Below are 57,671 nucleotides of genomic sequence, written 5' to 3' on the forward strand. Positions count from 1 at the left end.
GTCGACCCCGCCCGACCTGCTCAGGGCGGCCGGACCGGACACCTCGACCGGCAGCCGGTCCGCCTGGTCTGTCTGGGCCGTCGCTAGGGCGACGCTCTCCCGTTCTTCTCGGCTCGCCGCGGCGATGACCGCGGCCCACGCGGTCGCCTCGGCCCGCTCCGGGTCACCCGTCGCCCGCAGTTCGGCGTCGAGCGTACGGTCGTACAGGACCCGGTCGTAGAAGACGTCCAGGTAGCTCAGCGCGTTGTGGATGCTGGTCTGGCGCCACATCAGCCGGGTGGTGGGGGAGGCCCAGCGCGGCCGGGCCAGCCGGAGCGAGCGACGGGTGAGGACGTCGTCCAGTTCGCGCTCCAGCGGGGCGAGGCGCGCGTACGTCCGCCAGGACAGCAGCCACCGCGTCAGCCGGGGCCCGGCCAGCGGGATCAGGACGCCGGCGGAGACGACGAACGCCCCCAGGCCCGCCGCCGCGCGTGAGACGTTCGTGTCGAGCGTGGTCCAGTCCTGCCCGAACCAGCGGCCGGTCACGGCGGCCAGCTTGGACAGGCTGTAGCCCGAGGCGCACAGCGTGCCCAGGCCCAGGGTGACCAGCCCGGCCCGCAGCCAGCCGTGCACCTGGCGGGCCCAGCGCAGCGAGGAGACCGTGGTCACGCTGACGGCGGTGAGGTGCCCGACCAGGTACAGCACGATCATCTCGGCGATGAACGGCGTCGTCGCGTAGTAGGTGTCCAGGTCGGTGCGGCGCTCCACGGGGGCGTCGCCCAGGGCGAACGACACCGCGATGCCGATGACCACGAGCGCGTAGGCGAGGATCCAGCGGCGTGCGGTCACCGCCACGCGCGGCCCGCCCCGCCAGCACACGACCAGCACCTGGGAGGCGGCGCTGTACGCGGTGATGGCCGCGTACGTCATCGGCGCGGCGAGGTTGGGGATGCCGCTGACGCGGTTGACCGTGCCTACGGTGGGCGGGGCCCCGAGGAAGAAGCACAGGCCGGCCAGGCCCAGTACCGCGCAGATCGCGCGCAGGTAGGGGTCCCGCCGGTGGCGGATCAGGTCGGGCGCCTTCACCGCCAGACCGAGCCACAGCACACCGCAGCTGATGTAGTTGACCAGACCGCTCATCCGCGGGTCCCGCGGTAGTTGAGTGCGGCCCCTATCCGGCCGGCCAGCCCCTGCGGGCCGTCGCCGCCGCCGGCGGGTGGCGCGGGGTCCGGCGGTGCCGCCATCAGAGCGCGCAGCCGACGGCCCATCAGCATGCCGAACCGGTCGGCCTCCTGCTCGTCGGCGAGGCAGAAGTCGGTCCGCAGCGCGGCGGGCCCGCCGGCGGCGGCATGTGACGGCTCCGGCTGCTCCGACGACTCCGACGGCTCCTGGCTCATGTGCCACACCTCGTGACAGAAGATCACGATCTGGTGCCATACGGCGGCCCGCTTGTCGACGACGATGTCGTCCTGCGTCTCGCGGTTCAGCCACAGCCCGCTGGCGGTGTGGGGCGGGAAGACCTCCCGGTGCAGGACGACCTCGCGGCCCCGCCACTCGCTGACGGAGGCGACGAGCGCGGCCAGCAGGGCCTCGGGGTCGGCCGGGACGGGAACCCGGATCGGGGCGATGAGGGCGTCGGCGAGCCGACGCATCTCCTTCTTCGTACGCACCATTCTTCCCCGGAGTTGTCTCGTCGTGGCACGCCCGGCCGTTCGACAGCTTGTCCGAGGTTACGCGCCCGGAACTGTCCACGTCATGCGATCGGCCGGCCGTTGTCCCACGGGCAACGACCGCCATGACTCAAAAGTGCTGGACCGAGTGGTGCCCAGACCATTGACGCGGAAGCACTTCGGTTTTTACCGTCCCGTTCGAAGTTACGAGCACAATTCAAAATATCGAACAGTCACAGCCGCACCCACGTCCGCACGAAAGGACCCCATGCGCACCGCCCGCTTCACCCTCGACCCCGCCTTCACCATCGGCGAGGTCAACCCCCGTGTCTTCGGCTCGTTCGTGGAACACCTCGGCCGCTGCGTCTACACCGGCATCCACGAACCGGACCACCCCACCGCCGACGCCGAAGGCCTCCGCACGGACGTCCTCGACCTCGTCCGCGAACTCGGCGTCACAGCCATCCGCTACCCCGGCGGCAACTTCGTCTCGGGCTACAAGTGGGAGGACTCGGTGGGCCCCGCGGAGGACCGCCCCCGGCGCCTGGACCTGGCCTGGCACTCCACGGAGCCGAACCGCTTCGGCCTGTCCGAGTACATCGACTTCCTCCGCAAGATCGGCCCTCAGGCCGAACCCATGATGGCCGTCAACCTCGGCACCCGAGGCGTCGCGGAGGCGCTGGAACTCCAGGAGTACGCCAACCACCCCTCCGGAACCGCCCTCTCCGAACAGCGCATCGCCCACGGCGACAAGGACCCCTTCGGCATCAGACTCTGGTGCCTCGGCAACGAGATGGACGGCCCCTGGCAGACCGGCCACAAGACCGCCGAGGAATACGGCCGCATCGCGGCCGAAACGGCCCGCGCGATGCGCCAGATCGACCCGGCCGTCGAACTCGTCGCCTGCGGCAGCTCCGGCCAGTCCATGCCCACCTTCGCCGAGTGGGAGGCGACAGTGCTCAAGGAGACGTACGACCTGGTCGACTACGTCTCCCTGCACGCCTACTACGAGCCCCACGACGGCGACATCGACTCCTTCCTCGCCTCGGCCGTGGACATGGAGTCCTTCATCGAGAACGTCGTCGCGACCTGCGACCACGTCGGCGCCCGCCTGAAGTCCAAGAAGAAGATCAACCTCTCCTTCGACGAGTGGAACGTCTGGTACCTCTCGCGCTGGGCGGAGCACGCCAAGACGATCGAGCGGGACGACTGGCCCGAGGCCCCCCGTCTCCTGGAGGACAACTACAGCGTCACCGACGCCGTGGTCTTCGGCTCGCTCCTCATCGCCCTGCTCCGCCACGCGGACCGCGTCACCGTCGCCTGCCTCGCCCAACTCGTCAACGTCATCGCGCCGATCATGACGGAGCCGGGCGGCCCGGCATGGCGGCAGACGACGTTCTTCCCGTTCGCGCAGGCGTCGAAGTACGGACGCGGAAAGGTCCTGGACGTACGGGTGGACTCACCGACGTACGAGACGGACAAGTACGGCGAGGCCGATCTGCTGCACGCCACCGCCGTACGCGCCGAGGACGGTTCGCTCACCGTGTTCGCGGTGAACCGCAGCCGCACCGACGCCCTCCCGCTCGAAGTCGCGCTGAACGGCCTGGACTTGACGTCCGTCGTCGAGCACACCGCGCTCGCGGACGCCGACCCGGACGCCCGCAACACCCTCGCCGACCCCGACCGCGTCACCCCGCACCCGGTCGAGGGCACAGCCCTCACGGACGACACCCTCACCGCCGCACTGGAACCACTGTCCTGGAACGTGATCCGGCTGCGTTAGGGCCTGTCCGGCGGGAGCGGTGACAATGGGGGTATGAGGATCTCGGCACGGGCGGACTACGCGGTACGGGCGGCACTTGAGCTGGCCGTGCATCATGAGGACGGCCCGGTGAAGGCGGAGGCCATCGCCACCGTCCAGGACATCCCGCACAAGTTCCTGGAGGGCATCCTCGGCGACCTCCGCCGCGCCGGACTGGTCGACAGCCGGCGCGGCGGCAGCGGCGGTTACCGGCTGGCCCGGGACGCGGCGGAGATCACCGTCGCCGACGTGATCCGGGCCGTCGACGGACCCATCGTGTCCGTGCGCGGGGTCCGTCCCACCGGCCTGTCCTACGCCGGGTCCGCCGAGCCGCTGCTCCCGCTGTGGATCGCCCTGCGCGCCAACGTCCGCCGGATCCTGGAGGGCGTCACCATCGCGGACATCGCGGCGGACGCCCTGCCGGTGGCGGTGAAGGAGCTGGCGGCCGAACCGGCGGCATGGGAGAACCCGTAGAGCTTCACAACCCGCTCACGCCGTTCTCGGATTGAGGTGGCAGCGGCCAAAGCCATGGCCCGGCCCGGGTGATGCGTGGTAGACGCCTGATCGTCTGCTCGGGCCACGAGCGGGACGCCAGCGCCGCCGTCCCGACTCCCCTCCCGGAGCGAGGGGAGTCGGACATCGGCAGTCCCATGACTTCTGCCGCACGCCGGGGACGTGATGGGGCGGCCTGCCCGTTGCCTTTTCCGTGGCCCCGCAATGGGGCGCCTGGCCCCCGGGGCCGGTATGGCTGTGTGCCACCCCCCGGTCAGCCGGCGAACGGCGGCTGCTCCAGCCCCTTGCCCACCCCCGGAACCACCAGCAGCGAACCCGCCACCGGGTGCGGGGAGGCCAGTCCCACGCGTGCCGTCGTGATGTACAGGTCGGTGAGGTTGGTGCCGCCGAACGCGCAGGCCGTGATGCGTGGCGTCGGCAGGTCGAGCACGCGGTCCAGGCCGCCGTCCGGCGTGTAACGGCGCACTGCCGCGCCGTCCCACAGGGCCACCCACACGCAGCCGTCGGCGTCCACCGTGAGGCCGTCGGGAAAGCCGGCGCCGTCCTCGATCTCGGCGAAGGGGCGCCGGTTGCGGGCCCGCCCGTTCTCGAAGTCGAAGACGTCGATACGCCGGGTCGGCGTGTCGACGTAGTACATGAGCCGTCCGTCGGGGCTCCAGCCCGTGCCGTTGCTGACGGTCACGTCGTCGAGGACGACCTCGGCCGAGCCGTCACCGGTGACGCGGGACAGGGTGCCGCCGCCCGGCGCCTCGTCGTAGCGCATGGTGCCGGCCCAGAGGGAGCCGTCGGGCGCGACGGCGGCGTCGTTGGCGCGGCGGCCGGGGACGCGTTCGCGGTGCAGCCAGCGGAAGGCTCCGTCGCCGTCCAGGAGGCCCACGCCGTCCACGAGATTGAGGACGAGTCCTCCGCCGGCGCGCGGCTTGGCGGCACCCACGTGCTGGTCCAGGACACGGATCGAACGCCGGCCCGTCGCGGGGTCGTAGGTGTGCACCCGCGCCCCGAGGATGTCGATCCAGATCAGCCGCCCGGCCGCCGCGTCCCAGGTCGGCCCCTCGCCGAGGGTCGCCTCGGCCCGCACCGCCACCTCGTACCGGTTCGTCATCCCACACTCCGGTGACCGAGTCGCTCGGACAGTTCGACCGCGCCCTTGGCGGCGAGCTGCTCCAGCTCGCCGCGCCGCTCGTCGCTCCAGCGGATCATCGGCACGGAGATGGACAGCGCGGCGACGACCCGCCCGGTACGGTCCCGGACGGGCGCGGCGACGCAGGAGACGTCGGGGTTGGACTCCCGGCGCTCGACGGCGATCCCGCGCTCCCGGATCTCGGCGAGGGTCTCGCGCAGGACGGCCGGGTCGGTGATGCTGTTCGGGGTCATCGCGACCAGCCCGGCGCCGTCCGGGATGCGCGCGGTGAGTTCATGCTCGGGAAGGGAGGCGAGCAGCATCTTGCCGACGGAGGTGCAGTGCGCGGGCAGCCGGCGTCCGGCGGCGGAGACCATCCGCACGGCGTGCGTCGAGTCGACCTTGGCGATGTATATGACGTCGGTGCCTTCGAGGATCGCCACATGCACGGTCTCGTCACAGGTCTCGGCGACCGACCGGGCGACCTGCTGCCCCTCGGCCGCGAGGTCCAGCTGCTCGGCGTACCGGCTGCCGAGCTGGTACGGCCGTACGCCGAGCCGGTACCGTCCCGGCTGGCCCGGTACCGGGACGATGTACGACCGCGCGGCGAGCGTGGTGACCAGCTCGTGCACGGTGGTGCGCGGCAGCTGCAGCTTGCGCACGATGTCGGGGGCGGAGAGCGTGCCGTCCCCGTCGAGGAAGAGCTCAAGAATGTCGAGAGCCCGGGTCACGGCAGGTACGAGACGTCCCACGTCCGGCCCCCTCCCTTGATGTGTTCGAGATTTCAACAGTCGATCGGAATAACGAACACAGGTTACTCAAGGTGTGTTTGCCTGGGCAATGGGCCCGCGCCGATCACCCCCGTACCTCCCCGAGCCTCCCCCGTAACCGCTGCGCCCGCAGCACCAGCTCCAGTTCGAAGCGGCGGTCCGGGTCGTCGATCTCGTCGCCCCAGAGTTCGCGGATCTGGCGCAGGCGATAGCGGACGGTCTGGGGGTGGACGCCGAGGCGGGCCGCCACCTCGGGGGCCCCGCCCCGGGTCTCCAGCCAGGCCAGCAGGGTCTGGGCGAGCCGGCGGGCGTGGGTCGGGCCGCGGTGGGCGAGGGGCGCGAGGCAGCGCAGGGCGAGGTCGTCGAGGAGTTCCTCGGGCTGGAGGAGGACCAGGGCCTCGGTGTGTTCGGTGCAGTACAGGACGTCCCCGCAGGGCAGCAGGCGGCGTTCCATCAGGCGTACGGCCGCCTCCGCCCAGCGCAGTGACTTCGCGGCGTCCACCAGCGGTACCGGAGGGCCGATCGCGCCGGACCAGCCGGTCAGGGCACGGCCGAGCAGTTCGGGGCGGCCGGCGGCGGCCGGTTCGGGGACGACCATGCGGGGCTGCTCGAACTCCATGTCGAGGAGGACGCCTTGTCCCACCGCGGGGGCCATGGCCTCCCGCGCGGGGCGCAGCAGCACGCCCACCGCGACCTTCTCCGGCAGCGGCCAGCCGATCCGGGCGGCCCGTTCGGCGAACGCGTCGGCCGGGTCACCGCGGTGGTGCTCGGCGAGCAGGAGCTCCATCAGGCGGCGTTGCAGCCTCAGCCGCTCTCCCGCCTGCCGCGCCGCCGCCTCCGCATAGCCCCGCACCGACTGGTCGACCAGGCCGTCGAGGTACTCGTAGCCCGCGTCGACCAGCTCGTACATCGCCGGGGGCGGGATCTCCACGCGCTGGCCGATCTCGGCGAAACGGCGCCAGGCCAGCCGTACGCCCATCCGGTAGATCGCCTGCAGCGAGTCCAGGCTGCGGCCGTTGAGACCCTCGCCACGCCCGAAGTCCTGGAAGACGCCCGGCGGTACGGTCGGGCGGCCCTCCGCGGTCTCCAGGTACTGGACGAAGACCTCGATGGCACGGCGGATGCCGACCATGGCCATCGGCTCGCCGGACTCGTCGAGGACGACGGGCAGATGGGGATACTCCCGGCGGATCTCACGGAGGATCTCCTCGGCCAGGTCGGGTGCCTCGGACATGGCGATCGCGGCGAAGCGGCGGACCTTCAGGCGCGGGACGTCGAGCCAGGCCGAGCGGGTGGAGAGGGCCGTTGAGCGAGCGGGCACGGCTCAACTCCCCTGGCCGGCTTGCTCGTACGTGATCAGTGGGGAGTTCGGTTGGTCGGGGGTCGCCTCCAGGAGCGCGACGATGCCGAACGCGGCTCCGACGGCCACTGCGGCAGCCGCCGCCACGGTGAGCGCTGCGGCGAGCAGTCTGGACATCTCGGGTCAGCCTTTCCGGTCATGTCTAGACACATCTAGATCTACTAGACCTGCTAGACCTACTCGAAAGGTCGCCCGCACCCCTGCGCCGGTCCCGTCCGGCGACGGTTCAGTCTTTACTTTCCATTGACACTCCGTCAAGGGTGCGCCTACGGTTCCCGACGCAGACGGGTTGGCACGCGCACTGATCCCCAGCACGCCCCAAGCCTTTGGAGTGCCCGGATGCGCCGTACCGCCTCACCTCTCTCGCTGATCCTGCTCGGTCTCGGAACCTTCCTGCTGGTGCTGGCGCCCATGCTGGCCTGGTACGTGGAGCCGCGTGCCGCGGTGAATCCGATCGACATCGACACCACGGCCGTCTACAAGGGCACGGGTTCCGTCTTCGACCAGGAGCGGGTCGAGACCGTGCCGGACCAGACCATCACCATCACCCAGCGGGTGCGCGGCGACGTCGCCGAGAGCGAACGCAGCGGGAACGCCGCGGTCTGGGACGTGACGACCAGCGTCGACACGGACAAGTCACTGCCGGCGGCCGATCCGCATGACGCGCTGGACTTCACACCGCACCGCTGGGTCAGCGACCGGCGGACCAACCGGCCGGTGCACTGCTGCGGCGAGACGCCGTACATCGAGGGCGAGGCGTATCTGAAGTTCCCCTTCGACGTACAGAAACGCGACTACCAGTGGTGGGACAACACCGCGGGGCGGACGGTCACGCTGCAGTACCGGGGCGAGAAGAAGATCAAGGGGTACGAGGGATACCGGTTCACCGGAACCGTGCCGGCCACGCGGACCGGAACGCGACAGGTGCCCGGCGCCCTCGTCGACCAGCCCGAGCGCTCCCAGGTGTTCGCCGAGGAGTGGTACTCCAACCACGGCATCGAGCTGGTCGTCGACCAGGCCACCGGCCGGGTGATCTACGCCCAGACCGGCCCGCGCAGCACGCTCCGCGCCCCCGGCGGCGACGAGGACGCGGCCGTGCTCCTGGACAGCCGGAAGATCGCGTTCACCGACGAGACACAGGAGTTCGCGGTCGAGCGGGCCAAGGAGGAGAGCGGGCTGCTGCGCCTGGTGGGGCGGACCCTGCCGGCCGGGACGGGCGTGGCCGGATTCGCGCTCGCGGCGGTGGGCGGCGTTCTGGTGGTACGTGGGCGGAAACATCCGGAACCTTCCCAGGGATCCGAACAATCCACACCGACCCTCACGTTGTGATGTGCCGTCAGTTGCACAAAGCCCGGAAGTTGTCACGCCGGTGAGTAGCAGCTTCGAACCGCTGGGCGAAAACTGTCCATCCCCACAACTGAACACAGTGCGCCCACACCCCGTTCACAGAAGAAGTCCAAGCGTTCACAGGCCGAATCCGCCCCATCCCCACACGCCCCACGCCCACACCCCAACAGGCCCACAGGCCTCACGCCCACACCCCAACAGGCCCACACCCCAACAGGTCCACAGGCCCCACGCCCACACCCCCGCACGCCCCACTTCCGCCCCATGTGCCACTCCCCCACAGTGAGTTCCGCACCCTGAGACGAGTTGGAGCACCGATGCCCCAGCACGTGCCTTCCCGGCTGCGCGCCGCACCTCCCCGGGCGCCGCAGCACCCCCCGGCGCTCCCCCCACCTCCGCGCCGCATCGTCTTTCTCGCCCATCGGGACCTGGGCAACCCTGCCGCCGGCGGTTCCGAACTGCTCGTCGACCGGCTCGCCGACGGACTGACCCGGCTGGGCCACCAGGTGACCCTGCTGTGCGGCGGCCCGGCTTCCTTCCGTGACTACCGGGTCGTGTCGGCGGGCGGTGAGTACGGCCATTTCCTGCGCGCCCGTTCGGCCTTCGCCCGGCAGGTCGGCGACTGCGATCTGCTGGTCGAGGTGTGCAACGGCATGCCCTACTTCGCGCCCATGTGGCACCGCGGGCCCACGCTGTGCCTGGTCAACCACGTGCACACCGATCTCTGGAAGATGCGGTTCGGCGGCGGGCCACTGGCGCCGGCCGCCCGGATCGGGCGAAGACTCGAACACTGGGCGCTGACCGGTGCGCAGCACCGGAGCCTGATGGTCGCCGTCTCCCCGTCGACGGCCCACGCCCTGCGCGCGATCGGCGTCGAACGGGACCGGATCCGCGTCGTGCACAACGGGGTCGAGGAACCCGGCCCCCGCGCCGACCGCTCGCCCGAACCGCTGTTCGTGGCGGTCGGGCGGCTCGTCGAGTACAAGCGGATCGATCTGCTGCTGCGGCTGTGGGAGCGGGTGCGCCCGGTGACGGGCGGCCGGCTGGTGATCGTCGGCGACGGTCCCGAACGCGGACGGCTGGAGCAACTCGCCGGAGCGGGCGTGGAGTTCACCGGACATGTCAGCGAGGCCGAGAAACACCGGCTGCTGTGCGCGGCGTGGCTGCTGGTGCACCCCTCCGCGGTGGAGGGGTGGGGTCTGGTCGTCACGGAGGCCGCTGCCCGGCAGACGCCGGCGATCGCCTTCGATGTGCCGGGGCTCCGTGACTCCGTCGAGGACGGGGAGACGGGGGTTCTCGCGCACGGGGAGTCCTCGTTCGCCGCGGCGTGGTGCACGCTTGCCCTCTCGGAGCATCGCCGGGAGCTGATGGGCAAGGCGGCGCGGGACCGGGCGGCGCGCTATCGCTGGGGGCGGACGGTTCGGCAGTTCCGGGCGGTGGCCTCTGATGCGGTGCGGAGTTGGACGCGGTGACGCGGCTGCCGGTTCGTCGTGGCTGGTCGCGCCCACGCGGCGGAGCCGCACATGTCACAGCCCCGCGCCCCTTTCGGGGCGCCGCGGTCACCCGGCACTGGAAAGATCCCTCTCTTCGGCGGTCCCTCACCCTGTTCCGGGCGTTTCTGCGTGAGCAGGATGATCCCGAAGGCTGTTACTCGCTGCTCGCGCGGGATGCCGTCGACCAGGTCGAGGCCTACGACGGTCCCGTGGTCGGGCGTACCGTCGTGGACGTCGGCGGGGGCAGCGGGTACTTCACCGAGGAGTTCCGGCGGCGTGGTGCGCACGCGTTCCTCTTCGAGCCCGACGTGCGGGAGCTGGGCGAGAAGCCTGCCGACTCCGCCGTGGTCGCGGACGGCTATCTGCTGCCGTTGTACGACTCGGTCGCCGACGTCGCCTTCTCCTCCAATGTGCTGGAGCACGTGGCCGATCCGCAGACGTTCCTGAGTGAGCTGGTGCGGGTGACCCGGCCCGGTGGGCTGATCTATGTGTCGTTCACCAACTGGCTGTCCCCGTGGGGCGGTCATGAGTGGGCGCCCTGGCACTACTTCGGCGCGGAGCGGGCGCGGGCCCGCTATCGGCGCCGTACGGGGAAGCCCGCCAAGCACACGCTCGGCGAGAACCTGTTCGCCGTGCACATTGGCCCGACCCTGCGGCAGGTGCGTGCCCGGGACGACGTCACGGTCGTCTCGGCGCGTTCCCGCTACTGGCCGTTCCTCGCGGAGACCGTCGTCAAGGCGCCGGGCATCCGTGAGGTGGCCACCTGGAATCTCCTCCTCATCCTCCGGCGGTGTCCTCCATGACGACCACGGTCCAGGCTCCCCCTCCGGCAGCCGTCCCCACCACCACGACCGCGTCGGGCCCGCCGCACGGCCCGCGGTCACGGCGCTGGCTGCTGGGGTTCTGGGCTGTGGTCTTCATGCTGCTGCTCGCGGTGCAGCCGGGGCGGCAGACCTTCGACACGAAGCTGGGCGTGACCGTCGATCCCGGTCAGTTCCTCTCCGATCTGGGCCAGTTGTGGCACGACCGGGGCTCCTTCGGCGGGCTCTCGGACCAGTACGCCGGCTACCTGTGGCCGATGCTGCCGTACTACTGGCTGTGCGATCTGGTGCGGTTGCCGGTCTGGCTGGCGGAACGGCTGTGGCTGTCGCTGATCGTGTCCGTCGCCTTCTGGGGCGCGCTGCGGCTGGCCGAGCGGCTGGGGTTCGGCAGCCGGGGGTCACGGCTGCTCGCGGCGGTGGCGTATGCGCTGTGGCCGACCTTCACGATCGTCGTCGGGTCGACCTCGGCGGCGGCGCTGCCCGGCGCCTTCCTGCCCTGGGTGCTGTTGCCGCTGACGGACGAGCGGCACACCGCCCGGGTCGCCGCCCTCCGCTCCGCGCTGGTCGTGCCGTTCATGGGCGGGGTCAACGCGGCGGCGACGCTGGCATCGCTGCTGCCGGTCGGGCTGTACCTGCTGTCCCGGCCGCCCGGGCCACGGCAGCGCAAGCTCATCTCCTGGTGGGTGCCCGGGGTGCTCCTGGCGACCGCCTGGTGGTGGATCCCGCTGCTGCTGCTCGGTATCTACGGCGAGAACTTCCTTCCGTACGTGGAGACTTCGCAGACCACCACGGACACCATGGCGGCGACGGAGGCCCTGCGCGGCGCCGGGAACTGGGTCGCCTACCTGCACTTCGGTGAGGCCTGGCTGCCGGCCGGCTGGACCGTCGCGGCCTCGGTCGTCGTGATCCTCTGCTCGACGCTGGCCGCCGGCCTTGGCCTCGCGGGGCTGGCCCGGCGTGACCTGCCGGAACGGCGCTGGCTGGTGCTGACCGTGCTGACGGTGGCGCTGATCGTGCTCGCCGGGTACGGCGGGGCGTTCGGGGCGCCCTTCCACGGGGTGGTGCAGGACTGGCTGGACGGCCCTCTGGCTCCCTTCCGCAACATCTACAAGTTCCTGCCGGGCCTCGCCCTCGCGCTCGTCCTGGGCCTGGCCCATCTGGTGGGCGTGGCCGCCGAGCCGCGCGGCGCCCGCCCCGTCCGGGGCCGTCGCCTCGCGCCGCTGATCGCGGCGGTGCTGGTACTGCCGGGGCTGATGTGGCCGTATCTGAACGGGTCGATCCTGAACCCGGGTTCCTTCCGGGAGATCCCCAGGTACTGGACGGCGACGGCGGACTGGCTGGAGGAGTATTCGCCGGACTCCCGGGCCCTGGTGGTCCCGGCGACCGCGCACGGCATCTACACGTGGGGCTCGACGATCGACCAGCCGCTGGACGTGGTGGCCGAGTCGCCCTGGGCACAACGGGACTACGTGCCCATGGGCGCCCCCGGCAACCGGCGCGCGATGGACGCCGTGGAGCAGGCGCTGATGTCGGGTGGTGAAGTGCCGGGCCTCGCGGACTACTTGAGCCGGTCCGGAATCCATTACGTCGTCGTCCGCAACGACCTCGACCCCGACCAGATCGGCTACGTACCGACCACGACGGTCAAGCGCTCCCTGGAACAGTCCGGGTACGAGCGGGTGCAGGGCCTCGGTCCGGTCATGACGGGCGGCCGGATCGCCGAGGGCACCCCGCTGGAGATCGAGGGCATCTATCCGAGGGAGCGGGCGGTGGAGATCTACCAGCCGCCGGGGAACGCGGGCGTGCCGCGTCCCGGGCAGGCCTCTCTGCTGCCGGTGGCCGACACGGCCGTGGTCTCCGGCGGGCCGGAGGCGCTGCTGCCGCTGGCGACCGACCTCCGGGGCCGGGCGACGGTGCTGACGGGAGACAACCACCCCGGCCTCGGCACCCCGCCCGTGCAGGTGACCGGCGACGGACTGCGCCGCGCGGACACACGGTTCGGGCTGGTCAACGCCAACACCTCCTACACGTACACCCGCGACGAACGCAACGCGCCGGACGCCGCCCAGGACGCGGGCGAGAAACCCCACCAGATCCTGCCGACCGAGGGCGTCGACCACCAGACGGTCGCCGAACTGCGGGGCGCCCGCTCGGTCACCGCCTCCAGTTACGGCAACTGGCTGTTTCACCTGCCGCAGTACGACCCGGTGAACGCCTTCGACGGCAACCCGGACACCGCCTGGGCGGAGGGCTCGGAGGGCTCGGCGGACGGGCAGTGGCTGCGGATCGGGTTCCGTGAGGCGTACGACATGCCGTCGTCGTTCCGGGTTTCGCCGTTGCCGCAGGAGAGCGTGCGGTCGGCGGCGACGCGGGTGCGGGTGGAGACGGAGCAGGGGGCGCGGACCAGCTTCCTGCGCCCGGACGGCACGGCGCAGCGCATCAAGGCGCCCGCGGGTGAGACGAGTTGGATGCGGCTGACGATCGTCGACTCGGTGGCGCGGCACACGGGTCTGACGGGCGCGGGCTTCTCCGAGATCTCCCTGCCGGACGTGCAGGTCACGCGCATGCTGCGGCTGCCGACGGACGCGCCGGATGCCGATGCCGCCACGGAGATCGTCTCGCTGCGGCGCACGGCCGACCCCACCGGCCTCTCCGCGACCGGCACGGAGGCGGGCCTGCACCGGCGCTTCTCCACGGGCACGGCAGGGACGTACGAGGTGACGGCGAGCGCGGTGCCGGTGCCGGGCACGGAACTCGACCGGCTGCTGTACGAGGTCGCCCCCGACCAGCAGAACCGCATCGTCGCCACCGCCGACTCCACGGCACGGCTCGGCGCGGGCCTGGCGGCGCGCAACCTCACCGACGGCGACCTGACCACGGCCTGGATCGCGGGCGACCGCCCCACCATCCACCTCCGCTGGGACGGCGAACAGCCCGTCGGCGAACTGGTCCTGGCCCCCGCGGGCGGCCTGTCCACCCGCCCCACCGAGGTGCAGATCAGCTCCCCGGACGGCGCGACCCTCGCCGGAGTCGACGAGAACGGCTGGGTCCGCTTCCCGCCGATGACCACGGACCGCCTCGACATCACGGTCACGAAGACGGCCCCGCTGACCCTCTACAACCCGGTCGTCGACGAGGACCTGCACCTGCCGGTGGGCCTGACGGAGGCGTACGTCCCGGCCCTCGACAGCTACCGCACCCGGCAGCCGGCGGCCACCCGGTCCTTCTCGCTGCCGTGCGGGCAGGGGCCGGTGACGGCGGTCGACGGGGAGCTGTACGAGACGAGTGTGCGGGGGACGGTGCGGGACCTGACGGAGCGGCGGCCGGTGGAGGTGACGCTCTGTCAGGAAGGCCGTGCCAACGCGGAGTTGCGACTGCCGTCCGGTCCGCACCGGGTCGAGGGCGGGGACGCCGGGCCGCTGGCGCTCACCGAGGTGACGCTGACGCGCGGCACGCTCGCGGAGCCCGCGTCCGCGGACCGCGACCTCCGGATACGTGACTGGCTGGGCGACCAGCGCCAGGTGACGGTCGGGTCGGGCGCGGCCACGTACCTGACGACGTACGAGAACTACAACGACGGCTGGAAAGCCACCCTCAACGGTGAGGAACTCTCTCCGGTCCGCCTCGACGGCTGGCAGCAGGGCTGGCGGATCCCGGCCGGGGCGGGCGGCACGGTCGAGCTGTCGTACGAACCCGCGACGACGTACGACGCCGCGCTGATCGGGAGCGGGGTCGCGGTGGCGGCCCTGGTGGGCCTGGTGTGGTGGCGCCGGCGCGACCCGAACCCCGACGACCCGCAGCCGGTGCCCCCGCCGCCCGGGCTGTGGCTCGGCACGGTGGCGCTGACGCTGGTGGGCGCGGTGATCGCCGGGTGGTTCGCCCTGCTGGTGCCCGCGCTGGCGCTGCTGGCTCACCGGCGGCACGCGCTGCTGGTACCGGTCGCGTTCGTCGCGCTCGCGGGGGCTGGGATCGCGGCGGCCACGGGGGGCGGGGAGCCGGTGGGCGCGGAGGAGGGAGCCTTCGGTCCGGTTGCTCAACTCCTCGCGCTGATCGGGCTGTTCGCCGCGTTGGTGAGCGTACGGGAACGGGACCCGGCGGCGGCGCCGTCGATCCCGGGGCCACCCGCCGCGGAGGCACCGACGCGGCGGTTGCCGCGACGGCAGCGGGGAGCGAGCCCGCTCGGCGCCGATCCCTCGCCGCCTGCCCGCCCGGATGCCCGTCCGGACTCCGGCCCGACCGTCTCGGCGCGGGGCCCCGGCGGCTTCTCGTTCCGCAAGCCGAAGCTCAGGCTCAGGGCGACACCGCGGGACGACCTGAGCCAGGACGACCTGAGGGGGGAGCGCGCATGACTACGCTGGAGCACCGCGCCGAAGGCCCCGTACGGCCTCCCCAGCGGGTCCCGTTCCCGGTGGTGGACGAGATAGCCCGCCACTGCCTCCAGGAGGAGGAACCGGAGACGGTCCACATCGAGGTCCACCTCCCGGGCCGCATCGACCCGGACCGCCTCCGCTCGGCCTTCCACGAGGCCCTGCACCGCCACCCTCGCATCCTCATGCGGGAGGCGGCGGGACGGTGGTACCGGCGGCGGTACGAGTGGGAGCTGACGGCGGATCCGGATGTGGAGGTCGTGACCTTCCTTCCGCCCAGCCGCGACGCACTCCGGGACGCGCGGACCCGCGCGCTGGTGGAGGCCCCGCCCCTGACGGCTTCACCGCCGATACGGCTGGAGGTGGTGGAGGGGGCGGGACCGGCGGAGGGGAGCGAGGCGAGCGATGTGGTGGGCGAACCCGCCGCCGCTGCGGGCAGTCGTGCCGCTGGGGCGGCACGGGTGGGCGATGGGGGTCCCCCCGCTCAAGCGAAGCCGAGAGCGGGGGAGGCACCCGGCCAGCGCCGGGAAGCGGACCGACCCCCCGGCAGCAACGCCAGTCACAGCAAAGGCACCGTCCTCTTCCTCACCATCAACCACACCGCCCTGGACGGCCCCGCCTGCCTCCGCGTCCTCGCCACCGCCGCGGAACTGTACGGCGGCCAGGACAACTCCCCCACAGCCCCGCCCACCCGCGTGACGGAAACCCCGCCCCAGCCCGACCAGACCCCCTCCCCCTCCCCCTCCAACTGGTCACCCCCCGCCCGAGTGGCCCCCGGCGCCCCCGAACCCTCCCCCGGCAACGGCATGCTCGTCACCGAACTCCCCCTCCCCCACCGCCTCAAAGGCTCCCCCTACACCGTGAACGACCAGCTCATGGTCACCACGGCGCTGATGATCACCCACTGGAACAGGGAACACGGTGAACGCCCCCGCCCCCTCCGCATCACGATGCCCGTGGACGACCGCCCCAGAGACACGACGATGCCGATAGGCAACGGCACCCGCCTGGTCGAAGTCCCCTTCACCCCGGACGAGTTGAATCCGCCGGACATGCCCGCACTGCTCCGCCGCACGGCGGCGAGAACCCGCGCCCTCAGGTCCCTCCCCCGCCCCCAGCTCGGCCACGGAGCCACCCTCCTCACCGCACCCGTCACCCCCGTGCCCTGGCGAGCCGCGCTCACCAGAACCCTCCGCCGGGCAGCCTCCCCCTGGACCTCGACCACACTGCTGAGCAACATCGGCCGCATCCCGTACCCCCTGGACTTCGGCGAGGAGGCGGGCCGCACGCACGCGGTCTGGTTCTCGGCGCCCGCGAGAATGCCCCGCGGCCTCACCGTCACCACCGCCTCCACCGCCGGTCGTCTGCACCTGGCCCTGCGCTGGTCCCGCGCCCTGCTCAGCCACGGCGACGGCGCGCACCTGCGTGACCTCTTCGAGCACTATCTGCACACCACGGAGGTGGCCCCATGACGTCCACGACCACCACCCCACCCCGCACGGAACTCCGCACGGAACTCCGCGACTTCTACGAGAACCCGGCGGTCCCCGTCGCCTCCGGCAGCCCCCGCACGCTCCGTCAGGCCCGCCTCCTGGCCGCCGCTCTCGGCCCGTCGACCGGCCCGGCCGGACGTACCCGCACGATCCTCGACATCGGCTGCGGCGACGGCACGGCGGCAGCCACCGCCGCACCTCTCCTCCCCGGCCACCGCGTCATCGGCGTCGACTGGTCCCAGGACGCCCTGAACCGCGCCCGCACCAGAATCCCGTACACCCTCCGCGCCGAACTCGACTCGCTCCCCTTCACAGCCGGTTCCGCGGACGCCGTGCTGTTCAGCGAGGTGATCGAGCACCTCGTCGACCCGGACACCGCCCTGGACGAGATACGCCGGGTGCTCCGGCCGGGCGGCCATCTGATGCTGTCCACCCCGAACCTGGCCGCCTGGTACAACCGCGGCCTGCTGCTCGCGGGCGTCCAGCCGGTCTTCTCGGAGGTCAGCCTGCGCGCGATCCACGGCCGGCCGGGACGGGAGGTCGTAGGACATCTGCGGCTCTACACGGCCCGCGCCCTGCGCGAGTACGTCAGCGCGGCAGGCTTCGACGTCGTACGGCTCAAAGGGGCCCCCTTCCACGGCGTACCGCGTCCCCTGCGCCCGCTCGACCGGCTCGCCTGCTCCAGAGCACCGCTCGCCTCGATCCTGCTGCTGCACGCGCGAAGGACGTAGCCGATGTGGTGGGGGGTGGCCGCGGCCCTGTTGGCGAACGTCCTGTACAGCACCGGTTTCGTCCTGGAGAAACGGGCGCTCGCGGCCCTGCCCCAGGTGACCGTGCGCCAGCCCGCGAAGCTGCTGCGGCTCGTCCTGGGCAGCCCGCTGTGGATCGGCGGATCGCTGTCGCTGGCCGCCGGTTTCGCCGCACAGCTCGTCGTCTACCGCACCCTGCCGATCGCCGCCGCGCAGGGCATCTTCGTCTCCGGCCTGGTACTGCTGGTCCTGCTGTCGGCCCGGCTGCTCGGCGAGGAGACCACCGGCCGCGAGCGGTACGCGCTCGGCGCGATCCTCGCCGCGCTGCTCATGGTCGTGCTGTCGCTGCGGGGGGACGGCGAGGACACGGACACCGTGGGCGGAGCGGCACCGTACCCGCTGATCCTGCTGGTCTGCGTGCCCTCGCTCGCCGCCGGTGTCTGGCTGTACGGATCCGCCGAGCGCCGCGCCCGCCACCGGCACCGGATGCCGACGACCGGCGTCGAATACGGCGTGGCGGTGGGCCTGCTGTACGGCGTCAGCTCGCTCGCCATCAAGGGTGTCTCCAACTACCTGACGGCGAGCGGGATCGGCGGGGCGCTCGTCGATCTCCTGCGCTCGCCGTATCCGTATCTCCTGCTGTTCACCGGCGTGTTCGGGCTGGTCATGTCGCAGGCGGCGCTGCAACGCTGCCGGGCCTCGCTGATCGTGCCGGTGTGTACGACGGTGACGTGCCTGTATACGGCGGTGCTCGGCACGCTGTCGTTCGGCGAGGCGCTGCCGCAGGAGCCGTTGCGGCTGGCGCTGCGGCTCGCGGGCACGGCGCTGGCGATCGCCGTACTGCTGGCGATGCCCAGGCACGACGGGCAGGCAGCCGCAGCCGCAGCCGCCTCCGACCAAACCCCCTCAGCCGCCAAGGAGTTGACGCCACCGTGAAACCCGACGACCCCCTGCTGCAGATCCTGGCGTGCCCGCTCGACAAGGGCCCGCTGCACCTCGTCACGGACGAGTCCGGCAAGGAGGAGGCGCTCTACAACCCGCGCCTGCGCCGCCGTTACCCGATCGTCGACGGCATCCCGCAGCTGCTGCCCTCGTCCGGGGAGCAGGTAGCCGACGACGAACACGAGGAACTCCTCGAACTCCTCAAACGGAGGGCCCCATGACGACCACGGCCCCCAGAACCCTGGCCGCCCGGGTGGCGCCCCTGCTCCCGACCCGTCTGGTCGCGGCAGCCGCCCGCGCCGTCTACCCCCGCTTCGAACCGGAGCTGGCCCGGCTCGGCGAACTGTGCCCGCCGGACTGCGGCACGGCGGTGGACATCGGCGCGTGGTACGGCCCCTGGACGTGCCGCCTGGCGCGGCGGGCCCGCGAGGTGGTGACCGTGGAACCGGTCCCCCACCTGGCACGCCTCCTGGCCGGCACGTCCCCACCCAACGTCCGCGTGATCGGCGCCGCCGCCTCCGACAGCCCCGGGGTGGCGCGGCTGTGGCTTCCGGCGGACGACCCCGGCGACCGGGGCGTGTCCTCCCTGGTCCGCCGCGACATCCATGCCCGTGCGCTGGACGTCAGGTGCGTCGCGCTCGACGACCTCCGGCTGCGGAACGTCGGCTTCGTCAAGATCGACGTGGACGGCGGTGAACTGGCGGTGCTGCGCGGGGCGACGGGCGTCCTGGCCCGCGACCGCCCGGCTCTGTTCATCGAGTTGGAGTCCCGCATCCAGCCGACAGGCCGCGTGGTCACCTACCTCTCCCTCCTCGGTTACGACGGCTGGGTCCTGCCCTGCGACACCTGGGTCCCGCTCTCGTCCTTCCCCCTGGAGGCCCACCAGGCGGAGGCCTCCCACGTGGTCTCCCAGGGCCTGCTGCCCCGGATCCTTCCCTTCCGCCACCGTCCCCGCTACGTCAACTCCGTCCTCTTCCTCCCGGACGGCCGCCGACCAGGAGGCCGGGTGATGGGCGACGATGGTCCCCATGCCGTCCGCAACGCGCCCCCAGGGCCCCTTCACCCCCCTCGACTTCCAGCTGGTCCTGCTGCGCCGTATGGCCGACCACAATCCGGACCTGGTGGCGGTCGCACGCGCTGAACTGGGCGTCTCCATCGCGGAGATGCGCGAGGCCAACAAGCGCTGGCAGGCGATGGTCCGTTCCCCGCGGGCCCGCGCGGCGGCGTCCCGTTACCGCTCGATCCTCGGCGCCCCGGAGTCGACGGCCCCGCGCACGATCGGCGACCTGACCTGCGAGGCCCGGCAGTGGCCCCTCCCCCTCTGGCCCGACCTGCGCTTCGAGGTGCTCGTCGCCCCGAACGGCTCGGTGTGGAACGAGTGGCTGGTCCGCGCCCCTGGCGCCAAGGGCCCCGCCCTGCGCACCCTGGCCGATCTCACCCCCTGGTCCTGCACGGTCGACGAGGCCGCCCGAGCCTTCACCCCGGCCCGCCCCCTGGAGGGCTCGGCCCCGACCCGCTGGGGCCTGTCGTTCACGGCCCCGGACACGGAGGGCAGGCGGCGGGAGGTGGTCGCCGAGTTCACTTGGGGGTTGTTGCAGCGGGTTGCCGTCGGCGAGGGACCTTGAACAAGCGCAGGTCGGTCCCGGCAAGCGCCAGCTCCCCCAGGGCGCTGCCGAACCGCGGCCGACTCCAACCGACCTGCTTGGCCGGCGCCGAACTCCTCGGCTCCGTCAGCCGAACTCCTCGGCTCCGTCAGCCGAACTCCTCGGCTCCGTCAGCCGAACTCCTCGGCTCCGTCAGCCGAACTCCTCGACATATTCCTCCGGCGGCCCCAGCTCAGGCCGGTCCCGCAACTCCAGGACCCCGCCGAGGCGTTCCAGCTCCAGTACCGTCACGGTGTTCTCGCCCGCGTGCAGCAGCGGTGCCGGGCAGTACAGCGTGGTCTGGGGGCCGATCTCCCAGTAGCGGCCCAGCAGGAAGCCGTTGACCCAGACGAAGCCGCGGCTGGATCCCGGCAGTGCGAGGAAGGTGTCCGCGGGCGTGTCGGCGTGGAACCGCGCGACGGCGAACCCGGCCCGCGTGGTCGCCGGGCCGGAGGCGACCGCGGCGGACAGCTCCGTGGCGGACCACTCCTGCAGCGCGACCGGTGTGCTGTCCCAGCCCTGCACGCTGCGCCGGTCGACGAGGACGGGGCCCAGGAGGCCCTTGTGGCGGCCGATGCCCGGCCCGTAGTTCACCCGGCCGAGATTCTCGACCAGGACCTCCAGTCGTACGAGGTCACCGGCGCCGTGGACGGGCAGTTCCGGGGTGTCGGGGGCGGCGACGCCGAGCAGGCTGCCGTCGGCGAGGACCAGGGCCCGGTCGCGTACGTCGGCGAGGGTCAGCCGGTGCTCGCCCGCCGGAATGCGCGGGTGGGCGGTGTGCAGGACCATGCCCGCGTCCAGGCCGAGTTGTTCGAAGGTGGCGGGGCGCGGTGCGGTCGAGGTCGGGGCCGGCACGGCACGGAGGCCGGCCATCAGGTCGGCGTGGTGGACCAGCGGGACGTGGGCCGGTGGCAGCTTCGGGGTCCGCTCGGGTGAGCGGAGGGGGCCGCGGGCGACGCCGAGCGCCTCGCGCATGGCGAAGAACTTGGGGGTGAGCGTGCCGTCCTCGGCGATCGGCGCGTCGGAGTCGTAGCTCGTCACGATGGGCTCGAACCGGCCCTCGTGGTCGTTGGCACCGGCCCAGAGGCCGAAGTTGGTGCCGCCGTGTGCCATGTAGATACTGACGCTGCCGCCGTCGGCGACGATGCCGCGCAGGGTGCGGACCGCGCTGTCCACCCCGCGGACGTGGTGCCGCTTGCCCCAGTGGTCGAACCAGCCGTTCCAGAACTCGGCGACCAGGAACGGTTCGTCGGGGCGCCGGGCGGCGAGCAGTCGCCGGGCGGCCTCGGGCTTGGAGCCGAGAGTGACGGCTGTCAGGGTCCCGGGCAGGGTGCCGCCGTCCAGCATCAGCTCGGTGGGCCCGTCGGCGGTGAACAGCAGCTCGCGGATGCCCCGATGGGTCAGGGCCTGGCGGTTCCAGCGCAGATAGGCGTGGTCGTCACCGAAGCTGCCGAACTCGTTCTCCACCTGCACCGCCACGACCGGCCCGCCCTCGGCGGCCTGGAGCGCGGCGACGCGCGGGACGAGTTCGTCGAACCAGTGGCCGACGGCGGAGGTGAACGCCGGGTCCGAGCTGCGGACCGCGAGGTCCCGGCCGGTGAGCCAGCTCGGCAGACCGCCGTTGGACCACTCCGCGCAGATGTACGGGCCGGGCCGGACGACGACGTCGAGGCCCTCCTCGCCCACCGTGCGGATGAACCGCTCGATGTCGCGCCAGCCGTCGAAGGAGGGCGCCTCGTGCTCCCTGGGCTGGTGGAAGTTCCAGGCCACGTAGGTGTCGACGGTGTTGAGTCCGAGGTCGGCGAGCCGGCGGATCCGGTCCCGCCAGAGGTCGGGGTGGACGCGGAAGTAGTGCAGCGACCCCGACAGGATGCGGTGCGGGACGCCGTGCCGGTACAGGCGGCCCCCGTGCCAGGTGAGCGCACTGGTGGCGGCGCCGGCGGCCGTGTCGGTCGTGGTGTGGGCCGGGGCGAGGTGTGTCGTGGACGGCTCAGTCACCGTGCGAGCATATGTTACCGATGCCATGCGTAACAAGTTGGGTAGGATCTGAAGGACGACGTCGCGGGCTGCCGCGGAGAGGAGCGCCATGACCCAGAGCACCGCGAGGCCGAGGCAGCCGAGCATGGCCGACGTGGCCCGGACCGCCGGGGTGTCGGCGCAGACCGTCTCACGTGCGCTCCGCGGCTCGCCGAACGTCAACTCCGAGACCAGGCGGCGCGTGCTCGCCGCCGTGGAGCAGCTCGGCTACCGGTTCAACAGCGCCGCCCGGGCGCTGTCCTCCGGCCGCAGCCACACCATCGGGCTCGTGCTGCTGGCGTCCGGCGGGTACTACTCGCGCTCGGCGGTGACCGCCGGCGTCGAGGCGGCGGCCGGCGAGGCCGGGTACGCGGTGAACATCGCGACCATCTCCGCGCTCGACACCGGCCTGATGGAGCGGGCCCTGTCCAAACTCGCCGACCAGGGCGTCGACGGGTTCGTCATCGCCGTGCCGCTCATCTCCGTGACGCGGAAGATGGAGGAGATCACCCACGACATCCCGACCGTCACCCTCGACGGCTCGCGGACGGCGGACGCCCGGGTGCTCGGGATCGACCAGCAGGAGGCGGGCCGCGTCGCCACCCAGCACCTGCTCGACCTGGGGCATCGCCAGGTCTGGCACATCTCGGGGCCGGACGAGTGGATCGAGGCGCGGCAGCGGCGGCAGGGCTGGCAGGAGTGCCTGGCCGCGGCCGGGATCGAGGCGCCGCCGGTCCTCGAAGGGGACTGGTCGCCCGACTCGGGATACCAGCAGGGGCAGATCATCGCGATGATCCCGGAGGTGACCGCGGCCTTCGTGGCCAGCGACGAGATGGCCTTCGGGGTGATCCGCGCGCTGCGCGAGCGCGGCCGGTCGGTGCCCGAGGACGTGTCCATCGTCAGCGTCGACGACATCGCCCTTGCGGCCTACTGCTCTCCGCCGCTGACGACCGTACGGCAGGACTTCTACCGGTACGGCGCGGCGGCCGTCGACCTGCTGCTGCGGGGCGACGACGCGGGCGTCGACCTCGCGGCCGCGTCGCTGTCCGTGCGCGCCTCCACGGCGCCGCCGCGCTCGCGCTGAGGTTGGGTGGAGGGGGGCGGGGTCGCAGGTTCTGTGGCGGAGCCCCACCTGTTCTGTGGTGGCGGTTCGATGTCACATGTGACATGTGACATGTGACATGTGACATGTGACATATCACTGGTGCCAACATCCCCAGAACCCGGCCGCTCCCCACCCCCCAAGAAATGCCCCCTGTGGACCCCTTGCGCCTTCATGCGGTTCGGTGCCACCGTATGGGCCACATGTTATCGGTGCCACCGTAACAACACCGGATCGCCATGCGCGCCGGATCTCGGGCGCGGTGGCGCGGTGTCACGGCGGTGTGGCCCCCGACGGGGGCCGGCCCCTGACCTGCTCTACCGCTCTCAGTCAGGTGGGCAACTGTCCACGGGAAGGACCCCAGATGAGGAGATCGCTCGTCCTCACGGGCGCCGCGGTCACGGTGCTCGGACTGCTCGCCGGCTGTTCGTCCGGCGACAGCAGCTCGGACTCCGGCAAGACGACCCTCAAGGTCGCCGCCCTTGAAGGCGGCTACGGCCGCGCCATGTACACGGAGGTCATCAAGGACTACGAGGCCTCGCACCCCGACATCGACGTGCAGCTGCAGATCTCGAAGAGCATCGAGGACGAGATCACCCCGAGCATGCAGGCGGGGAACTACCCGGACGTCGTGGTGCTCGGCCAGGGCCGCAAGGCCGGTCTCACCGAGACCCTCATCAAGGACGAGGCCCTGGAGGACCTCACCCCGGTGCTGGACGAGAAGGTCCCCGGCGAGGACACGACCGTGGGAGAGAAGCTCACCAAGGGCATCGTCGGCAACCTCAACACCAATCCGTACGGCAATGACCAGACGTACCTGATGCCGATGTACTACGCCCCGACCGGCCTCTTCTACAACCAGGGCCTGTTCGAGGAGAACGGCTGGGAGGTCCCGACCACCTGGGACGAGATGTTCGCGCTCGGTGACGAGGCCGAGAAGCAGGGCATTCCGCTGTTCACCTACCCGACCGCCGGCTACCTCGACTCGTACTTCTACGCGCTCCTCGCGGACATCGGCGGAGAGCAGTTCTACACCGACGTCATGACGTACCAGCAGGACGTGTGGGAGACGCCGAACGCCCGGCGGGCTCTCGACCTCACCACCCGGCTGCTCAGCTACGCCGCACCGGAGACCGTCGGATACGCGAACGAGCAGGACTTCACCAAGAACCAGCAGCTGATCCTCGACAACGAGGCGCTGTTCATGCCGAACGGCACCTGGATCGTCGGCGAGATGGCGGACGCTCCCCGCGCGGACGGCTTCCAGTGGGGCCTGACGCCGCTGCCGGCGGTCGAGACGGGCGGCAGCCGCTACATCACGACCTCGGTCGAGTCGGTGTGGATCCCCAAGGCCGCCGAACACAAGGACCCGGCCAAGGACTTCATCGCCTACCTCTACTCCGACAAGGCGGCGGACATCTTCGCCAAGTCCAACGCGATCCAGCCGATCGAGGGCATCGCGGACAGCCTGACCGGGGAGAACGCCGAGTTCTACCAGGTGTACGAGGACCCGTCGGTCTCCGCGCTCGTCGGCGGATTCGCGAGCACCGCGCCCGTCGCGGGCGTCGACATCAAGGCCACGCTCTTCGACACCGCCAACAGCATCATCAGCGGCGACACCACCGAGGACGAGTGGCAGAAGTCGCTGAACGAGGCCAGCGAGAAGCTGCGCCAGGCGGGCGACTAGACCGCCCGGCGGCGGCCCGGATCGGCCCGGGCCGCCGCCGGCGCTTCCCCTGCGGCTGTCCCCTGCGGCTGTCCCCTACGGCTGTCCTCTACGGCTGTCCCCCTTACGGCTGTCCCTTACGGCTGCCCCCCACGACCGACTCGATTCCGCCGATCGACCCAAGGACCGGCACGGTGACGACCCTCTCCACCCCACCCCCAGGCTCGACGAACCGCACCTCCGACACGGCCGCCAAGGAGCCGTCCACCCGGCGTTCCCGGCGCGGCGCCCGGTCGGCCTCGGCCCGCCTCGGCCGCCGGCGCGGCAACACCGGCTTTGTGCTCGCGTGCCTGCTGCCCGCGCTGGTGCTCTTCGCGGTGTTCATGGTCTACCCGACCATGAACGTGTTCCGGACGTCCCTCTACACCTGGGGCGGTTTCTCCCCCGACAAGGACTTCGTGGGGCTCGACAACTTCCGCCAGCTCCTCGACGACGACCAGTTCGTACGCGCCTTCCAGAACACGGTCGCCCTCATGGTGGTGGTGACCGTCGTGACGATGGGCATGGGCCTGTTCCTCGCCGCGATCATGACCCGGCAACGGCTGCGCGGACGCAACCTGTACCGGTTCGTCCTCTACATCCCCAACGTGCTCTCGGTGGTCGTCATCGCGGCGATCTTCTCCGCCGTGTACGACCAGGACAACGGTCTGCTCAACGGCACGCTCCGGCTGCTGTCCCTCGACGGCCTGCAACAGGTCTGGCTCGGCAACCAGGACATCGTGCTCTACTCCGTCGCCATCGCGATGGTCTGGCAGTCGCTGGGCTACTACATGGTCCTCTACATGGCGGGCATGGCGAGCATCCCGGAGGAGCTCTACGAGGCGAGCGCACTCGACGGGGCGTCCGCCACCCGGCAGTTCTTCTCCATCACGCTGCCCCTCATCTGGCAGAGCCTGCGCACCACGCTGACGTTCTTCGTCATGAGCGCCGTGAACCTGAGCTTCGTCCTCGTCCGCGCGATGACCGGCGGCGGGCCGGACGGCTCCTCCGATGTCCTGCTGAACTACATGTACAGGCAGGCGTACACGAATTCGTCGTACGGCTACGGCATGGCCATCGGTGTCGTCATCTTCGCGTTCTCGTTCCTCGTGTCGCTCCTGGTGAACCGGGCGACCAAGCGCGAACCCCTGCAGTTCTGAGAGCTCTTCGAGGACAGACACCATGACCACGATCAACTCGTCGTCGCGCCCCCGCCTCCGCCCCCGCACGGGCCCCCGCACCAGCCTCCGCACCGGCCGGACGCTCACCTACGCCCTCGTCATCGCTCTCGCGCTCGCCATCGCCGTGCCGGTCGCCTGGGTACTGATCGCCTCGCTCAAACAGCGCAGCGAGTTCTTCGGCAGCCCCTGGACACTGCCGGAGAGCCTGCACTTCCAGAACTACGTCGACGCGTTCACCGACGCCCACATGGGCCAGTACTTCCTGACCTCGGTGCTCGTCACGCTGCTCGGACTGGTGCTCGTCCTGGCGGTCTCCGTGCCGGCCGCCTATGTCATCGCCCGGTACGAGTTCCGCGGCCGGCGCGTCGTGGAGGTCGCGCTCATGGCCGGCCTCTTCGTCAACGTCAACTACATCGTCGTACCGATCTTCCTCATGCTCGTCGACTGGGACCGCGCGCTCATCGACGTCTTCCCCGGCGGCTTCTTCATCGACAACCCCGCGGTCCTGTCCCTGGTCTACGCGGCCACGTCGATCCCGTTCACCATCTACCTGCTCACCGCGTACTTCCGGACCATCCCGGTCGAGTACGAGGAGGCCGCCGCCCTGGACGGGGCCTCCCGGTTCCGGATCATGACCCAGGTCATGCTCCCGATGGCCCGCCCCGCGGTCACCACCGTCATCCTGTTCGACTTCCTGGCCTACTGGAACGACTTCATCATCTCGCTCACCCTGCTCCCCGGCGACAACAAGACGCTGCAGGTCGGCCTGCTCAACCTGTTCACCGCGCAGAAGGCGGCGGCGGACTACGGGCGCCTGTACGCCGGCATGGTCATCGTCATCGTTCCCGTCCTCCTCCTCTACGCGGTCATCCAGCGCCGGCTCATCGAGGGCATGGCATCGGGCGGAGTGAAGGGCTGACGGAAGGAATCCCATGAACCCCAAGAATCCCGCGAACTCCACAAAGTCCATGAACCCCACGAATCCCGTGAACCCCACGAATCCCGTGAACCCCATCAAGGACTCGACGCGCACCGCGCTGCTCGTCACCGCCCGTACGCTCGCCGCGGCGGCCTGCCTCACCATCGTCGTCGTGGCGCGCACGACGGTCGGGTGGCGGGACCTCGGGATCATGCTGGGCGCGCTGGCCGGGCTGCTGGCCCTGCTCGCCTCGTATAACCGGCGGTTCAGGTGACCGGGGGCACCGCCGCGGCGGCGGCCGGGCGGGAACTGGCCGCGGTCCGGCCGAGCGAGCGCCAACTCGCCTGGCAGGCCATGGAGTTCTACGGATTCATCCACTTCGGCATGAACACCATGACGGACCGCGAGTGGGGCGAGGGACACGACGACCCGGCCGCCTTCGACCCGGCCGGACTCGACGCCGACCAGTGGGTCACGGCCCTCAAGAGCGCCGGGATGACCGGTGTGATCCTCACCTGCAAGCACCACGACGGGTTCTGTCTGTGGCCGAGCGACGTCACCTCCTACTCGGTCGCCTCGTCGCCGTGGCGGGGCGGCCGGGGCGACGTGGTCGCGGAGGTCGCCGACGCGGCCCGGCGGCACGGCCTGCGGTTCGGGATCTACCTGTCCCCGTGGGACCGCCACGACGCGTCCTACGGCTCCGGGACCGCGTACGACGACTTCTACGTCGCCCAGCTCACCGAACTGCTCACCCGGTACGGGCCGGTGTTCTCGGTGTGGCTGGACGGCGCGAACGGCGAGGGCCCCAACGGCAAGGTCCAGGTGTACGACTGGGAGCGGTACTACGCGGTGGTCCGCGAGTTGCAGCCGGACGCGGTCATCAGCGTGTGCGGACCGGACGTCCGCTGGTGCGGCAACGAGGCCGGACAGACCCGCCCCGACGAGTGGAGCGTCGTCCCGCGCGCCCTGCAGGACGCCGAGCGCACCGCCGACCGCTCGCAGCAGGCGGACGACGGCACGTTTGCCCGGCTGGTCCGCAGCGACGACCGCGACCTCGGCAGCCGCACCGCGCTGGCCGGGCACGAGGACGACCTGGTCTGGTACCCGGCCGAGGTCAACACCTCGATCCGTCCCGGCTGGTTCCACCATCCAGCCGAGGACGCCCAAGTCCGCTCGGTGGACGAGCTGTTCACCATCCATCTGCGCGCCGTCGGCGGCAACTCCTGCTTTCTGCTCAACGTCCCGCCGGCCCGGGACGGCCGGATACGGGACACCGACGTCGCGGTCCTCGATCAACTCGGGCGGCGCATCGAGGACTTCCGGGCGCGGCGGATCGAGGCGACGGCGACGGTCTCCTCCGGCACCCCGGGCGACATCGCGACGGCGTGGCCCGGTGCGGGGCGTACGCCGTGGCGGCCGGACGGCACGGACCCGCGGCCCGGCGTGACCCTCGCGTTCGGGCGGCTGAGCCGGGTCGAGGCGGTCGTCGTGGGCGAGGACATCACCCAGGGTCAGCGCATCGAGCAGATCGTCGTCCGGGGCCGCCGGGACGGCCGCTGGACGACGCTCGCCGACGCGCACGCGGTGGGCCACCAGCGCATCCTGACGTTCGCGCCGGCCGAGGTCGACGCCGTACTGGCCGAGGTGGTCCAGACGCGGGACACACCCGTCGTGGCACGCGTGGCAGCGATCGGAGCCGCCTCATGAAGGGCACCCTGCCCAGACAGGGCACATCACGCAAGCCGGTCACATCACGTCATCCCAGCTCCTCGCGCAAGCCGAGCAACTCCCGTAATCCCGGGGCCTCACGCAAGCCTCGCGCCGCGCGGCGACCGAGCACCTCCCCCACGCCCGGCACCAGCGCCTCCCGCAGGCCGTCGCGCCGGACCGTCCTCCTCCTCGTCGGCGTGTGCCTCGCCCTCGCCGCCCTGGTGGTCACCGGGGTGACGCTGCTGGGCGGCCAGCGCGCCGAGGACGAGATCGCCTCCGTCGACGGACACCCCGTGACCCGCGACGAACTGCTCTTCCACATGCAGCGGCTGGCCCCGACCGTGCAGAACGAGCTGCGCAACGACTACGGCCTGAGCGGCACGATCGACTGGAACGCGAACGCGGGCGGGAAGACCGCGCTGCAGCGCCTGGAGGACCGGGCGCTCGACGAGATCGAGCGGGACAAGACCACGCTCATCCTGGCGCAGGAGCAAGGGCTGGTGGACTCCGTGGACCACGCGGCCTTCCTGGCCGAGCTGGAGCAGGAGAACGAGTCCCGGGCGCGGGACATCGCGGCCGGCAGGACGGTGTACGGCGTCACGAACTTCTCCGCCGGCGAGTACTACACACACCGGCTCACGGATCTCACCACCACCCTCAAGAAGCGGCTCGGCGCGGACGCCGGCGACCCGCTCCACGTCACCGACGCCGAAGTGCGGGGGGAGTTCGACTCCGACCGGGACTCCTGGAGCGCCAACGCGACGACGTACAGGTACACGCGGCTGGTGGTGCCGGTGCCGGAAGGCGCCGCCGCGGAGTACCCCGAGCGCCTCCAGCAGCGGGTGTCGTCCGCCGGGCGCCTCGCGGACGTCGCCGACGGGGAGCCGGGCGCCCAGCTCACGACCGGCACGTACGAAGGCGGTGGCGCCACCTCGCTGAACGCCCACGACCAGGAACTCGTCTCGATCCTCGGCGACCTCCGGCCGGGCCGGATCTCCGCCCCCGTCGAGGGCACCGGCCAGATCACCTACTACGAACTCGACAGCAAGGACGTCGACGAGGACAAGGCGTTCACCGACTACGCCGAGCGGATCCGGCAGTCGCTCGTCGACGAGAAGTTCGACCAGTACCTCCAGCGCCGTATCGACGAGAGCGACCTCGACATCGACACCTCGGCGCTGGACGCCATCACCGCAGAGGATGTACAGAAATGAGACCTTTCGACCCCGGCTCACCACCCCCCGGACGAACGCTGTACGCGGGCTTCATCGCCCTGCTCACCGCGCTGCTCGTCGGCTCGCTCGTGCCCGCCGCGTCCGCCGCCGCAGCCCCGGACCGCCCGTCCACGCCCGCTCCGGCAGCAGCCGCCCAGGCCTGGCCGGGTGACTCCCCGAACACCACCGGCGGCACGGACTACTTCATCGACGCCACGCTCGGCTCCGACACGGCGAACGGTACGTCACCGGCGACCGCCTGGCGCACTCTGGCCAAGGCGAACGCGACGACGTTCCGGGCCGGTGACCGCATCCTGCTCAAGGCCGGTGAGCAGTGGCAGAACCAGCAGCTGTGGCCCAAGGGCTCGGGCAGCGCGGGCCGGCCGATCACCATCTCGGCGTACGGCGACCCGAACGCCGGCCGCCCGTACATCGCGACGAACGGCAATGTGCCGAGCCCGTTCCGGGCCGACGGCACCAAGAACCCGGACACGGTCGGCCTGACCGGCGCGATCGTCCTGCGCAACCAGCAGTACTGGGACATCAACAACGTCGAGCTGTCCAACGACGACAACTTCGCGACCAACATCACCTCGGGTTCGTACGTCCGTGACGGAATCAGCGTGTCGATCAACGCCGACCTCCTCGGGAGCGGCGCGGACAGCGTCATGGACTACTTCCGCGTCACGAACGTGTTCGTCCACAACCTCGACGGCCCGAGCAGCTGGCAGCGGATCCACTACGGCGGCGTCAACTTCCAGGTATTCGGCAGCCGGAGCTACAAGGACTACGGCACCGGCGGGTACTACTTCAAGGACGTCCGGATCGAGAACAACACCTTCGAGAACGTCGAACTGCACGCCGTCCAGTTCGCGTTCAACTGGTTCGCGGCCGACGGCACGGACGCCGGCCAGTACGACGAGAACGGAAAATGGCACGAGGGCTGGGAACAGCTGTGGGTGCGCACCCGCGACCTCTACAGCCGTGACGTCTACATCGGCCACAACTACGCCGAGAGCGTCGGACAGGGCGCCATCCAGCTCGCCGACACCAAGAACATGACGGTCGAGTACAACGAGGTCAACGGCTATCTGGAGCGCTACGACGCGGTGTCCTGCGCGCTCTATCTCTGGGCCGGGGCCGACTCCGTCATGCAGTTCAACGAGGTCTACGGCGGGCCGAACAACGAGTTCGACGGCACCCCGTGGGACCTGGAATACACCAACTTCAACGTCACGTACCAGTTCAACTACTCGCACGACAACGCGGCCGGCTGGATGGCCTACATGGGCAACAGCTCCAATTCGGTGGCCCGCTACAACCTGAGCGTCAACGACAACGGCGTACTCGTGAAGAACATGCTGTCGACGAACTACTCGCCGTCGTACTTCACGAACAACACCTTCGTCTACGACGGCGCGGATCTCGACTACGTCCACGACGAGACATTCCTCAGCCGCGTCTACTTCCTGAACAACATCTTCTACAACACCTCTCAGACGGCTACGACGCCGTGGTACCGCCGGACCGGCGCACTACGGCAGGCGGTGTTCTCCAACAACGACTACTACGAGGCGAGCGGCACCCATTCCACCCAGGAGCCGGGCGACCCGAACGGCCTGCGGACCGACCCCCGCTTCGTCGGTGACCCGGCCGACTACGTCACGGGCGTGGGTGTGGACCAGATCCGCACCGCCGCGGCCCACTTCGCCCTCCGCGACGACTCACCCCTGATCGACGCCGGCCGCTACAACCCGCACCTCGGCACCGAGGACTTCCTCGGCACCCACATCTACTACGGGGACGCACCCGACATCGGCATGGCCGAGAGCCGTATCGGCCCCCAGGTCCCCAACCCCGTCGACGACGATCCCATCGAGGAAGAGGTCGACAACCGCGTCAACCTCGCCCTCGGCAGACCCGTCACCGCGAGCTCCACCCACTCCGGAGCGAACGGCACCCTCACCGCCGACAAACTCACCGACGGCAACCTCACCACCCGCTGGGCCGCCGCCGACAACGCGACCTACCCGGTCACCCTCGACATCGACTTCGGCACGGACACCACCTTCGACGAGGTCTACCTGGACGAGTACACCGACTCGGGCACCAACCCGCGGGTGCAGTCCTTCCAGCTTCAGCGGTGGGACGCCGCGACCAGCCGCTGGGTGACCTTCGCCAGCCGCGACACGGGCATCGGGCACGACCTCACCGTGACCGGCTTCGGCGACGTCACCACCTCCCGGCTCCGGGTGTCACTCACCCAGAAGATCGCGACGGAGACGTACACCCCGACCATGACCGAGATCAGCGTCTACAACACCCCCTAGCACTGTCCGAAGCATGCAACGACCACCGGCGGGTGGATGCCACGGCATCCACCCGCCCCTCTTTGGACGCCCGTCCTCTTTGGACGCCCGTCCTCTTTGGACGCCCGTCCTCTTTGGACGCCCGCCCCTCTCTGGACGCCACGCGCGAGGGCTCACTCGCGGGCCGCGGCCATGATCGCCTCGACCACGCGGGGCAGCGACGTGGGATGCAGGAACAGGAACAGATTCGGCTCGACCAACTCGGCTTCCATCACGCGCGGTTCGCCATCGGGACCGTCCACCAGGTCCACGCGCGCGTACAGCAGTCCGGCCCCGTCGGGCACGGCGGCCAACGCCCGCTCAGCGACGGAGAGTTCGGCCGGGGTCGGGGTCCAGGGCTCAAGGCCGGGATGGGCCACCTTGGCTGCGTCGTACGCCGTGCCGGGGGTCAGAACCGCCCGCTTGCGACTGGCGTGCAGCAGCCGTCCGCCGAAGAACTGCAACGCCCGCTCACCGCTGACGTCGATACCGCGCAGGTACGGCTGCACCATCGCGGTCAGCCCTTCCCCGTGCATCCGCGCAAGATGCCGTACGGCGATGTCGTGGTCGTCGGGCGTGTAGCGGGCGGCGTACCGGGAGCCGGCGCCGGTGGCGGGCTTGACGACGAACTCGTGGTCGTCGGGAAGGCCGGCCGGCTCCCCGGGGGCTATGTAGCGGGTGGAGACGACCGGCACCCCGGCCGCCGCGAGATCCCCGAGGTAGCGTTTGTCGGCGTTCCACCGCACGACCTCGGCCGGATTCGCCAGCCGGGTGAGCGCCGCGCACTTCCGCGTCCACGCCAGGAATTCGTCCACCCGCCGGCTGTAGTCCCAGGTCGACCGGATGACGACCAGGTCGTACGCCGCCCAGTCGGCGTCCGGATGGTCCCAGTGCACGGCGTCCGCCCCGGCGCCGGCCTCCCGCAGTGCCCGCACCAGCCCGGGAAGGTCGCTGTCCTTGCCGGGCTCCGGTCCGGGGTCGTAGGTGACGAGGGCGACTCGGGGCACGGCAGGACTCCGTTCTCGTACGGCTGCCCGCAGGGTAACCGGCGGTCCCGCAACCGCGACAACCCATTTGACCTTCACCTTCGGTGAAGCCCCAGCATCGGTGGCGGAACCGGAGGAGTCACGGATGGACCTGCTGACGATCGGCGCCTTCGCGAAGGCGTCCCGGCTGACACCCAAGGCACTGCGGCTGTACGACGAACTGGATCTGCTGCGGCCCGCCCGCGTCGACCCCGACACCGGCTACCGGTACTACGCGCCCGGTCAGCTGGAGCAGGCGCGGCTGGTGGCGTGGCTGCGGCGGCTGGGGATGCCGCTGGCCCGGATCCGTGCGGTGTGCGGCCTTGCGCCCGCTGCCGCCGCCCGGGAGATCCGTGCCTACTGGGCCGGCGTCGAGGCCGAGACGTCGGCCCGGCGTGACCTCGCCGCGTTCCTCGTCGATCAGCTGTCCGCCGTATCGGGCACATCAGGAGAGGACACCACCATGCTGGAACTGCGTTACTCCGCCCACTCGGACCCCGGCCGTGTACGCCCCGCCAACCAGGACACCGCGTACGCGGGGGCGCGGCTGCTCGCCGTCGCCGACGGATACGGACCGGCGGGGGCACCCGCGAGCAGCGCCGCCGTGCGGGCGCTGAGGTTCCTGGACACGGAGGAGGTGCCGGCGGGCAACGTCCTCAATGTGCTGGAGGACGCCGTGCGGGGCGCGACCGAGGCGGTCCTGGACGTCGCAACCGACGGGGCGGAGGCCGGGACCACACTGACCGCCGTGCTGTGGACGGGCTCCCAGCTGGCCCTCGTCCACATCGGCGACAGCCGCGCGTATCTGCTGCGGGACGGCGGCCTGTTCCGGATCACCCACGACCACACCGTGGTCCAGTCGATGATCGACGAGGGGCGTCTGACGCCGGAGGAGGCCGGGTCCCATCCACAGCGGGCGCTGCTGCTGAAGGCCCTGGGGAGCGGGAGCGGCACCCCGGCGCCCGTCCCGGACCTGCGCCTGCACGAGAGCCGCCCCGGTGACCGGTACCTCCTGTGCTCGGACGGCCTGTACGGGGTCGTCCCCGAGGACCGTGTCCGGCAGTTCCTCGTCTCCGTGCCGGACCCGGACACCGCGGTACGGGCCCTGATCGACGCCGCGAACGACGCGGGCGGCCCCGACAATGTCAGCTGTGTGGTGGCTGATGTCGTCCGGACCGCCGCGGGGTGACCATGGCAGGGTGACGACAGGTTCGAGTCTTCGAGTCAAGGAGTACGACGCGTGTCCTCTCTCTTTCCCGCCCTGACCGAGGGCCCGGCCGACCGGCCCGCGCTGCGGTTCGGCGACCGTTGCCTGACCTACGGGCAGCTCGCCGCCGCGGCGGGCGCGACGGCCGGACGACTCCGGGGTGCCGGCCGGGTGGCCGTGTGGGCGACGCCGACGCTGGAGACGGCCGTCGCCGTGGTGGCGGCGCTGGAGGCCGGGGTGGCCGTCGTGCCGCTGAACCCGAAGTCGGGCGGGAAGGAGCTGGGGCACATCGTGGCCGACAGCGCCCCGTCGGCCGTACTGACCGCACCCGGCACCGAACTCCCCTCCCCCGTCGGCGACTTGCCGCGTATCGACGTCGACCCGCAAGCGACCGTCGCCTCCACCCAGGAAGCTCCGGGCGCCCCGGACGCTCCGGAAGCCGCCGTATCCCCCGAAGATCCCGCCCTCGTCGTCTACACCTCCGGCACCACCGGCCCGCCCAAGGGCGCCGTCCTCCCGCGCCGCGCCGTCGCCGCCACCCTCGACGCGCTCGCCGACGCCTGGCAGTGGACCGGTGACGACATCCTCGTCCACGGGCTGCCCCTGTTCCATGTGCACGGTCTCGTGCTGGGCGTCCTCGGCCCGCTGCGGCGTGGTGGCTCCGTGCGTCACCTGGGCCGGTTCAGCACGGAGGGCGTGGCGGGTGCGCTGACCGACGGCGCGACCATGCTGTTCGGCGTTCCGACTATGTACCACCGCATCGCCCAGACGCTCCCCGAGGACCCGGAGTTGGCGAAGGCGCTCACCCGTGCCCGGCTGCTGGTCTCCGGGTCGGCCGCACTGCCCGTGCACGACCACGAGCGGATCACGGCGGCGACCGGGCGCCGGGTGATCGAGCGGTACGGCATGACGGAGACGCTGATGAACACCAGCGTGCGGGCCGACGGGGAGCCGCGGGCGGGAACGGTGGGCGTACCGTTGCCCGGCGTCGGCCTGCGGCTCGTCGAGGAGGACGGGGCGCCCATCACGTCGTACGACGGCGAGACCGTGGGGGAGATCCAGGTGCGCGGGCCGAACCTGTTCACCGAATACCTGGGCCGGCCGGACGCGACGGCCGCCGCGTTCACCGCCGACGGCTGGTTCCGCACCGGTGACATGGCGGTGCGTGATCCCGACGGCTATGTCCGGATCGTCGGCCGCAGGGCCACCGACCTGATCAAGAGCGGGGGTTACAAGATCGGGGCGGGTGAGATCGAGAACGCGCTCCTCGAACACCCGGGGGTCCGGGAGGCCGCCGTGACCGGGGAGCCCGACGCCGACCTCGGCGAGCGGATCGTCGCCTGGATCGTCCCCGCGGATCCCCAATCCCCGCCCACGGCCGACGAGTTGGCCGATCACGTGGCCCGCCGTCTCGCCCCGCACAAGCGGCCCCGCGTCGTCCACCACCTCGACGCCCTCCCCCGCAACGACATGGGGAAGATCCTGAAGCGGGCGCTGACCCGTGGCTGACCGCCTGACCGCCCGCGAGACGATCGCCCTCGTCGCCGACGACTTCTCCGAACTCCCGCCCCCGCCGGGGCACTCCGCACCGGACGGCCCGCTCGCCTGGCAGGGGTACGACGCCTCGCGCGCCCGGAGCTGGCAACGGCGATCCTGAAGCGCCCGCCGCAGGACGCGGAGGCGACCGCGGACCAACTCCGCATCCGCCCGCAGGACTTGGCGGCGCTGGGCGTGGTCCGAGCGGTGGATGTCTCGCACGGTGAAGGCCCTGCACGCGGCGCGGTCTGAGGTCACGGGTGCCGGACGGCGAGCTGGTCGGGTCCACCGCCGCGGAACTGTCCGCCGCCCGTGCCATCGGACTGCCCTTCATCGGTCTCGGCCCGGACGAGACGACACGGCGACGGCTGCGGGCCGCGTACGACGGCGTACAGCTCGTCACGAGTCTGAGTCCGCTGCTCACCGCCGCCCGAAAGCGATGAGCCGTCAGCTCCCGAACGCCAGCCGCCGCGCCGTGGAAATCCGAAGATCACCCGTCCAGTCGCACCCCACCCGGCCCCCCACAACAGGCACCCCCCGTCCCGGCCCCCGCACGATGCCAGGGAGAGGCCCGCCGCCCGGCGGCCCGCGAAACGAGGCCGGCCCGTGCATCCGGCGGCCGCCACGCTCTGCACACTCGGGAGGATCTGCCGTGACCGACAGTCTGAACCAGTTGCGCCGTTGCCATTTCGCCGTCGACCTGGGGGCCGCGCGGACCCGGGTCTATCTGAAGGGGGCCGGGCTCGTCGTCGACCAACCGTCGGCGGCGGCCGTGAACACCAGGACCGGTGCGCTGATCGCGGTCGGGGAGTCCGCGGAGCGGATGACGGGCCGTACGCCGCCGTACATCCGGGTCGTCAGGCCCGTATCGGGTGGCAGCGTCGTCGACATCGAGATGGCGCAGCGCATGCTGCGGCATCTGCTCGGCGACAAGGTCCGCCGCTCGCTGCGCCGCAAGCCGTTCCTGCGGGCCGCCGCCTGCACACCGCACGACGCGGACCCGCTGGCCCAGCGGGCGACGATCGAGACGCTCGTCGGGCTGGGTGCGCGCCGGGTCGAGCTCGTCGACACGCTGATCGCCGCCGCCGTCGGCTGCGGGCTGCCCGTCGAGCAGCCGGAGGCCACGATGGTGCTGGTGTGCGGGGCCGCCGCCACGCAGATCGCCGTGCTGTCGCTGGGCGCGATCGTGACCGCCGAGCGCATCTCCGTGGGCGGTGAGGCCGTCGACCGCGCGATCGTGCAGCACCTGCGGCACCAGCACGAACTGATGCTGCCGAGCCAGTCCGTACGGCCCCTGCAGCTCGCCCTCTCCGGCAACGGGCTCACGCCCCACGGGCCCACCTCCACCGAGATCCACGGCCGGGACGTCGCCACCGGTCTCGCGCGTTCCGTGCAGGTCGACACCGCCGCCGTACGCGACGTGATCCAGACTCCGCTGACGGCCGTCCTCGACGGCATCGGCAAGGTGCTCCGGGACTGCCCGCCCGACCTGGTGGCCGACCTGTCCGACCGGGGGGTCGTGATGGTCGGCGGGAGCGCCCTGATTCCCGGGCTCGACCAGATGGTGCGGCAGGCGACCGGTATGCCGGTGCACATCGCGGAACGGCCCGACGTGTGTGCCGTACAGGGTCTCGGCTGCATGCTGGAGGGCGAGGTCGAGCCGATCACGCTCGACACGAGCACGACCACGAGCACGCCCTGACGACCGTGCCCGGTCCAGGTACGACGGTGACCGGGCAGGGCGTCCCTCCGGTCCAGGTACGACGGTGACCGGAAAGGCACCCCCTCCGTTGCTCGTCCAGGAAGCCGACGGCCGGCTGACCGCGGGCCCGGCGTGGCGCGCGATCACCCCGGCGCGCGACCCACCGTTCTCAGATCCACGCTCGGATCGGCGACCTGGTCCAGGGTGGGATGCGCGCGGTTGGCGAGCAGCCGTCGTCCCGTGCGGTGGCCGGCCGCGTCGTTGACCGAGTCGACACAGACGAGTCGGTCGCGTCGGAACCGGAACACGGAGAACCGCCCGGCTTCCGGATCACCGCGAACGACTTCGTGATCACTGCCCTCGGCCACGCCCACGGCCTGGAACCGCAGCCCGCCCTGGTTGCTCCAGAACCACGGCACCGCGAGGTAGGGGGCATCCGCCCGGACCGTCCCGGCGAGCCGGGCCGCGACGTGCTTGCCCTGGTCGACGGCGTTCTGCACCGACTCCAGGCGGACCAGACCGTGGCCCAGCGGAAACCGGGCGCAGTCCCCGATCGCCGAGATCCGCGGGTCCGTGGTGCGCAGGCCGGCGTCGACCACGACACCGTCCTGGCAGTGCAGGCCGGCCTCGGCGGCCAGCCCGTCGTTCGGCGATGATCCGACGCCGACCAGGACGAGATCGGCGGGCAGGACCTCGCCCGTGCTGGTGACCACGCCCGTCACCCGCTCCTCCGTACCGAGCAGCTGCCGAACACCCGTACCGAGACGCAGGTCGACACCGCGGGAGAGGTGGTACGAGGCGACCGCCCGGCTGACTTCCGCGGCGGCGCCGCGTGCGAGCACGCGGTCCACCAGTTCGAGCACGACCGGCCGCAATCCGAGGGCGACCGCCGCGGACGCCACCTCCAAGCCGATGAACCCCGCCCCGACGATCACCACGTCACGTGCCCCGGCGAGCCGGGACCGCAGGTCCCGGCAGTGCTCGCTGGTCAGCAGTGAGCACACACCGGCCAGGCCGGACCCCGGGCAGGGCAGCGGGCGGGGCCGTCCGCCGGTGGCGAGGACGAGGGCGTCGTAGGGCAGGGGCGCTCCGCCGTCGAGGTGGACCGCTCGCGCCTCGCGATCGATTGCCGCCACCCGCGTCCCCAGCAGCAGGTCGACGCCGTTGTCGTCGTACCAGCCGGCCGCGCGCAGGCGCACGGAGTCCATGGAGGCCTTGCCCAGGAGTACGTCCTTGGACAGCGGTGGCCGCTCGTAAGGCGGTTCGTCCTCTGCGCTGACGAGGGTGACGTGCGCCGTGCTCCCGGCCGCGCGCAGTGCTTGTGCGGTGGCGACGCCGCCGTGCCCGGCGCCCACCACGACGACCCGTGTCACGCGTCCTCTTCCGGGACGTGCACGGTGATCCCGTCGAGTGTGTCGTCCACGGTGAGCTGGCAGGACAGTCGGCTGGTCTCCCGGACCTCGGCCTCGGTGACCTCCAGCATCTCCTCTTCGTCGTCAGCGCGGGGCGGGAAGCGGCCGGCGTCGGCCGGATCGACGTAGACGTGGCAGGTCGCGCACATCAGCGATCCTCCGCATTCCGCGGTGATGCCGGGTACGTCGTTGAGGACGGCGTTCTTCATGACGCTGGTGCCGGCGGCGGCGTCGACCTCACGCCGAGTGCCGTCGGGCAGCACATAGACGATCCTGGGCAATGCGAACCTCGTGGTCGTGATCGGCTGGGGTCACGCGTCCCAGCGCACCGGCATGGCGAGCGGCCCGCGGAAAACGAAGCCGCCCCAGGGCACTTCCCGCTCCGGGTCCAGCCGGAGATTCGGCAGCCGGTCGAACAGCGCGGGCAGGGCGATCGTGCCGATGGAGGCACGTGCCGCCCAGGCGCCGATGCAGAAGTGCGGTCCACCGCCCCCGAACGCCACATGGCTGGGACCCTTGCGGTGGATGTCGAAGACGTCCGGGTCGGCATAGACGCGCTCGTCCCGGTTGGCCGAGGCGACGACCCCTGTGATCTTGTCACCGGGCTGCAGCCGGACTCCGCCCAGTTCCACCGGACGGGCCACCTGGCGGATGAACATGCCGATCGGGGACACCCAGCGGCAGGCTTCCTCGAAGGTCTTCTTCCACAGGGACGGCTCGGCTCGTACCGCCGCCAGCTGATCCGGGTTGGTCAGCAAGCCGTACGCGGCCGTCAGCAGGACGTCGCGCGGTTCGTTCAGCCCGCCCCCGATGGTGATCATGATGTTGCTGTACAACTGCTGCGGTGTCATCGGCTCCGGGGAGTTGATGATGGACGAGATCATCGAGGGATCGGGATTGCCGCGTACCCGGTCGGCCGCGGCGTCGGTGGCCGCGATCACCCCGTCCCGGGCGGCGAATCCGCGCTCCCAGATGCCGGCGTCGTCCAGCATGTAGCCGCCGCCCGCGTCGATGATCCCCTTGCACCAGTCGATGAGCTGCTGTGCGGACACCCCCTCGAACCCGAGGAATGACGCGAGGTTCATGGCGGCCAGGGGGGTGGCGAAGTCGGCGAACAGGTCCGCCTCACCCCGGCCGGCGAGGTCGTCGAGCAGTGCGGCGGCATTGGCCCGGAAGACCGGCTCCCAGTGCTCGCGGAGCGCCCGGGGTTTGAGGGGGGCATCCATCATCCGACGCAGACGAAGGTGATCCTCCTCGCCGTCGAAGGACATCAGGGTCTCGCCGATGATCTTGTGCTCGGGGCCTGGCGTGTCCTCCCGTGCGGAGAACGTCTCCCAGTCCCGGCTGACCGTCACCACGTCCTCGTACCGGGTCACCAGGAGCCGGCCCATCGCGGGCACGTACGCCACGGGCGTGTCCCGGCGGAGCTGGGCGTAGAGCGGGTAGGGGTCGGCGAACAACACCATGGGATCGAGGTCGACGGTCGGTGTGGCTGTGGGCGATGCGGTCATCATTGCGCCTCTCGCTACGTTCCACTTCTCGACCTGAAACGTACAACCGGTCAGCGCGATGCACAATGCTTATTGTTCGTATGCAAACATTTTTTTGAGTTCCAGTCGGCTGGTTCAAGGAGAGCGCGAGGTTGCGTTCGCTGCGGCGACGGGCAACGAACGGTAATGCTCGGCCGTCGGCCACCACCCTCAGCGCCAGGCAACCCGTGCGCATGGTAACTAGTTCGAGCCGGGCAACGGCAGGGCCGCTCCAGATGACCATGGACCATCCGCCCAGCCATGGAGCGGGCTCTCCGATGTTGCTTAGGGTGGCTGTATGGGTGGCTGTATGGGTGGCGGCGCGGTGACGCTGTTCCTGTGCGGCGACGTGATGCTCGGACGGGGCGTCGACCAGATCCTCCCGCACCCCGGCGATCCGGCCCTGCGGGAGCCATGGGTCGCGGACGCCCGCTCCTACGTCGATCTCGCCGAGGCGGCGAACGGTCCCGTCCCCGCCCCCGTCCCGCCGTCCTGGCCGTGGGGCGAGGCGCTGCGCGTGCTGGACGAGGCCGCGCCGGACGCGCGGATCCTGAACCTGGAGACGTCCGTCACCCGCAGCGACGCGTTCGCGCCCGACAAGGAGGTCCACTACCGGATGCACCCGGCCAACCTGCCCGCCCTGACCGTGGCCCGCCCCGACGTGTGCGTCCTCGCCAACAACCACGTCCTCGACTTCGGCCGCCGGGGCCTCGACGAGACCCTCGGCGCACTCGCGGGCGCGGGCCTGCGGACGGCGGGAGCGGGACGGGACGCCGCGGAGGCGTACGCGCCGGCGATCGTCCCGCTCGGACAGGGCCACCGGGTCCTGGTGTTCGCCCTCGGGGCGTGGTCCAGCGGCGTCCCGCCCGCCTGGGCCGCGACCTCGGACCGGTCCGGTGTCGCCTACGTGCCCGAACTCTCCGCCGCCGAGGCCGCCGCAGCGGTCGTACGCATACGACAGACCAGACGCGCGGGCGACCTCGTCGTCGTCTCCGTGCACTGGGGTTCCAACTGGGGCTACCGCGTCCCCCAAGACCAGACCGCCTTCGCGCACGCCCTGGTCGACGGCGGCGCCGATGTCGTCCACGGCCACTCCTCGCACCATCCCCGCCCACTGGAGGTGTACCGCGACCGCCTCATCCTGCACGGCTGCGGCGACTTCATCGACGACTACGAGGGCGTCTCCGGCCACGAGCAGTACCGCGACGACCTGCGCCTCGCCCACCTCGTCTCCCTGGACGCGGGCACGGGGCGACTGACCGGGCTGCGCCTGGCGCCGTTGCGGGCACGGCGGATGCGGCTGGAGCCCGCACCGCCCGGCGACCGCGCATGGCTCGCCGAGACGCTGGGCCGAATCAGCGGCGGCCTCCCCATCACCGTGCGACACGACGGCACACTTCGACTGGCACCCGCCGGCTCGGGGTGAGCACCAGCCGTCGGCTCCGGCAGGCGAGGCGTGAGGGTGCCCGTCGTCGAGTCCGAGGACCATCCCGCCCTGGGGCAGGAGGCCGTGGCCGACGGTCGGGGTGGCGTGCGTGCCGTCGCGTCCGATGAGTCCGCCGGGACCGGGCGGGGCGGCCCACTGCTCAGGGACGAAAGCCGCAGGGACGAAACCCGCAGGGTCGAATGCGTCACCTTGGGCACCGGCCCCTCCTCGCCCACAGGCACCGCCTAGTATCAACCGCGATGAGGAGCCGGGCGCAGGAGGCGGCACGCGGCGCGCGGTGGGCCGCGTGGGGCGCGGGGGTCTGTCATGCCCTCGCCGTGCTGATCTCCGCGCTGGTGCTGTGCCTGGGGCTCGTGACGCACGGTCAGGGCGAGTCGGCCGACGCGGCAATGACGGCCATGTCCACCGCCGCGGTCCCGACCGGCACCCCGGCCGGTACGCCGGACGGCACGGCGGACGGCACGGCGGACGGCACGGCGGACGGCACGCCGGTCGGCACGGCGGTCGGCACGGCGGTCGGCACGGCGGCCGACACCTCGGTCGAACACCACGCGACGCCCGCCGCGCACCCGGCCGGCTGCCCCTACGACGGCATGTGCTGCCACCGGGCCGTCGACGCCGTACGAGCCGTGCTCGCCGCTCCCGCCCACCCCCTCCCGGCGGTCCTGCCCCGCTCGCCGGACATGCTGCGGCAGCCGGACATCGCCGGGCGCACCGCCGAGCCCACGCCCACCTGTCGCGCTCCCGACCTCCACGTCCTCCAGGTGCAGCGGACGTAGCCGCACACCCCTGGGCCCGGCACGCACGCGCGTGTACGGCCCAGCGGTGTACGTCCGTCCACCCCTGCACCCACCGCCGTTCGGCGGGGACGAGGAACACACAGCCATGAGCAAGACCAGCAAGAAGGCCGCCGCCGAGGCACGGCGGGCCCGAATAGAGGAGATGCGCCGCGCCGAGATCGCCCGCGAGCGCCGCAACCGGATCATCACCGTCACGGTCAGCACGGTCATCGTCGCCGGGCTGATCGGCTGGGGCGGATACGCCCTGTACGAAGCCAACGAGCAGGAAGAGCAGCAGGCCGCCGCGGCGAGCAAGCCCGTGCGCGGCGAGCAGACCTGGGAGAAGGAGGAACTCACGCAGAACCACGTCGAGGGCACCGTCGACTACCCGATGAACCCGCCCGTCGGCGGCGACCACAACCAGGCCTGGATGACCTGCGACGGCACCGTCTACACCGAGCCCGTCCCGAACGAGAACGCCGTGCACTCCCTGGAGCACGGCGCGGTCTGGGTGACGTACACCGAAGACACCACCGACGCCGACATCAAGACGCTCAGCGACAAGGTCTCGCGGACCCCCTACTCCCTGATGAGCCCGAACGACGACCAGGCCGGGCCCATCATGCTGTCGGCCTGGGGCGTCCAGCTGAGCGTGGACAAGGCGTCCGACCCGAGGGTGGAGCAGTTCTTCACCAAGTACGTCCAGGGTTCGCAGACCCCCGAGCCGGGCGCCGCCTGCACCGGGGGCCTGACCGGGGCATGAGGGGCGAGTGAACAGCCCCAGCGCGTCCGACGTATAGGACGAGGATGCCGACCGGTGGGGAATGATGAGCGACCGTGCCGTGTGACCACGTGACCGGGCGTGCGGGGACGGGCCGGGCCAGCCGCACGGGGACGTGCGCCCGGGCCGGCCTGTTCGCCGTGCTCGGCACGGTGCTCGCGGCCTTCGGCCACCACGCGGTCGCCGAAGGCACGGTGCCCTGGCGGCTGGTGGGCGCGCTGATCGTGGCCCAGTTCGTGGCGGTCTGGCCGCTGGCCCGCCGCCGCTACGCCCCGGCCGCGACCGTCGTATGCACACTGGCCGTGCAGGGCCTGCTGCATCTCGCACTGTCCGCCGCGGACGGCGACACGTCGGCGGCGCCACCGGGACACGCGATGCACGCCGAACACGCCACGGGCGGCGACGGTCACGCCTGGCATGACGCCGGGGCGGCGATGACGATCGCGCACGCGGCCGGCGCACTCGTGGTGGCCTGGCTGCTGCACCGGGCGGACGCACGGGTGACGGCCGCGCTCGACGCGCTCGCCACGCTGGCCCGAGCGGCCGGTGCCGCCCTGGTGCAGGTGCTGCCCCGGCCGTTCGGCGCCGGTGGCCGACGCGTGTTCGAGCTGCCCGGCCGGCGGCCCGGCATCTCCTACGACATGGCGGCACAGGCGTGGGAGGACGTACTGGAGCACGCGGTGGTGCGCAGGGGACCGCCGCGACGGGAGCACCTCGGCTACGTCACCGGCCCCTGAGCTTGCGGGGGCCTGTTCTTCCCGTAACAGCAAGGAGCTCACCTGTGTCCATTGTGTCCATGTCCCCATACCCGCTGGCCCGGGCCGGCCGCCGGATCGCACTCGCCGGTGCCGCCGCGCTGACGGCGACGATCGCCCTGGCCGCACCGGCCGCCGCACACGCGGAGGTCGAGGCCGACAAGGCCCAGGCCCTGGCCGAGAACGTCACGCTCACCTTCGTGTCCGAAGCCGAGTCCGACTCGGCGGGCTTCACCGAACTGCGCGTCGTACTGCCCGCGGGCATCGCGCCCGGCGACGTGACGCTCGCCGAGGCGCCCGAGGACTGGAAGCTGAAGGCCACCAGCGACGGATACACCGTCTCCGGTCCCGCCCTGAAGACCGGTGTCGACGCCGAACACAAGATCAAGGTCCGGCAGTTGCCCGACGCGAAGCAGATCGCCTTCAAGACGGTCGAGACCTACAGCGACGGCGAGGTCTCGCGCTGGATCGAACTGCCCACGGACGGCGGGGAGCTGGAACAGCCCGCGCCGCTACTGGAGTTGAAGGCGGCGGCCCCGGGCGCCGAGCCGATCGCCCCCAGCCCCTCCGCCGAACCGAGCGAGACCACGACACCCACCCCCACCCCCACCCCGACCTCGTCGGCCACGGACTCGGACGCCGACGCCGCGGCCTCCGAAACCGACACCGAGGCGGCCGGGGACGACGGGGACAGTTCGGCGGGCCTCGTCATCGGCGGGGTGGTCGTGGCGCTGCTCGTCCTGGGCGGCGGCGCGTGGTGGCTGGTGAAGCGGCGCGGCACGTCGGCTGAGAGCTGACCTCGCACGCCAAGCCGGTCGGCCCGAGCACTGCCGGGCCGACCGGCGTCAAAGCCACACCCCACGGGGCCTACAGAGCCCACGAAGCTGCCTAGGAACCGGCAGTCGGCCCCGTACCCCGCAGTTCCCGAACGGTCCCGCCGATCTTGTCCCGGAACCCCTCCAGCATCTCCGGCCTCGCACTGACGATCCAGCGCTCGCCGACCAGGTACTTGCCGCCGTAGACCGCGGCGGAGTCGAGCCACACCTCGGTGAACCTCTCCTCGGGGAAGGTGGTGATGAGGTAGTCGACCTCCTTCGTGTGGCACACGCCCTGGCGCAGTTCCTCCGCCTCGATGCGGATCTTGGGCTTGCACCCGGTCAGCGAGGCGATCACCTCGACCCTCGCCGGCGCCTCGACACCGGCTGCCGGAGCGGCGGACATCTCCGACGGATCCACCACCGCCGCCGCGTCACTCTCACCGCCGCCGCACGCCGTGACCAGGGGAAGAACGGCCAGGCTCACGGCCAGCGCGGCGCCGCGCACCCATCGGTCGGCGGGCAGGCGGCGCCCACCGCGTCCTCGCACGGGCTGCTGTGACTGCTCGGGAAGGTGTGGCACACGGCCTCTCCGTATCCGGTCCGTATCCGGGCTGTCCCTGCCGCACCAGCGGCAGGCGTACGACAGGGAGTACGGGTGAACGCCCGTGAGCGTTCACCCGAGCGGGGCCCCTCCGTCAGCGGCCGGGGTCGAAGCGGCCGTCCATGATGGTCCAGCCCGCGTCGACGACCAGGTTCTCCCCGGTGACGTAGGACGCGGCGTCGCCGGCCAGGAACGCCACCGTCGAGGCGACCTCGTCGGCGCTTCCCCACCGGCCGAATGCCGTGTGGGCGCTGTAGGCCTCCCTGGTCGTGACGTCGTCCCACAACGGGCGGGTCAGCGGGGTGTCGATGACGCCCGGCGCGATGGTGTTGACCCGTACGCCGCGCGGCCCCACCTCGGTGGCGAGCCCGCGCACCATCTGCAGGATCGCCGCCTTGGTGGACGCGTACACCCCCAGCCCGGGCTCGACCATCAGGCCCCGCATCGACGAGCACGCGATGAGGCTGCCGCCGCCCTGCTCCGCCATGACGGCACTGGCCTCCTGAAGGAAGAAGAACGTGCCCTTCAGGTTCAGGTTGACGATCCGGTCGAACTCGTCCTCCGTATAGGCGGACAGCCTCTTGCGGATGTTGATGCCCGGGGTGGTGACCCCGATGTCGAGCCTGCCGTACGCGCCCACCGTGGTCCGTACGGCCTCGGTGACCTGTTCGTGGTTGCCCAGGTCCGCGGCGAGCCCCTGTGCCGTGCCGCCCTCGGCGACGATGCTCTCGGCCGTCGCCTTGGCGCCCGCACCGTCGAGGTCGGCACAGACCACCCGGGCGCCCAGGCCGGCGAGCGTCCGGGCCGTCGCTTCGCCGATGCCGGACGCGGCCCCCATGACCAGGGCCGACTTTCCGGTGAGGTCGAACAGGGCGCGGTACCGATTCGTCATCGTGCTGTCTCCGGGGTTGTGGATTCGTACGGGGGTCAGTGGCGGTTCGTGCGAGGGGTCACGGGAGCATCCAGCCCAGGACCGGGGTGGACTGCAGGACGACGATCAGCGCGATCAGCGCCAGCAGGGCGAGGCTGTAGCCGATGACCTTGCGGAAGATGTCGCCCTCCTTGCCCTGGAGGCCCACCACCGCGGCGGCGATCGCCAGGCTCTGCGGAGAGATCATCTTGCCGACCACCCCGCCGGAGGAGTTGGCGGCCGCCATGAGGTCGGGAGAGAGGCCCGTCTGCTGCGCGGCCGTGATCTGGACCGCTCCGAACAGGGCGTTGGAGGAGTTGTCCGAGCCGGTGATCGCGACACCGAGCCAGCCTATGACGGGCGAGAAGAAGGCGAACGCCGCGCCCATGGCGGCCAGGCCGCGGCCCAGCGAGCCGGTCTGTCCCGACAGGTTCATCACATAGGCCAGGCCGAGGACGGAGAGCACGCAGACGATCGTCCACGTGAGCTGTTTGACGGTGGCGCCGTAGATGCGGGCCGACTCGCCGGGGGCGATCCGGAGCAGCACCGTGGTGATCAGGCCCGAGAGGAACAGCAGCGTGCCGGCCGCGGGCAGGTAGTCGAAGGTGAAGGCGGTGGCGACCGGGGCGTTCTCCGCACCCGTGATGTTCAGCCCCGGCCAGTCGAACTGGACGGCGGCCGAGCTGAGTTGCTCCTTGACGGTGTCGGACTGCGCGATGACGAAGACCGCGATCACTATGACGTAGGGAAGGTAGGAGAGGATCACGTTCCTGCGGCCGTCCCCGAGTTCCGGTGCCCCTCCCTCGGCGTTCCCCGCGTCCCCCGCGTCCCCGGCGTCCCCGGCGTTCTTGGGCCTGCCCGAACCGCCGCCCGAGTCTGCGGAGCCGGCCGGCGCCGAGCCGCTCGTGGTGACCGGGACGGGCGAGGGCGAAGCCGTGTGCACGGACGAGGTGGCGGGCACCGGGTCGGCGGGCATCGAGTCGGCGGTCAGCGCGTGGCGCGGATGCCAGACGCGCAGGAACCCGACGAGGACGGCCGCGCAGCACAGGGCCGCCCCGATGTCGGCGAGTTCGACCGAGATGAAGTTGGCGAAGACGAACTGCCCGGCTCCGAAGCCCAGTCCCGCCACCAGCGCGGCCGGCCAGGCCTCCCGTAGACCCCGGCGGCCGTCCACGAGGAAGACCAGCACCAGCGGGACGACCGTGGCCACCAGCGAGGTCTGCCGTCCGATGATCGAACCCAGCGTCTCGAAGTCCCGCCCGGTCACCGCGGCGAGTGTGGTGACCGGCGCGGACAGGGCGCCGAAGGCCACCGGTGCCGTGTTGGCCACCAGGGCGGCCACGGCGGCACGCATGGGCGGCAGCCCGAGGCCGACGAGCATGACGGCGCTGATCGCGACGGGGGTTCCCGCGCCGGCCAGGGCCTCCAGCAGCGCACCGAAGGCGAACGCGATGATGATCACCTGGATGCGCTGGTCGTCGCTGACGCCGGCGAAGGATCTGCGCAGCACCGCGAAGTGCCCGGTGTGCTCGGTCAACCTGAAGATCCACAGCGCGTTCATCAGGATCCAGATGACCGAGAGGAAGCTCGCCGCCGCCCCGTAGCCCGCGGCGCCGAAGGTCTGGCCGACCGGCATGCCGTAGACCGCGACGGCGATGACGACCGCGGTACCGAGCGCGGCCAGTCCGGCCCAGTGCGCCTTCCACCTGAGCACACCGAGCAGGACGAACAGAACGAGCAGCGGCAGAGCCGCGACGACGGCGGAGAAGCCGAGGTTCCCGAGTACCGGATCGAAGTCCTGCTGGTACGCGGACGCGGACAGGGAGGTGGACGAGGGCAGGGACGGAGGCATGGACGGGGACGAGGACAGGGACGAGGACAGGGACGGAAACCAGGACATCGACAGTGACACCCCTTGGAAGAGTCGCGAGATCGCGAGACCTGAGAGCCGGAGAGCCGGAGAGCCGGAGAGCCGGAGCGAGTGAGATGGCGGCGGGTGCAGGTGTCAGGCGATGGAGTGCTCCGCCGGAGTCCGCTTACGCGGGTGGTTCGGTGAGTTCGCCGCCCAGGGCGAGCTGGTCGTGCGCCAGTTCCGTGAACTGGATACGTACGAGATGCCGCGGCGCACCGAGCACGTCGACCACGGCATCGGTCACCACCCGGGCGAACTCGGCTCGCTGGGCGCGTGTCCGGCCCGCCAGGATCTCGACGGTGATGTTGGGCATGGTTCTCCCGGGATCGGAGCGTGAGGGCGGTGGTTCAGGCGGAGACGATCGCGTCCGTCTCACCGAGAAGTGCGAGCACGGCGGCCGTGTCCAGGAGCAACGCGGGGATGAGCCGGCCGCGGAAGAGCGCCAGGATGGAGCGAGCTTCCTCGGCCGCAGCGGTGTCGATCACCGGTACGGGGAGAACGGCGGCCGCAGCGGCTGCCGTGGCGAGGACCTCCTCGCGTGCGGCGGCGTACCGGGCACCGCACGCGATCGGTCCCAGCCTCTCCCACGCGCCGGTCATGAAGCCGGGCCAGTTTCCGAGTGCGCGGTAGAAGCTGAGCACGCGGGGGTGATCGTGGGTGGCCCGGATCTCCTCGTACACCCGCGCCAGTTCGGGGGTGGGCGTGGTGCCGTCCGGGGTGACGTTGACCGCGTCCGGCCGGATGCCGCGGGGCCCGGGGCCGGGCGCCCCCGGGCGTGCCGCGGACGCGGACCCGTCCGCCGTGAGGCCCCGGTACCAGCAGGACGTCAGCAGCAGGAGTTCGGGCAGCAGTTGATGGAACGTCGTGGTGTAGCGCCGGATCAGATCGGTGTCGGTGTCATCGGTGAGCAGCGACGGATCCGGCGCGGGCAACAGCCCGGCCGGCACCCGCAGACGCGCGACGGCCTCGGCGAACTCCGGTGAACCGATCACCGGCTTGAAGGCGTTCCAGGCCGGTACGAGGTAGTCGGGCCAGTTGGCCAGGGCCAGGAAGACCGGGCTGACGAACGGTACGCCGAGGTATCCGGGCACCTCCTCCAGCACTCCGGCCGCCTCCGGCGTCAGCTCCGGTTTGGCGGGCAGGGTGGGCAACAGGACGGCACCGCGCCCGGCGTCGTTCCGCTCCATCGCCGTGACTGTTTCCGTATCGGGGGCATCTTGCATACGCCGTAGGATACAAATTTGTATCCAAGCAGACAAGCATCTTTCTCCTGGGAGATGGGGAGTTGCGGAGATGGTGGAAGAGGGCCGGAGGCCGGAGACCAGCGGCCCGGCCGAACCCTCAGGCCAGGTAAAGATCCGCGGACGGCAGCACGGCGTCGAGACGGCGGGAGGCCGCGGCCTGCACGTCCTCGACATGGATCCTGGCCTGCCGCTCCGCCCGCTCGCGGTCACGGTCCAGCAGGGCCGCGATGATCTTCTTGTGGCCCTCGATGCAGATGACGGCCTCTTCGCTGGTGAACACGGAGGCCATGTTGTAGGTGATGCCGAAGTCCCGATTGCGCAGCCACTCGTCGTACAGCCGCCGGTTGGCGGAGGCTCGCACGATCGCCTGGTGGAACTCCCGGTTCATCCGGCCCAGTTCGGCCCGGGGCTGACGTACGTAGTCCGCGGTCGGGCCCGCGTACATGGCGGAGATCGCGGCGAGCTGCTCTTCCGATCCCCGCACCGCGGCCAGCCCGGTGGCCATGGACTCAAGGGCGCACCGGACCTCGTAGATCTCGCGGATCTCGTCCGGTGTGTGCTCACGGACGACCCAGCCCTGGCGCTCGCGCACCACCAGCCCCTGATCCACCAGCCGCATCAGAGCGGCACGCACGGGCGTACGGCTGGCATTGAGCTCCGCCGCGACCTCGTCCTCGGGAAGCCGCTGGTTGGGCCGGTACACCCCCTGCAGGATGGCAGCGCGCATATGTTCATAGACAAGGTCGCTCAGCGACTCTCCGCTCCCGGCGCGAGGCCGTCTGCGGCGGGGGCCCGTCTCCTGCGTGCGCGCTTGACCAGGTCGCTCGACCATCACTTCTCCGCTCCGCCGCCGGGTCCGGGTCCGGTCTGCAAGTATTCCAGGTCCCCGGAGGCCCCCTCCTGCCCTGCCGGCCGCGCCCCGCCCGCCCCCGGCCGGAGAATGGGCGCGTTCCTTGTGGAGGCAGCTGCGAGTCGTACATCGCCCGGGAGAGCCGGGCCGACGGCCCGGCGACAGCTACGACCAGGACATGCGGCTCCCGGGGTGGGTGAGCCGCGCCGACCCGCACACGTCCGCTGCTCCAGCGTCTCTGATTGGCTTGGTGATCCCAAGTGTTGCTCAGAGATTAGGCCAATCGTCTTCGCGCCCTGGTACCGATGGACGAGTCCATCGGCCCGCGTGGCACGTCCCTCCGGACGCTGACCGGTCAGGCATACAGGTCCTGACCGGGGAGGGTGCCCGACGTCGCCTGGGCGCAGGGCGTGCGCGTCGCACTCTGCCACAGGATTACTACGGTTGGCTCATCCGACTGGTGAGCCTGTCGCGTTTCCCGTGTTCGACGCATGAGCACGAGGCGCCCGGGCGAAGTCCGTGGGGTCCTGGTCACCGTTGACCAAGATGCGGCCGGAGCGCCGGGCGGGCGAGGTCCGTGAGACCTGGTCGCCATTGACCAAGATGCGGCCGGAGCACCGGGCAGGCGAGGTCCGTGAGACCTGGTCACCGTTGACCAAGATGCCGCCGGAGCCCGGGCAGGCGAGGGCGGAGAGCAGGTCGCGCGGCGCGCTCTCGCCACGGTCGCTCGGCCCGGCCAGGGCGGTCGCGTCGGCCAGGGCGCTCGCCCCGGCCAGGGCGCTCGCGTCGGACGTCTCCGGTGGCGGACGGTCACAATCAGCCGACACTGCGCTCTCGCCGGGAGCCCGCCGGATGCGTAGGGTTTTCCTAAGGCTCAGCGCGGCTGATCCGGCCTCCACCGGGGGAGAGTACGCCCGCGAGGCTGGAGGGGGGTGCTGGATGGTGGGCGACTGGCGCGTTCGGGTACGAGGTCCCGGCGGGGAAGGCCTGTGCGGTGCCGGGGTACTCATCGGCTGCGGCCGGATCCTGACGTGCGCCCATGTCGTGACCGAGGCCCTGGGGCGCCCCGCGGAGCAGCGGTTCCTGCCGGCGGCACGGTACTGGTGGACTTCGCACCGTCCGGCGACGCCCGACCGCGGCCGGCGCGGACGGTCGACGGCGGCTGGTTCCCGGCCCGGGCCACGTCCGGCGACATCGCGGTCCTGGAACTCGGACCGGACGGCCCGCCCGCCGAGGCACGTCCGGCGGCCCTGTTCGCGGGCGACGGCGCGCACCCGGCCGAGGTGAGCGTCTACGGCCATCCGCGCCCCGGGCTCGGTGACGGGGTGTGGGTCGAGGTGACCGCGACCGGGCGCGGCGGGCCGAACCCGGCGTGGCGGCAACTGGACGGCCGGGTGCACGGCGTGGCGATCCAGCGGGGGTTCAGCGGGGCCGGGGTGTGGGACCGCGGCCTCGGCGGTGTCATCGGCCTCGTCGTCGCCGCCTACGGCTCGTCCGTCGAGCGGGTCGCCTGGATGTTCCCGCTGGCCGCCATGGCGCGCGAGTGGACACCGCTCGCCGCCCTGCTCACCCCGGGGGAACCGGAGGCGCCGGAACTGACGGCGCGTCAATGTGCCGAGCTGGCACGGCTGATCGCCGCCATACCGAGGTTCGGGACGCTCGGCGGCCGACAGGACCTGGTCTCGCTGCTGCGCCCGGAGATCGGCTCGGCGGTGGCCGAACGCCCGGAATCGCACGCGCACTTGTACCACGTGGTGCGTACGAGCTCGGACTACAAGGGAGGACTGGACGAACTCATCGGCGCTGTAAGGACCTTGGTGGGCGACTCGCGTGCCGTCCGGTCGATCGCCGCCGAGCTGCGGCGCTTTGCGGAGGAGGGGCGCGGGTGACAGGAGATTCGACACTCTGCATGGCCGAACCTGTCCACGCCTGGATGCCTTACGGGAAAACGGGATGGCGGACACAACCGACGACCCATCGGACTGGGTGCGTACCAGCAGACTCGTGGAGGTTCTGGAACGCACCAGACCCATGGGGGATCCGGATCTACGACGCCAGTGTCTGGAGGTGGCGGGGAGCCGGCTGAACATCGAGCTGGCAGGGCTCGTACTGCAGGGCGTCAACACGCGAAGCCAGCTCTACGACGCCGTACGGCTCCTGGGTGACATCCCCGGCGGCCTCACGGTGCTGGCCGAGACCATCCGCTTCTTCGCGCCCGGCGCCCGCTCCACGGAGGCGTTCCATCACCTGGTCTGCTCGACCTTCGTGCAGCCCACGCTGGCGGAGGCCGAACTACGGGAGATCCGGGGCCTGTTGCGGCAGGCTCCCAAGGTGCCGGTCGGCCGGATCCACCGGGCGGCACGGGGCAGTTACGAACGGCTTCCCCCTGGGCACGAGGACATCGTCCTGGCCTTCGACCATCTGACGGAGGCGAACGCGCGGGCGGACGGCCTGTTCCCGTTCATGGTGTACGTCGAGTGCGTCGCCGCGCTCGCCCCGGATCACCTGGCCAGGCGGCTGCGCCGGTGGAACGCTACGGTCGCCGACAGCCTGGGCCTGCGCGACGCACTGGACGCGTTACGGGCCGACCTCGTGCCCGTACGGCCCGAGCACACCGAGGGCATCGCCTACCTCGCGATCCAGATCGAACGGGGCGACGTGGACGACGGCGACGGATACGACGGATACCTGGTGTCCTCGTGGACGAAGGAGAGCGTCTCCTCCCCGGCCCGCCCGGACTTCCTGGGCTCTGCCCGCCCCGCGTGGCCCGCACCTGCGGGAGCGGGCGCCAGTCGGCCAACGGCGACTCCAGGGACTCCGGCAGCAGCACACACGTCCCTCGGGGCGAGACGACGGCAACGCTGCCGGCTCCTCGGCCCGCCCCTCGCACGGTCGCGACGTAGGGTCGCGTGCCGCCGGCGTCGGCGCGTGGCAGCCGGACCGTCCCCAGCGACGGCAGGTGCAGCATGCCGCCGTCCTGCACGGGCACCTGGGCGTGGAACTCCACACCGGCTCGGACAGCGGCGGCGGCTGCCAGGGTGTGGAAGTACCCGACCTCCGTCCACAAGGGGATGGCGCTGGATCTGACGCCCCGCAGGCGCCGTAGTACGTGAGCGGCCCAGACCCCGGTGGAAGGATGCATCAGTGTGGTGTCGAAGGCCCCCGGGTTCTCGTACTGCACCCGGCTGAGCAGCTTCCAGGCGGAGTGCGCCGAAGGCAGCGGCCCCATCGAGGCGGGATCGGCCGCAACGGCTTCGAGCACCATTCGGATCAGGACGAGGCGCTTGCTCTTCTGCCCCTTACGCAGCAGTCCGAGGGTTTCACTGTCGCCTCCGCCCGCGGACAACTGGACGAAGGACTCCACCGGCAGCCGATGTATATCGCCGGGACCTTCCTGGATTTCAGTGAAAGAGGAAGCGGAAGGTAACCGTGGTTGATGCTTCTTCCTCAACTCGTGGCCTCCAGTCGGGGCAGCGAAGCTGATCTCGCCGAGGAGCCGACAGAGCCGTTCAGCAGTTGCTACTGCCAGTCGGCGCCGCGGCCGTCAACGGCACCGGCAGATCGACCTGAAGGAGAATGCGCCGCACCGACCGATCAAGGTCTCCCGAAGGACACAGCATCAGTTCGTCCAGGGACAGATCGGCCACGTTCACCAGTTCCGTCGTGATGTCGTGCTCCGCGCGTTCCATCCGACCAAACCCGCTGTGTGGTAGGGCCCTTGACGGGCCGCACCTCCCATGATGCCCGTGTACGGACAACGAGGGAAGGGGACCCTCTCCTGAAGGCCGGAGTCACTCGTCCCGGGGGCACGGCTCCACTCCAGCGTCACCACGAAGTTGGCCTCCGTGGCCCCGCGGGCGACGATCACCCCCGCCTCCGCCGACAGCTTGATACCGAACTCGACGCACACCCGGTCCGGTGTCTGCGGAAGGTGCCGCAGCTTCTCCCACACCGCGGCGGCGACCGGACGGATCCTGTCGAGGGACTGCTGGAGGCTCTCCTGGGCGACGGCCGCTACCTGCCCGGGCCGGGCGACCCGGACGATGCCGTCGGTCTCCTCCGACACCTCGACCCGGACGGACTCACCGCCGTCGACCGGAACCTCGATCACATACGACACGACGCCCCCATTCCTGCCCGTTGAATCGGACCGAACCAGCAGGAGAATAGGGCGCGTCCTGCCCCGCATGTGTCAGATCCGGGCCTGGCGCGGGGCGGCGGCACCGGCGAGGTCAGCTCAAGCCGAGCCGGCTGCCCGGCCCGGTGCACCACCGGGCCGTGAACGGCGCCGGAGCGATCGCCCCGTGCACACCCGGAACCTCCGCGGCCGGCACGCCTCACTCCACTTGCGGGGACTCCGGCCCGCACATCGGCCTTGAGTGACCATCATCACGGAACGGACGTGCTGGTGTTGCACGTTGGCACGGGCGTGAGGGCTGAACACGTACTGGTGGTCTCGTTACGCAAGTCGGGGACACACCTCCTCAAGGAGGTGCTGGCAGGGCTCGGGTACGCCCTGAACGGCGCGGTGTCGTCGGCCGGTGCCGAGCCGCGTCCGCTCGGCAGGCGGACGGCCCTGCGCGTGCTCGGCGCGGTGTACACGCCGGACGAGATCGCCGCGCTGAAGCGGTCCACGGACCGCCCGGCCGTCGACCGCGCCATCAGCCGGGCCGTCACGGTACTCAACCGCGCCTGGTCGGTGCGACTCGGTATGCCCCGTACCGCGGCGGTCGACAGCGATCCGGAGACGGATCGGCTCACAGCCAGAGAGCTTTCCCGGCAGTCGGGTTACCGGTTCAGTGACACCCCGGGCGGTGTTTGCTGGGTCACCCACGACCTCGATCTGGCTCGGGTGGACGAGAACTTCCTGCTGGAGTGGACCGGCAACGACAGCCCGAAGATCATTCTCAACTACCGGGACCCCCGGGACGTTCTTCTGTCCATGGTGAACTTCCTCGTCGAGAAGGACGCCGGAAGGCTCGGCAAATTCCCGGCCCACGTCGTCTACGGCGACATCCTCAAATCGGTCCAGGACCCGCGCGACCGCATCGGTATCGCGCTCACGGACCCCGGCTTCCCCGGTGGTGACTCGTTCGAGCGGGCACTGTGGCTGCTGCGCCACCCAAGGGTCTGCAAGGTGTCGTTCGAGGCGCTCGTCGGCCCGGAAGGCGGTGGCTCGGCGACCGCCCGGACGGGGGAGATAAAAAAGATCACCGACTTCCTGGGCCTCTCCGACGACATGGACTCCACCGGCCGGGAAGCGCTCGCCCACCGGATATTCAACCGGGACTCCTACACGTTCCGCAGCGGCCGGACGGGCGCCTGGCGCGAGCACTTCACACCGGAACACCACACGCTGTTCGAGCGGCGCTACGGACACGTACGGCGACAGTACGGCTATGGGTAAAGCCCACCACGGATTCCGGAGGGCGCAACCTCCGGACAAGGAAAGCACCTACGAAAAAGAGAGGGAACAATCATGAACGCTACACTGATTCGCCCTGACGTCGAGGAGTCGGAGATCACGAGCGACGTCCTCTCCGAGACCAGCGAGTTCGCCGCCGCCCTGGAAGAGGCCACGGCCGAGAGCGCGTCCCTGTACATCTACACGCAGTGATGGGGTAACGGCCCCCGTCTGCCGCCCTGTAGTACTGGGGAACGTATGAACCCCGTCGGCATGGCCACCATGCCGACGGGGCCGGTACGTTCGCGGAGCCCGCCTGCCGTGCCGGGTCGCGTCAGGCTCCCGATGACTCTTGAGGGAGAAGTGTGACCAGCTACGACATCGTCATCGCGGGAAATGGAATTCTCGGATGCGCAACCGCCTTGGAGCTGATACGCAGAGACAACAGCCTCAGGGTCGCAGTCATCGGCCCGGAACGGCGTACGGGCGGTGCCACCGTAGCGGCGGGAGCAATGCTCAACTGCATTGCAGAAGTCAACCACCGAACATTGTCAACGGCGGCCGGAAAAGCGAAGCTCGAAATTTCGATCCGCGCCATGGGAGAGTGGCCGGAATGGCTGGAAAGCCTTGACTGCGAGCTGTCGCCGACATGTCGACTCGCCATCCGAAACGGCACGTATGTCATTTTGAACAACCGGGCAGGGAGACTGGACAGTCTCAACTACCATGCCATTGTCGACGCTGCCGCCCAATATCATCAAAAATTGGAGCACGTGCCTTCCGGGGACGTACCGCATCTGAAGCCCGGGGTGGACGCCCGACCGCTGGGCGCCATCTATCTTCCCGATGAAGGAGCTATAGACGCACGCCAGGTTCTCGACGCGGTCGTATCTGTGGCGAAGCGAAAGGGAGTGGCCTTCCTGGACGACTCCGTCGTCGGCTGGAAGCGGGAAAACAGCCTGGTGAGCTGCGCCATCACGGCCTCCGGTGAAGAGATTCAGGCGGACCGCTTCCTGATAGCGGCCGGCGCGGTGAGTCGCTCGCTGCTGGAAGAACTGGAGGACTGCGATGCGATGCCCCTCCAACCCGTACTCGCCAGCAAGGGGGTAGCGGTAACGTCCTCGGGGACAGGCTCCGGAGCGGAGCACGTGGTGCGCACGCCAAACCGCGCGGGCGGGTGCGGCCTCCATATGGTCCCGGGGAGTGACGGCACGGTGTACCTGGGCGCCACCGGAGATCTGATGATGCAACCCGACGAATTCCAGACCATCGGTAGCGTGCGCTTTCTGATCAACGCGATGGATCAATTCGACAAGCGCCTTTTCCGGAGCAGGGTAATACAATGGCACATAGGGAACAGGCCGTTGACTCTTGACGGGTTCCCGCTTGTCGGACGAGTCTGGCAGGACAATGTGTGGGTGTTGTCGGGAACCCATCGGGACGGTTTCCACTGCGCACCGCTGCTGGCACGTCACACGGCGGACAGCATGCTTGGA

At 71.0% G+C, this 57,671-nt stretch carries 53 protein-coding genes and 1 pseudogene (1 of these 54 running past the window's edge); 36 read left to right on the top strand and 18 right to left on the bottom strand.

Annotated elements, in window-relative coordinates; all coding sequences use genetic code 11:
* Both GFH49_RS22400 and GFH49_RS22405 read right to left on the bottom strand, forming a co-directional pair.
* Nucleotides 1-1,119 (bottom strand): MAB_1171c family putative transporter (locus GFH49_RS22400; protein ID WP_230396426.1); only part of this gene is annotated, 1,119 nt, incomplete at its 3' end.
* Nucleotides 1,116-1,649, bottom strand: coding sequence for a toxin (locus GFH49_RS22405; RefSeq protein WP_155057940.1), 534 nt, complete (start codon nt 1,647-1,649; stop codon nt 1,116-1,118). The genes GFH49_RS22400 and GFH49_RS22405, both read right to left, overlap by 4 nt.
* Nucleotides 1,650-1,917: 268 nt before the next feature.
* On the opposite strand from GFH49_RS22405, the gene arfA reads away from it, so the two are divergent.
* Together arfA and GFH49_RS22415 are read left to right on the top strand one after the other, a co-directional pair.
* On the top strand, nt 1,918-3,432 hold the full coding sequence (arfA, locus tag GFH49_RS22410; protein WP_155057895.1) for an arabinosylfuranosidase ArfA: 1,515 nt from the start codon (nt 1,918-1,920) through the stop codon (nt 3,430-3,432).
* Nucleotides 3,433-3,465: 33 nt separating this feature from the next.
* Nucleotides 3,466-3,924: an RrF2 family transcriptional regulator gene (locus GFH49_RS22415; protein WP_155057896.1), complete on the top strand. Its 459-nt coding sequence runs from the start codon at nt 3,466-3,468 to the stop codon at nt 3,922-3,924.
* A 292-nt stretch (nt 3,925-4,216) separates the two neighbouring features.
* Here the strand turns inward: GFH49_RS22415 and GFH49_RS22420 are convergent, their stop codons facing one another.
* From GFH49_RS22420 to GFH49_RS39470, 4 genes are all read right to left on the bottom strand, one after another.
* Nucleotides 4,217-5,065: an SMP-30/gluconolactonase/LRE family protein gene (locus tag GFH49_RS22420; protein ID WP_155057897.1), complete on the bottom strand. Its 849-nt coding sequence runs from the start codon at nt 5,063-5,065 to the stop codon at nt 4,217-4,219.
* Nucleotides 5,062-5,835, bottom strand: coding sequence for an IclR family transcriptional regulator (locus GFH49_RS22425; protein WP_155057898.1), 774 nt, complete (start codon nt 5,833-5,835; stop codon nt 5,062-5,064). Before GFH49_RS22425 ends, GFH49_RS22420 begins: the two co-directional genes overlap by 4 nt.
* 103 nt (nt 5,836-5,938) lie before the next feature.
* The gene (locus tag GFH49_RS22430; protein ID WP_155057899.1) at nt 5,939-7,174 is read right to left on the bottom strand and encodes a PucR family transcriptional regulator; all 1,236 of its coding nucleotides are present in this window, start codon (nt 7,172-7,174) and stop codon (nt 5,939-5,941) included.
* A gap of 3 nt (nt 7,175-7,177) precedes the next feature.
* Nucleotides 7,178-7,330: a hypothetical protein gene (locus GFH49_RS39470; RefSeq protein WP_196218091.1), complete on the bottom strand. Its 153-nt coding sequence runs from the start codon at nt 7,328-7,330 to the stop codon at nt 7,178-7,180.
* 222 nt (nt 7,331-7,552) lie between these two features.
* Between GFH49_RS39470 and pgfA the strand changes: the two genes are divergently transcribed.
* From pgfA to GFH49_RS22480, 10 genes are all read left to right on the top strand, one after another.
* Nucleotides 7,553-8,542 carry a cell envelope lipid trafficking protein PgfA gene (gene pgfA, locus GFH49_RS22435; protein ID WP_155057900.1) on the top strand — a complete coding sequence of 330 codons (990 nt, stop codon included), beginning with the start codon at nt 7,553-7,555 and terminating at the stop codon, nt 8,540-8,542.
* A 335-nt stretch (nt 8,543-8,877) separates the two neighbouring features.
* A complete protein-coding gene (locus tag GFH49_RS22440) occupies nt 8,878-10,032 on the top strand; it encodes a glycosyltransferase family 4 protein (RefSeq protein ID WP_155057901.1) in 1,155 nt (384 codons plus the stop codon).
* 146 nt (nt 10,033-10,178) lie between these two features.
* Complete coding sequence (locus GFH49_RS22445; protein WP_408055940.1) at nt 10,179-10,856, top strand: class I SAM-dependent methyltransferase; 678 nt, start codon at nt 10,179-10,181, stop codon at nt 10,854-10,856.
* On the top strand, nt 10,853-15,223 hold the full coding sequence (locus GFH49_RS22450; protein WP_155057902.1) for an alpha-(1->3)-arabinofuranosyltransferase: 4,371 nt from the start codon (nt 10,853-10,855) through the stop codon (nt 15,221-15,223). Before GFH49_RS22445 ends, GFH49_RS22450 begins: the two co-directional genes overlap by 4 nt.
* Nucleotides 15,220-16,713: a condensation domain-containing protein gene (locus tag GFH49_RS22455; protein ID WP_155057903.1), complete on the top strand. Its 1,494-nt coding sequence runs from the start codon at nt 15,220-15,222 to the stop codon at nt 16,711-16,713. Before GFH49_RS22450 ends, GFH49_RS22455 begins: the two co-directional genes overlap by 4 nt.
* Nucleotides 16,710-17,465 (top strand): class I SAM-dependent methyltransferase, encoded by a 756-nt coding sequence (locus tag GFH49_RS22460; RefSeq protein WP_155057904.1) that lies wholly within the window; start codon nt 16,710-16,712, stop codon nt 17,463-17,465. The genes GFH49_RS22455 and GFH49_RS22460 overlap by 4 nt, the downstream gene beginning before the upstream one ends.
* Nucleotides 17,466-17,480: 15 nt before the next feature.
* Nucleotides 17,481-18,419, top strand: coding sequence for a hypothetical protein (locus GFH49_RS22465; protein ID WP_155057942.1), 939 nt, complete (start codon nt 17,481-17,483; stop codon nt 18,417-18,419).
* A complete protein-coding gene (locus GFH49_RS22470) occupies nt 18,416-18,646 on the top strand; it encodes a Trm112 family protein (RefSeq protein ID WP_155057905.1) in 231 nt (76 codons plus the stop codon). The genes GFH49_RS22465 and GFH49_RS22470 overlap by 4 nt, the downstream gene beginning before the upstream one ends.
* A complete protein-coding gene (locus GFH49_RS22475; RefSeq protein WP_155057906.1) occupies nt 18,643-19,566 on the top strand; it encodes an FkbM family methyltransferase in 924 nt (307 codons plus the stop codon). The genes GFH49_RS22470 and GFH49_RS22475 overlap by 4 nt, the downstream gene beginning before the upstream one ends.
* Nucleotides 19,454-20,050 carry a hypothetical protein gene (locus GFH49_RS22480; protein WP_155057907.1) on the top strand — a complete coding sequence of 199 codons (597 nt, stop codon included), beginning with the start codon at nt 19,454-19,456 and terminating at the stop codon, nt 20,048-20,050. Before GFH49_RS22475 ends, GFH49_RS22480 begins: the two co-directional genes overlap by 113 nt.
* 171 nt (nt 20,051-20,221) lie before the next feature.
* Here the strand turns inward: GFH49_RS22480 and GFH49_RS22485 are convergent, their stop codons facing one another.
* Nucleotides 20,222-22,066 (bottom strand): glycoside hydrolase family 35 protein, encoded by a 1,845-nt coding sequence (locus tag GFH49_RS22485; RefSeq protein WP_230396427.1) that lies wholly within the window; start codon nt 22,064-22,066, stop codon nt 20,222-20,224.
* A gap of 88 nt (nt 22,067-22,154) precedes the next feature.
* Here GFH49_RS22485 and GFH49_RS22490 point away from each other — a divergent pair, with 88 nt between their 5' ends.
* From GFH49_RS22490 to GFH49_RS22525, 8 genes are all read left to right on the top strand, one after another.
* Nucleotides 22,155-23,168 carry a LacI family DNA-binding transcriptional regulator gene (locus tag GFH49_RS22490; protein ID WP_155057909.1) on the top strand — a complete coding sequence of 338 codons (1,014 nt, stop codon included), beginning with the start codon at nt 22,155-22,157 and terminating at the stop codon, nt 23,166-23,168.
* Between the two features lie 382 nt (nt 23,169-23,550).
* The gene (locus GFH49_RS22495; RefSeq protein ID WP_155057910.1) at nt 23,551-24,873 is read left to right on the top strand and encodes a carbohydrate ABC transporter substrate-binding protein; all 1,323 of its coding nucleotides are present in this window, start codon (nt 23,551-23,553) and stop codon (nt 24,871-24,873) included.
* A 173-nt stretch (nt 24,874-25,046) separates the two neighbouring features.
* Nucleotides 25,047-26,051: a carbohydrate ABC transporter permease gene (locus GFH49_RS22500; RefSeq protein WP_230396428.1), complete on the top strand. Its 1,005-nt coding sequence runs from the start codon at nt 25,047-25,049 to the stop codon at nt 26,049-26,051.
* Nucleotides 26,052-26,073: 22 nt separating this feature from the next.
* Nucleotides 26,074-26,991 (top strand): carbohydrate ABC transporter permease, encoded by a 918-nt coding sequence (locus GFH49_RS22505; RefSeq protein WP_230396429.1) that lies wholly within the window; start codon nt 26,074-26,076, stop codon nt 26,989-26,991.
* Between the two features lie 13 nt (nt 26,992-27,004).
* On the top strand, nt 27,005-27,265 hold the full coding sequence (locus GFH49_RS22510; protein ID WP_155057911.1) for a DUF6903 family protein: 261 nt from the start codon (nt 27,005-27,007) through the stop codon (nt 27,263-27,265).
* A complete protein-coding gene (locus tag GFH49_RS22515) occupies nt 27,262-28,698 on the top strand; it encodes an alpha-L-fucosidase (RefSeq protein WP_230396430.1) in 1,437 nt (478 codons plus the stop codon). Before GFH49_RS22510 ends, GFH49_RS22515 begins: the two co-directional genes overlap by 4 nt.
* Entirely contained in the window at nt 28,695-29,915 is a 1,221-nt protein-coding gene (locus GFH49_RS22520; protein ID WP_155057912.1) for a hypothetical protein, read from the top strand. Before GFH49_RS22515 ends, GFH49_RS22520 begins: the two co-directional genes overlap by 4 nt.
* Nucleotides 29,912-32,245 carry a discoidin domain-containing protein gene (locus GFH49_RS22525; RefSeq protein WP_155057913.1) on the top strand — a complete coding sequence of 778 codons (2,334 nt, stop codon included), beginning with the start codon at nt 29,912-29,914 and terminating at the stop codon, nt 32,243-32,245. Before GFH49_RS22520 ends, GFH49_RS22525 begins: the two co-directional genes overlap by 4 nt.
* Nucleotides 32,246-32,397: 152 nt before the next feature.
* Here the strand turns inward: GFH49_RS22525 and GFH49_RS22530 are convergent, their stop codons facing one another.
* Nucleotides 32,398-33,270 carry an ATP-grasp domain-containing protein gene (locus tag GFH49_RS22530; RefSeq protein WP_155057914.1) on the bottom strand — a complete coding sequence of 291 codons (873 nt, stop codon included), beginning with the start codon at nt 33,268-33,270 and terminating at the stop codon, nt 32,398-32,400.
* Nucleotides 33,271-33,394: 124 nt separating this feature from the next.
* Here GFH49_RS22530 and GFH49_RS22535 point away from each other — a divergent pair, with 124 nt between their 5' ends.
* The 6 genes and pseudogenes from GFH49_RS22535 (at nt 33,395) to GFH49_RS22555 (ending at nt 37,733) form a co-directional block, all read left to right on the top strand.
* On the top strand, nt 33,395-34,477 hold the full coding sequence (locus tag GFH49_RS22535) for a MerR family transcriptional regulator (protein WP_155057915.1): 1,083 nt from the start codon (nt 33,395-33,397) through the stop codon (nt 34,475-34,477).
* A gap of 51 nt (nt 34,478-34,528) precedes the next feature.
* A complete protein-coding gene (locus GFH49_RS22540; protein WP_155057916.1) occupies nt 34,529-36,004 on the top strand; it encodes an acyl-CoA synthetase in 1,476 nt (491 codons plus the stop codon).
* Nucleotides 35,997-36,152 (top strand): hypothetical protein, encoded by a 156-nt coding sequence (locus tag GFH49_RS22545; RefSeq protein ID WP_408055938.1) that lies wholly within the window; start codon nt 35,997-35,999, stop codon nt 36,150-36,152. The genes GFH49_RS22540 and GFH49_RS22545 overlap by 8 nt, the downstream gene beginning before the upstream one ends.
* A pseudogene (locus tag GFH49_RS41585) lies at nt 36,128-36,283 on the top strand (carboxyl transferase domain-containing protein); the annotation flags it as partial. The gene GFH49_RS22545 and the pseudogene GFH49_RS41585, both read left to right, overlap by 25 nt.
* An 8-nt stretch (nt 36,284-36,291) precedes the next feature.
* On the top strand, nt 36,292-36,474 hold the full coding sequence (locus GFH49_RS22550) for a hypothetical protein (protein WP_155057917.1): 183 nt from the start codon (nt 36,292-36,294) through the stop codon (nt 36,472-36,474).
* A gap of 209 nt (nt 36,475-36,683) precedes the next feature.
* Nucleotides 36,684-37,733, top strand: coding sequence for a rod shape-determining protein (locus GFH49_RS22555; RefSeq protein ID WP_155057918.1), 1,050 nt, complete (start codon nt 36,684-36,686; stop codon nt 37,731-37,733).
* Nucleotides 37,734-37,876: 143 nt separating this feature from the next.
* Here GFH49_RS22555 and GFH49_RS22560 read toward each other — a convergent pair whose 3' ends face one another.
* Genes GFH49_RS22560 through GFH49_RS22570 form a run of 3 tightly spaced genes read right to left on the bottom strand, consistent with a single transcriptional unit; the run spans nt 37,877 to nt 40,656 of the window.
* On the bottom strand, nt 37,877-39,106 hold the full coding sequence (locus tag GFH49_RS22560; protein WP_230396431.1) for an NAD(P)/FAD-dependent oxidoreductase: 1,230 nt from the start codon (nt 39,104-39,106) through the stop codon (nt 37,877-37,879).
* Nucleotides 39,103-39,426, bottom strand: a complete 324-nt coding sequence (locus tag GFH49_RS22565; RefSeq protein WP_155057919.1) for a 2Fe-2S iron-sulfur cluster-binding protein — start codon at nt 39,424-39,426, stop codon at nt 39,103-39,105. The genes GFH49_RS22560 and GFH49_RS22565 overlap by 4 nt, the downstream gene beginning before the upstream one ends.
* A gap of 30 nt (nt 39,427-39,456) precedes the next feature.
* Nucleotides 39,457-40,656: a cytochrome P450 gene (locus GFH49_RS22570; RefSeq protein WP_230396432.1), complete on the bottom strand. Its 1,200-nt coding sequence runs from the start codon at nt 40,654-40,656 to the stop codon at nt 39,457-39,459.
* Nucleotides 40,657-40,984: 328 nt separating this feature from the next.
* Here GFH49_RS22570 and GFH49_RS22575 point away from each other — a divergent pair, with 328 nt between their 5' ends.
* From GFH49_RS22575 to GFH49_RS22595, 5 genes are all read left to right on the top strand, one after another.
* Complete coding sequence (locus GFH49_RS22575; protein WP_155057948.1) at nt 40,985-42,100, top strand: CapA family protein; 1,116 nt, start codon at nt 40,985-40,987, stop codon at nt 42,098-42,100.
* A gap of 260 nt (nt 42,101-42,360) precedes the next feature.
* Entirely contained in the window at nt 42,361-42,900 is a 540-nt protein-coding gene (locus tag GFH49_RS22580) for a hypothetical protein (protein WP_155057920.1), read from the top strand.
* Nucleotides 42,901-43,006: 106 nt separating this feature from the next.
* Nucleotides 43,007-43,663, top strand: a complete 657-nt coding sequence (locus GFH49_RS22585; RefSeq protein WP_155057921.1) for a thioredoxin-like domain-containing protein — start codon at nt 43,007-43,009, stop codon at nt 43,661-43,663.
* Nucleotides 43,664-43,737: 74 nt separating this feature from the next.
* A complete protein-coding gene (locus GFH49_RS22590) occupies nt 43,738-44,418 on the top strand; it encodes a hypothetical protein (RefSeq protein ID WP_155057922.1) in 681 nt (226 codons plus the stop codon).
* A 59-nt stretch (nt 44,419-44,477) separates the two neighbouring features.
* Nucleotides 44,478-45,233, top strand: a complete 756-nt coding sequence (locus tag GFH49_RS22595; RefSeq protein WP_155057949.1) for a DUF1775 domain-containing protein — start codon at nt 44,478-44,480, stop codon at nt 45,231-45,233.
* Between the two features lie 91 nt (nt 45,234-45,324).
* Here the strand turns inward: GFH49_RS22595 and GFH49_RS22600 are convergent, their stop codons facing one another.
* The 6 genes from GFH49_RS22600 to GFH49_RS22625 all read right to left on the bottom strand — a co-directional run bounded on the left by GFH49_RS22600 (nt 45,325) and on the right by GFH49_RS22625 (nt 50,753).
* On the bottom strand, nt 45,325-45,834 hold the full coding sequence (locus tag GFH49_RS22600; RefSeq protein WP_408055939.1) for a hypothetical protein: 510 nt from the start codon (nt 45,832-45,834) through the stop codon (nt 45,325-45,327).
* A 115-nt stretch (nt 45,835-45,949) separates the two neighbouring features.
* Nucleotides 45,950-46,747 carry an SDR family NAD(P)-dependent oxidoreductase gene (locus GFH49_RS22605; protein ID WP_155057923.1) on the bottom strand — a complete coding sequence of 266 codons (798 nt, stop codon included), beginning with the start codon at nt 46,745-46,747 and terminating at the stop codon, nt 45,950-45,952.
* A 58-nt stretch (nt 46,748-46,805) separates the two neighbouring features.
* Nucleotides 46,806-48,617: an L-lactate permease gene (locus GFH49_RS22610; RefSeq protein WP_155057951.1), complete on the bottom strand. Its 1,812-nt coding sequence runs from the start codon at nt 48,615-48,617 to the stop codon at nt 46,806-46,808.
* Between the two features lie 184 nt (nt 48,618-48,801).
* The gene (locus tag GFH49_RS22615; protein ID WP_155057924.1) at nt 48,802-48,990 is read right to left on the bottom strand and encodes a tautomerase family protein; all 189 of its coding nucleotides are present in this window, start codon (nt 48,988-48,990) and stop codon (nt 48,802-48,804) included.
* A gap of 34 nt (nt 48,991-49,024) precedes the next feature.
* Complete coding sequence (locus tag GFH49_RS22620; RefSeq protein WP_196218092.1) at nt 49,025-49,864, bottom strand: halocarboxylic acid dehydrogenase DehI family protein; 840 nt, start codon at nt 49,862-49,864, stop codon at nt 49,025-49,027.
* Nucleotides 49,865-50,018: 154 nt separating this feature from the next.
* On the bottom strand, nt 50,019-50,753 hold the full coding sequence (locus GFH49_RS22625; protein ID WP_155057926.1) for a GntR family transcriptional regulator: 735 nt from the start codon (nt 50,751-50,753) through the stop codon (nt 50,019-50,021).
* A gap of 1,121 nt (nt 50,754-51,874) precedes the next feature.
* Here GFH49_RS22625 and GFH49_RS22630 point away from each other — a divergent pair.
* Both GFH49_RS22630 and GFH49_RS40285 read left to right on the top strand, forming a co-directional pair.
* On the top strand, nt 51,875-52,660 hold the full coding sequence (locus GFH49_RS22630; RefSeq protein WP_155057927.1) for an effector-associated domain 2-containing protein: 786 nt from the start codon (nt 51,875-51,877) through the stop codon (nt 52,658-52,660).
* Between the two features lie 64 nt (nt 52,661-52,724).
* Entirely contained in the window at nt 52,725-53,858 is a 1,134-nt protein-coding gene (locus tag GFH49_RS40285; RefSeq protein ID WP_230396434.1) for an effector-associated domain 2-containing protein, read from the top strand.
* Between the two features lie 562 nt (nt 53,859-54,420).
* Here the strand turns inward: GFH49_RS40285 and GFH49_RS22645 are convergent.
* Nucleotides 54,421-54,891: a CU044_2847 family protein gene (locus GFH49_RS22645; RefSeq protein ID WP_196218095.1), complete on the bottom strand. Its 471-nt coding sequence runs from the start codon at nt 54,889-54,891 to the stop codon at nt 54,421-54,423.
* A gap of 309 nt (nt 54,892-55,200) precedes the next feature.
* On the opposite strand from GFH49_RS22645, the gene GFH49_RS22650 reads away from it, so the two are divergent.
* From GFH49_RS22650 to GFH49_RS22660, 3 genes are all read left to right on the top strand, one after another.
* Entirely contained in the window at nt 55,201-56,178 is a 978-nt protein-coding gene (locus GFH49_RS22650; RefSeq protein ID WP_155057929.1) for a sulfotransferase family protein, read from the top strand.
* Nucleotides 56,179-56,250: 72 nt separating this feature from the next.
* The gene (locus GFH49_RS22655) at nt 56,251-56,388 is read left to right on the top strand and encodes a hypothetical protein (protein WP_155057930.1); all 138 of its coding nucleotides are present in this window, start codon (nt 56,251-56,253) and stop codon (nt 56,386-56,388) included.
* Nucleotides 56,389-56,540: 152 nt separating this feature from the next.
* On the top strand, nt 56,541-57,671 hold the 5' portion of the coding sequence (locus GFH49_RS22660) for an NAD(P)/FAD-dependent oxidoreductase (RefSeq protein ID WP_155057931.1). 342 nt of this gene lie beyond the right edge of the window; the window shows 1,131 of its 1,473 coding nt (coding positions 1-1,131); the start codon lies at nt 56,541-56,543; its stop codon lies beyond the right edge, outside the window.

This window comes from Streptomyces blattellae (assembly GCF_009709555.1).
GTDB lineage: Bacteria > Actinomycetota > Actinomycetes > Streptomycetales > Streptomycetaceae > Streptomyces > Streptomyces blattellae.

Bases quoted from the DNA above. Each gene is read 5' to 3' on its own strand.
- arfA (WP_155057895.1), top strand. From the start codon at position 1,918: ATGCGCACCGCCCGCTTCACCCTCGACCCCGCCTTCACCATCGGCGAG.
- GFH49_RS22415 (WP_155057896.1), top strand. From the start codon at position 3,466: ATGAGGATCTCGGCACGGGCGGACTACGCGGTACGGGCGGCACTTGAG.
- GFH49_RS22420 (WP_155057897.1), bottom strand. From the start codon at position 5,065: ATGACGAACCGGTACGAGGTGGCGGTGCGGGCCGAGGCGACCCTCGGC.
- GFH49_RS39470 (WP_196218091.1), bottom strand. From the start codon at position 7,330: ATGTCCAGACTGCTCGCCGCAGCGCTCACCGTGGCGGCGGCTGCCGCA.
- pgfA (WP_155057900.1), top strand. From the start codon at position 7,553: ATGCGCCGTACCGCCTCACCTCTCTCGCTGATCCTGCTCGGTCTCGGA.
- GFH49_RS22440 (WP_155057901.1), top strand. From the start codon at position 8,878: ATGCCCCAGCACGTGCCTTCCCGGCTGCGCGCCGCACCTCCCCGGGCG.
- GFH49_RS22450 (WP_155057902.1), top strand. From the start codon at position 10,853: ATGACGACCACGGTCCAGGCTCCCCCTCCGGCAGCCGTCCCCACCACC.
- GFH49_RS22455 (WP_155057903.1), top strand. From the start codon at position 15,220: ATGACTACGCTGGAGCACCGCGCCGAAGGCCCCGTACGGCCTCCCCAG.
- GFH49_RS22460 (WP_155057904.1), top strand. From the start codon at position 16,710: ATGACGTCCACGACCACCACCCCACCCCGCACGGAACTCCGCACGGAA.
- GFH49_RS22475 (WP_155057906.1), top strand. From the start codon at position 18,643: ATGACGACCACGGCCCCCAGAACCCTGGCCGCCCGGGTGGCGCCCCTG.
- GFH49_RS22480 (WP_155057907.1), top strand. From the start codon at position 19,454: ATGCCGTCCGCAACGCGCCCCCAGGGCCCCTTCACCCCCCTCGACTTC.
- GFH49_RS22490 (WP_155057909.1), top strand. From the start codon at position 22,155: ATGACCCAGAGCACCGCGAGGCCGAGGCAGCCGAGCATGGCCGACGTG.
- GFH49_RS22495 (WP_155057910.1), top strand. From the start codon at position 23,551: ATGAGGAGATCGCTCGTCCTCACGGGCGCCGCGGTCACGGTGCTCGGA.
- GFH49_RS22505 (WP_230396429.1), top strand. From the start codon at position 26,074: ATGACCACGATCAACTCGTCGTCGCGCCCCCGCCTCCGCCCCCGCACG.
- GFH49_RS22510 (WP_155057911.1), top strand. From the start codon at position 27,005: ATGAACCCCAAGAATCCCGCGAACTCCACAAAGTCCATGAACCCCACG.
- GFH49_RS22520 (WP_155057912.1), top strand. From the start codon at position 28,695: ATGAAGGGCACCCTGCCCAGACAGGGCACATCACGCAAGCCGGTCACA.
- GFH49_RS22525 (WP_155057913.1), top strand. From the start codon at position 29,912: ATGAGACCTTTCGACCCCGGCTCACCACCCCCCGGACGAACGCTGTAC.
- GFH49_RS22535 (WP_155057915.1), top strand. From the start codon at position 33,395: ATGGACCTGCTGACGATCGGCGCCTTCGCGAAGGCGTCCCGGCTGACA.
- GFH49_RS22570 (WP_230396432.1), bottom strand. From the start codon at position 40,656: ATGACCGCATCGCCCACAGCCACACCGACCGTCGACCTCGATCCCATG.
- GFH49_RS22575 (WP_155057948.1), top strand. From the start codon at position 40,985: ATGGGTGGCGGCGCGGTGACGCTGTTCCTGTGCGGCGACGTGATGCTC.
- GFH49_RS22580 (WP_155057920.1), top strand. From the start codon at position 42,361: ATGAGGAGCCGGGCGCAGGAGGCGGCACGCGGCGCGCGGTGGGCCGCG.
- GFH49_RS22585 (WP_155057921.1), top strand. From the start codon at position 43,007: ATGAGCAAGACCAGCAAGAAGGCCGCCGCCGAGGCACGGCGGGCCCGA.
- GFH49_RS22595 (WP_155057949.1), top strand. From the start codon at position 44,478: ATGTCCCCATACCCGCTGGCCCGGGCCGGCCGCCGGATCGCACTCGCC.
- GFH49_RS22605 (WP_155057923.1), bottom strand. From the start codon at position 46,747: ATGACGAATCGGTACCGCGCCCTGTTCGACCTCACCGGAAAGTCGGCC.
- GFH49_RS22610 (WP_155057951.1), bottom strand. From the start codon at position 48,617: ATGCCTCCGTCCCTGCCCTCGTCCACCTCCCTGTCCGCGTCCGCGTAC.
- GFH49_RS22615 (WP_155057924.1), bottom strand. From the start codon at position 48,990: ATGCCCAACATCACCGTCGAGATCCTGGCGGGCCGGACACGCGCCCAG.
- GFH49_RS22620 (WP_196218092.1), bottom strand. From the start codon at position 49,864: ATGGAGCGGAACGACGCCGGGCGCGGTGCCGTCCTGTTGCCCACCCTG.
- GFH49_RS22625 (WP_155057926.1), bottom strand. From the start codon at position 50,753: ATGGTCGAGCGACCTGGTCAAGCGCGCACGCAGGAGACGGGCCCCCGC.
- GFH49_RS40285 (WP_230396434.1), top strand. From the start codon at position 52,725: ATGGCGGACACAACCGACGACCCATCGGACTGGGTGCGTACCAGCAGA.
- GFH49_RS22655 (WP_155057930.1), top strand. From the start codon at position 56,251: ATGAACGCTACACTGATTCGCCCTGACGTCGAGGAGTCGGAGATCACG.